Source organism: Chryseobacterium sp. KCF3-3 (assembly GCF_045865955.1).
In the GTDB taxonomy this organism is placed as follows: Bacteria; Bacteroidota; Bacteroidia; order Flavobacteriales; family Weeksellaceae; genus Chryseobacterium.
Genome location: NZ_AP035792.1, coordinates 2,765,035 through 2,822,705, shown reverse-complemented (window position 1 = coordinate 2,822,705; position 57,671 = coordinate 2,765,035). Strand labels below are relative to the sequence as shown.

53 protein-coding genes and 14 tRNA genes (2 of these 67 only partly in view) are annotated in these 57,671 nt (G+C 36.1%); 14 read left to right on the top strand and 53 right to left on the bottom strand.

Translation table 11 applies throughout. From position 1 onward, the window contains the following. The 4 genes from ACKTTZ_RS12760 to ACKTTZ_RS12745 form a co-directional block, all read right to left on the bottom strand. Positions 1–2,545, bottom strand: partial view of an MGH1-like glycoside hydrolase domain-containing protein gene (locus ACKTTZ_RS12760; protein WP_407845752.1) — the 5' portion only. 128 nt of this gene lie to the left of the window's left edge; only the first 2,545 of its 2,673 coding nucleotides appear in the window; its start codon is at positions 2,543–2,545; its stop codon lies off the left edge, out of view. A 151-nt stretch (positions 2,546–2,696) separates the two neighbouring features. Next, positions 2,697–3,506 (bottom strand): glucose 1-dehydrogenase, encoded by an 810-nt coding sequence (locus ACKTTZ_RS12755; RefSeq protein WP_407845751.1) that lies wholly within the window; start codon positions 3,504–3,506, stop codon positions 2,697–2,699. A gap of 73 nt (positions 3,507–3,579) precedes the next feature. Further along, positions 3,580–4,053, bottom strand: a complete 474-nt coding sequence (locus ACKTTZ_RS12750; RefSeq protein WP_034693619.1) for an N-acetyltransferase — start codon at positions 4,051–4,053, stop codon at positions 3,580–3,582. A gap of 4 nt (positions 4,054–4,057) precedes the next feature. Next, positions 4,058–4,675, bottom strand: coding sequence for a DUF1684 domain-containing protein (locus ACKTTZ_RS12745; RefSeq protein ID WP_034693803.1), 618 nt, complete (start codon positions 4,673–4,675; stop codon positions 4,058–4,060). Positions 4,676–4,805: 130 nt separating this feature from the next. Between ACKTTZ_RS12745 and ACKTTZ_RS12740 the strand changes: the two genes are divergently transcribed. After that, positions 4,806–6,386 (top strand): GMC family oxidoreductase N-terminal domain-containing protein, encoded by a 1,581-nt coding sequence (locus ACKTTZ_RS12740; RefSeq protein ID WP_407845750.1) that lies wholly within the window; start codon positions 4,806–4,808, stop codon positions 6,384–6,386. A gap of 2 nt (positions 6,387–6,388) precedes the next feature. Here the strand turns inward: ACKTTZ_RS12740 and ACKTTZ_RS12735 are convergent, their stop codons facing one another. From ACKTTZ_RS12735 to mqo, 3 genes are all read right to left on the bottom strand, one after another. Beyond that, the gene (locus ACKTTZ_RS12735) at positions 6,389–7,255 is read right to left on the bottom strand and encodes an AadS family aminoglycoside 6-adenylyltransferase (RefSeq protein ID WP_407845749.1); all 867 of its coding nucleotides are present in this window, start codon (positions 7,253–7,255) and stop codon (positions 6,389–6,391) included. Between the two features lies 1 nt (position 7,256). Further along, positions 7,257–7,658: a hypothetical protein gene (locus ACKTTZ_RS12730; RefSeq protein ID WP_034693615.1), complete on the bottom strand. Its 402-nt coding sequence runs from the start codon at positions 7,656–7,658 to the stop codon at positions 7,257–7,259. A 67-nt stretch (positions 7,659–7,725) separates the two neighbouring features. Then, on the bottom strand, positions 7,726–9,231 hold the full coding sequence (gene mqo, locus ACKTTZ_RS12725) for a malate dehydrogenase (quinone) (RefSeq protein ID WP_034693614.1): 1,506 nt from the start codon (positions 9,229–9,231) through the stop codon (positions 7,726–7,728). 501 nt (positions 9,232–9,732) lie between these two features. Here mqo and ACKTTZ_RS12720 point away from each other — a divergent pair. The 3 genes from ACKTTZ_RS12720 to ACKTTZ_RS12710 are packed head-to-tail and all read left to right on the top strand — an operon-like array spanning position 9,733 to position 12,455. Next, a complete protein-coding gene (locus tag ACKTTZ_RS12720; RefSeq protein WP_407845748.1) occupies positions 9,733–10,836 on the top strand; it encodes a hypothetical protein in 1,104 nt (367 codons plus the stop codon). 15 nt (positions 10,837–10,851) lie between these two features. Beyond that, positions 10,852–11,673: a hypothetical protein gene (locus ACKTTZ_RS12715; RefSeq protein ID WP_407849117.1), complete on the top strand. Its 822-nt coding sequence runs from the start codon at positions 10,852–10,854 to the stop codon at positions 11,671–11,673. A gap of 38 nt (positions 11,674–11,711) precedes the next feature. Further along, positions 11,712–12,455 carry a hypothetical protein gene (locus ACKTTZ_RS12710; RefSeq protein ID WP_407849115.1) on the top strand — a complete coding sequence of 248 codons (744 nt, stop codon included), beginning with the start codon at positions 11,712–11,714 and terminating at the stop codon, positions 12,453–12,455. A 78-nt stretch (positions 12,456–12,533) separates the two neighbouring features. Here ACKTTZ_RS12710 and ACKTTZ_RS12705 read toward each other — a convergent pair whose 3' ends face one another. Then, positions 12,534–13,574, bottom strand: a complete 1,041-nt coding sequence (locus ACKTTZ_RS12705) for an NAD(P)H-dependent glycerol-3-phosphate dehydrogenase (RefSeq protein ID WP_051934257.1) — start codon at positions 13,572–13,574, stop codon at positions 12,534–12,536. A gap of 224 nt (positions 13,575–13,798) precedes the next feature. Between ACKTTZ_RS12705 and ACKTTZ_RS12700 the strand changes: the two genes are divergently transcribed. Beyond that, a complete protein-coding gene (locus ACKTTZ_RS12700; RefSeq protein WP_034693607.1) occupies positions 13,799–14,830 on the top strand; it encodes a M23 family metallopeptidase in 1,032 nt (343 codons plus the stop codon). Positions 14,831–15,034: 204 nt separating this feature from the next. Here the strand turns inward: ACKTTZ_RS12700 and ACKTTZ_RS12695 are convergent, their stop codons facing one another. From ACKTTZ_RS12695 to ACKTTZ_RS12675, 5 genes are all read right to left on the bottom strand, one after another. Beyond that, entirely contained in the window at positions 15,035–16,207 is a 1,173-nt protein-coding gene (locus tag ACKTTZ_RS12695) for a MoaF-related domain-containing protein (protein ID WP_407849113.1), read from the bottom strand. 17 nt (positions 16,208–16,224) lie between these two features. Next, complete coding sequence (locus ACKTTZ_RS12690; protein WP_407849111.1) at positions 16,225–16,878, bottom strand: NAD(P)-dependent oxidoreductase; 654 nt, start codon at positions 16,876–16,878, stop codon at positions 16,225–16,227. Positions 16,879–16,935: 57 nt separating this feature from the next. Continuing rightward, a complete protein-coding gene (locus ACKTTZ_RS12685; RefSeq protein WP_253316922.1) occupies positions 16,936–17,346 on the bottom strand; it encodes an Rrf2 family transcriptional regulator in 411 nt (136 codons plus the stop codon). Positions 17,347–17,411: 65 nt separating this feature from the next. After that, complete coding sequence (locus tag ACKTTZ_RS12680; protein WP_079240520.1) at positions 17,412–18,362, bottom strand: hypothetical protein; 951 nt, start codon at positions 18,360–18,362, stop codon at positions 17,412–17,414. Positions 18,363–18,505: 143 nt separating this feature from the next. Further along, complete coding sequence (locus tag ACKTTZ_RS12675) at positions 18,506–18,940, bottom strand: FKBP-type peptidyl-prolyl cis-trans isomerase (RefSeq protein WP_051934256.1); 435 nt, start codon at positions 18,938–18,940, stop codon at positions 18,506–18,508. Positions 18,941–19,237: 297 nt separating this feature from the next. Between ACKTTZ_RS12675 and ACKTTZ_RS12670 the strand changes: the two genes are divergently transcribed. Further along, positions 19,238–20,245, top strand: coding sequence for a catalase (locus tag ACKTTZ_RS12670; RefSeq protein WP_407849108.1), 1,008 nt, complete (start codon positions 19,238–19,240; stop codon positions 20,243–20,245). Between the two features lie 92 nt (positions 20,246–20,337). Here ACKTTZ_RS12670 and ACKTTZ_RS12665 read toward each other — a convergent pair whose 3' ends face one another. From ACKTTZ_RS12665 to ACKTTZ_RS12625, 9 genes are all read right to left on the bottom strand, one after another. Further along, the gene (locus tag ACKTTZ_RS12665) at positions 20,338–20,751 is read right to left on the bottom strand and encodes a nuclear transport factor 2 family protein (protein WP_185103651.1); all 414 of its coding nucleotides are present in this window, start codon (positions 20,749–20,751) and stop codon (positions 20,338–20,340) included. 3 nt (positions 20,752–20,754) lie between these two features. Beyond that, complete coding sequence (locus ACKTTZ_RS12660) at positions 20,755–21,282, bottom strand: TetR/AcrR family transcriptional regulator (RefSeq protein ID WP_034693595.1); 528 nt, start codon at positions 21,280–21,282, stop codon at positions 20,755–20,757. 651 nt (positions 21,283–21,933) lie between these two features. Beyond that, positions 21,934–22,977 (bottom strand): TerC/Alx family metal homeostasis membrane protein, encoded by a 1,044-nt coding sequence (locus ACKTTZ_RS12655; protein ID WP_034693591.1) that lies wholly within the window; start codon positions 22,975–22,977, stop codon positions 21,934–21,936. Positions 22,978–23,062: 85 nt separating this feature from the next. Next, positions 23,063–23,671, bottom strand: coding sequence for a TerD family protein (locus ACKTTZ_RS12650; protein ID WP_047428248.1), 609 nt, complete (start codon positions 23,669–23,671; stop codon positions 23,063–23,065). Positions 23,672–23,740: 69 nt separating this feature from the next. Then, positions 23,741–24,688: a hypothetical protein gene (locus tag ACKTTZ_RS12645; protein WP_253316923.1), complete on the bottom strand. Its 948-nt coding sequence runs from the start codon at positions 24,686–24,688 to the stop codon at positions 23,741–23,743. A 16-nt stretch (positions 24,689–24,704) separates the two neighbouring features. Continuing rightward, entirely contained in the window at positions 24,705–25,880 is a 1,176-nt protein-coding gene (locus tag ACKTTZ_RS12640) for a toxic anion resistance protein (protein WP_253316924.1), read from the bottom strand. A gap of 2 nt (positions 25,881–25,882) precedes the next feature. After that, positions 25,883–26,440, bottom strand: a complete 558-nt coding sequence (locus ACKTTZ_RS12635) for a TerD family protein (protein WP_034693584.1) — start codon at positions 26,438–26,440, stop codon at positions 25,883–25,885. Continuing rightward, positions 26,430–27,254: a phosphoribosyltransferase family protein gene (locus tag ACKTTZ_RS12630; protein ID WP_034693581.1), complete on the bottom strand. Its 825-nt coding sequence runs from the start codon at positions 27,252–27,254 to the stop codon at positions 26,430–26,432. Before ACKTTZ_RS12630 ends, ACKTTZ_RS12635 begins: the two co-directional genes overlap by 11 nt. An 8-nt stretch (positions 27,255–27,262) precedes the next feature. Then, positions 27,263–27,931 (bottom strand): HAD family hydrolase, encoded by a 669-nt coding sequence (locus ACKTTZ_RS12625; protein ID WP_407849104.1) that lies wholly within the window; start codon positions 27,929–27,931, stop codon positions 27,263–27,265. A 627-nt stretch (positions 27,932–28,558) separates the two neighbouring features. Between ACKTTZ_RS12625 and fusA the strand changes: the two genes are divergently transcribed. Next, positions 28,559–30,625, top strand: coding sequence for an elongation factor G (fusA, locus tag ACKTTZ_RS12620; protein ID WP_407849102.1), 2,067 nt, complete (start codon positions 28,559–28,561; stop codon positions 30,623–30,625). Between the two features lie 256 nt (positions 30,626–30,881). Here fusA and ACKTTZ_RS12615 read toward each other — a convergent pair whose 3' ends face one another. Next, positions 30,882–32,420: a SulP family inorganic anion transporter gene (locus tag ACKTTZ_RS12615; RefSeq protein ID WP_253316928.1), complete on the bottom strand. Its 1,539-nt coding sequence runs from the start codon at positions 32,418–32,420 to the stop codon at positions 30,882–30,884. 619 nt (positions 32,421–33,039) lie between these two features. On the opposite strand from ACKTTZ_RS12615, the gene ACKTTZ_RS12610 reads away from it, so the two are divergent. Both ACKTTZ_RS12610 and ACKTTZ_RS12605 read left to right on the top strand, forming a co-directional pair. Then, the gene (locus ACKTTZ_RS12610) at positions 33,040–33,468 is read left to right on the top strand and encodes a transposase (RefSeq protein ID WP_034693572.1); all 429 of its coding nucleotides are present in this window, start codon (positions 33,040–33,042) and stop codon (positions 33,466–33,468) included. Between the two features lie 43 nt (positions 33,469–33,511). Then, positions 33,512–33,817, top strand: coding sequence for a helix-turn-helix domain-containing protein (locus ACKTTZ_RS12605; protein ID WP_253316929.1), 306 nt, complete (start codon positions 33,512–33,514; stop codon positions 33,815–33,817). Between the two features lie 434 nt (positions 33,818–34,251). On the opposite strand, the gene ACKTTZ_RS12600 is transcribed toward ACKTTZ_RS12605, so the two are convergent. The 3 genes from ACKTTZ_RS12600 to ACKTTZ_RS12590 all read right to left on the bottom strand — a co-directional run bounded on the left by ACKTTZ_RS12600 (position 34,252) and on the right by ACKTTZ_RS12590 (position 39,508). Then, a complete protein-coding gene (locus tag ACKTTZ_RS12600; RefSeq protein ID WP_034693565.1) occupies positions 34,252–35,091 on the bottom strand; it encodes a hypothetical protein in 840 nt (279 codons plus the stop codon). A 1,056-nt stretch (positions 35,092–36,147) separates the two neighbouring features. Beyond that, positions 36,148–36,369 carry a phosphate ABC transporter substrate-binding protein gene (locus ACKTTZ_RS12595; RefSeq protein ID WP_253318251.1) on the bottom strand — a complete coding sequence of 74 codons (222 nt, stop codon included), beginning with the start codon at positions 36,367–36,369 and terminating at the stop codon, positions 36,148–36,150. 1,618 nt (positions 36,370–37,987) lie between these two features. Next, on the bottom strand, positions 37,988–39,508 hold the full coding sequence (locus tag ACKTTZ_RS12590) for a TROVE domain-containing protein (RefSeq protein WP_034693563.1): 1,521 nt from the start codon (positions 39,506–39,508) through the stop codon (positions 37,988–37,990). A 420-nt stretch (positions 39,509–39,928) separates the two neighbouring features. Here ACKTTZ_RS12590 and ACKTTZ_RS12585 point away from each other — a divergent pair, with 420 nt between their 5' ends. Continuing rightward, the gene (locus tag ACKTTZ_RS12585) at positions 39,929–40,381 is read left to right on the top strand and encodes a VOC family protein (RefSeq protein ID WP_407849098.1); all 453 of its coding nucleotides are present in this window, start codon (positions 39,929–39,931) and stop codon (positions 40,379–40,381) included. A gap of 83 nt (positions 40,382–40,464) precedes the next feature. Here ACKTTZ_RS12585 and ACKTTZ_RS12580 read toward each other — a convergent pair whose 3' ends face one another. The 3 genes from ACKTTZ_RS12580 to ACKTTZ_RS12570 are packed head-to-tail and all read right to left on the bottom strand — an operon-like array spanning position 40,465 to position 44,832. Then, positions 40,465–41,808, bottom strand: a complete 1,344-nt coding sequence (locus ACKTTZ_RS12580) for an SWIM zinc finger family protein (RefSeq protein WP_253316239.1) — start codon at positions 41,806–41,808, stop codon at positions 40,465–40,467. Positions 41,809–41,811: 3 nt separating this feature from the next. Beyond that, positions 41,812–44,508, bottom strand: coding sequence for a DUF6493 family protein (locus ACKTTZ_RS12575; protein ID WP_407849096.1), 2,697 nt, complete (start codon positions 44,506–44,508; stop codon positions 41,812–41,814). A gap of 6 nt (positions 44,509–44,514) precedes the next feature. Beyond that, the gene (locus tag ACKTTZ_RS12570) at positions 44,515–44,832 is read right to left on the bottom strand and encodes a DUF6493 family protein (protein WP_156106396.1); all 318 of its coding nucleotides are present in this window, start codon (positions 44,830–44,832) and stop codon (positions 44,515–44,517) included. Between the two features lie 803 nt (positions 44,833–45,635). Between ACKTTZ_RS12570 and ACKTTZ_RS12565 the strand changes: the two genes are divergently transcribed. The 4 genes from ACKTTZ_RS12565 to ACKTTZ_RS12550 are packed head-to-tail and all read left to right on the top strand — an operon-like array spanning position 45,636 to position 47,731. Continuing rightward, a complete protein-coding gene (locus ACKTTZ_RS12565) occupies positions 45,636–46,061 on the top strand; it encodes a MarR family winged helix-turn-helix transcriptional regulator (RefSeq protein WP_407849094.1) in 426 nt (141 codons plus the stop codon). Positions 46,062–46,068: 7 nt separating this feature from the next. Then, positions 46,069–46,407 carry a GIY-YIG nuclease family protein gene (locus ACKTTZ_RS12560; protein WP_034693547.1) on the top strand — a complete coding sequence of 113 codons (339 nt, stop codon included), beginning with the start codon at positions 46,069–46,071 and terminating at the stop codon, positions 46,405–46,407. 4 nt (positions 46,408–46,411) lie between these two features. Then, positions 46,412–46,849, top strand: coding sequence for a DUF1330 domain-containing protein (locus ACKTTZ_RS12555; RefSeq protein WP_407849092.1), 438 nt, complete (start codon positions 46,412–46,414; stop codon positions 46,847–46,849). Beyond that, a complete protein-coding gene (locus ACKTTZ_RS12550; protein WP_407849090.1) occupies positions 46,850–47,731 on the top strand; it encodes an alpha/beta fold hydrolase in 882 nt (293 codons plus the stop codon). 66 nt (positions 47,732–47,797) lie between these two features. Here the strand turns inward: ACKTTZ_RS12550 and ACKTTZ_RS12545 are convergent, their stop codons facing one another. The 24 genes from ACKTTZ_RS12545 to ACKTTZ_RS12430 all read right to left on the bottom strand — a co-directional run. Continuing rightward, positions 47,798–48,349, bottom strand: a complete 552-nt coding sequence (locus ACKTTZ_RS12545; protein ID WP_407849088.1) for an exonuclease domain-containing protein — start codon at positions 48,347–48,349, stop codon at positions 47,798–47,800. A 109-nt stretch (positions 48,350–48,458) separates the two neighbouring features. Then, positions 48,459–49,001, bottom strand: coding sequence for an exonuclease domain-containing protein (locus ACKTTZ_RS12540; RefSeq protein WP_407849086.1), 543 nt, complete (start codon positions 48,999–49,001; stop codon positions 48,459–48,461). 87 nt (positions 49,002–49,088) lie between these two features. Then, positions 49,089–49,652 (bottom strand): metallophosphoesterase family protein, encoded by a 564-nt coding sequence (locus ACKTTZ_RS12535; protein ID WP_034693532.1) that lies wholly within the window; start codon positions 49,650–49,652, stop codon positions 49,089–49,091. Positions 49,653–49,831: 179 nt separating this feature from the next. Further along, positions 49,832–50,776, bottom strand: a complete 945-nt coding sequence (locus tag ACKTTZ_RS12530) for a peptidase (protein WP_407849084.1) — start codon at positions 50,774–50,776, stop codon at positions 49,832–49,834. Positions 50,777–50,960: 184 nt separating this feature from the next. Beyond that, positions 50,961–51,977 carry an RNA ligase, Rnl2 family gene (locus tag ACKTTZ_RS12525; protein WP_407849082.1) on the bottom strand — a complete coding sequence of 339 codons (1,017 nt, stop codon included), beginning with the start codon at positions 51,975–51,977 and terminating at the stop codon, positions 50,961–50,963. Between the two features lie 6 nt (positions 51,978–51,983). Continuing rightward, positions 51,984–52,547, bottom strand: a complete 564-nt coding sequence (locus tag ACKTTZ_RS12520; RefSeq protein WP_407849080.1) for a DinB family protein — start codon at positions 52,545–52,547, stop codon at positions 51,984–51,986. Continuing rightward, positions 52,547–52,918 (bottom strand): cyclic-phosphate processing receiver domain-containing protein, encoded by a 372-nt coding sequence (locus ACKTTZ_RS12515; RefSeq protein WP_407849078.1) that lies wholly within the window; start codon positions 52,916–52,918, stop codon positions 52,547–52,549. Before ACKTTZ_RS12515 ends, ACKTTZ_RS12520 begins: the two co-directional genes overlap by 1 nt. Before the next feature lie 59 nt (positions 52,919–52,977). Beyond that, positions 52,978–53,463: a ribonuclease H-like YkuK family protein gene (locus ACKTTZ_RS12510; protein WP_034693776.1), complete on the bottom strand. Its 486-nt coding sequence runs from the start codon at positions 53,461–53,463 to the stop codon at positions 52,978–52,980. A gap of 126 nt (positions 53,464–53,589) precedes the next feature. Continuing rightward, positions 53,590–53,660 (bottom strand) — tRNA-Trp (locus tag ACKTTZ_RS12505). Between the two features lie 8 nt (positions 53,661–53,668). After that, positions 53,669–53,740, bottom strand: a tRNA-Gln gene (locus ACKTTZ_RS12500). Between the two features lie 96 nt (positions 53,741–53,836). Beyond that, a tRNA-Phe gene (locus ACKTTZ_RS12495) sits at positions 53,837–53,909 on the bottom strand. Between the two features lie 80 nt (positions 53,910–53,989). Next, a tRNA-Leu gene (locus ACKTTZ_RS12490) sits at positions 53,990–54,065 on the bottom strand. A 362-nt stretch (positions 54,066–54,427) separates the two neighbouring features. Next, a tRNA-Glu gene (locus ACKTTZ_RS12485) sits at positions 54,428–54,499 on the bottom strand. A gap of 77 nt (positions 54,500–54,576) precedes the next feature. Beyond that, positions 54,577–54,663, bottom strand: a tRNA-Tyr gene (locus ACKTTZ_RS12480). Between the two features lie 479 nt (positions 54,664–55,142). Continuing rightward, positions 55,143–55,214, bottom strand: a tRNA-Asn gene (locus ACKTTZ_RS12475). Positions 55,215–55,218: 4 nt separating this feature from the next. Further along, positions 55,219–55,292 (bottom strand) — tRNA-Ile (locus ACKTTZ_RS12470). 5 nt (positions 55,293–55,297) lie between these two features. Continuing rightward, positions 55,298–55,369, bottom strand: a tRNA-Glu gene (locus tag ACKTTZ_RS12465). 6 nt (positions 55,370–55,375) lie between these two features. Continuing rightward, positions 55,376–55,447: transfer RNA gene (locus tag ACKTTZ_RS12460), tRNA-Pro, on the bottom strand. Positions 55,448–55,515: 68 nt separating this feature from the next. After that, positions 55,516–55,589, bottom strand: a tRNA-Arg gene (locus tag ACKTTZ_RS12455). 7 nt (positions 55,590–55,596) lie between these two features. Continuing rightward, positions 55,597–55,670, bottom strand: a tRNA-Lys gene (locus tag ACKTTZ_RS12450). A 61-nt stretch (positions 55,671–55,731) separates the two neighbouring features. Beyond that, a tRNA-Arg gene (locus tag ACKTTZ_RS12445) sits at positions 55,732–55,805 on the bottom strand. 8 nt (positions 55,806–55,813) lie between these two features. Further along, a tRNA-His gene (locus ACKTTZ_RS12440) sits at positions 55,814–55,881 on the bottom strand. Between the two features lie 576 nt (positions 55,882–56,457). Next, entirely contained in the window at positions 56,458–56,586 is a 129-nt protein-coding gene (locus ACKTTZ_RS12435; protein ID WP_034693523.1) for a hypothetical protein, read from the bottom strand. A 279-nt stretch (positions 56,587–56,865) separates the two neighbouring features. After that, positions 56,866–57,671 carry the 3' portion of a hypothetical protein gene (locus ACKTTZ_RS12430; RefSeq protein ID WP_407849075.1) on the bottom strand. The gene runs 223 nt beyond the window's last position, so only the last 806 of its 1,029 coding nucleotides appear in the window; its start codon lies beyond the right edge, outside the window; its stop codon occupies positions 56,866–56,868.

Below are 57,671 nucleotides of genomic sequence, written 5' to 3'. Positions count from 1 at the left end.
CTCCTACTCCACGGCCGTTGTCTCCGTGAAAATATTCATAGAACAAAATATAATCTTTAAAATCAGGATCAGTTTGAAATCTTTCATACTGTCCATGAACCGGTCGTTTCCCATTTTCATCCTTTAAAAATATCTTGGCAAGTCTCTTGTTTAAGGCATCTGCAATCTGATCCAGGCTAGAATAATTACCGCTTCCTGTAGGATATTCCACTAAAAAATCCGGGCTGTAATAGAAGAAAAAACGCTGAAGACTGTCAATAATAAGGAAGTTGATAGGAAACCACACCGGACCGCGCCAGTTGCTGTTTCCACCAAAAAGTCCGCTATCAATTTCAGCAGGTGTATATTTTACGCTGTAATTCGTATCATTCAATGTTAAAGTATAAGGATTGTTTTCATATTCTTTGGATAAAGCTCTTACTCCGTAATCACTTAGAAATTCATCCGGATTCAACATTCGGTTTAACAGTCTTTTCAAACGATGTCCCCGAAGCAGAGATAAAAGGTGTTTGGAATCCTGTCCTTTCACTTCCCATCTTGAAACCAGAGAAGCCAGTTCAGGCTTATTATCCAGTACCCATTTCATTCTTTTCTTGAAATTGGGAAGGTTTTCAATCATTTCATCATCGATAACCTCAACGGCAAACATCGGAATTAATCCGACAATTGTTCTCAACTTCAAATACATATGTGTTCCGTCACTGGAAGCTATGGCGTCATAGAAAAACTCATCCTGCTCATCCCAGAGACTGAAATTCTCATCTCCCATATTATCCAGTGAATGCGCAATAGACAGAAAATGTTCAAAGAACTTCATCGCCATCTCTTCATACACCTTATTGTAAAGAGCCAGTTCCAGGGCAATTCTCATCATATTCAGGGCAAACATGGCCATCCAGCTTGTTCCATCAGACTGTTCCAGCTGTTCTCCGTTAGGCAAAACAGAATTCCTGTCAAAAACCCCAATATTATCGAGTCCCAGGAATCCGCCTTCAAAGATATTATTCCCATTAAGGTCTTTCTTATTAACCCACCATGTAAAATTCATCAATAACTTCTGGAAAGCACTTTCCAGAAATTCCAGATCGGGTTTATCTTTTAAATATTCATCAATTTTAAATACCCTGAAAACCGCCCAGGCATGTACGGGTGGATTTACATCACTTAAGTTCCATTCGTAGGCAGGCAACTGTCCGTTGGGATGCATATACCATTCAAACAGGAAAAGTTTTAGCTGATGCTTTGCAAAATCCGGATCTATCAAAGAGAAACTGATGGTGTGAAATGCCAGATCCCATGTTGCATACCATGGATATTCCCATTTATCCGGCATTGAAATGATATGTTCATTATTAAGATGCTTCCAGTCGTAGTTTCTTATAGTTTCACGGGACTTTGGCGGAGGCATTTCTGCAGGATCACCTTTCAGCCATTTTTCCACATTGTAGTGGTAAAACATTTTATTCCAAAGCATTCCGGCAAAAGCCTGTCTTTGTACCAGTTTTTCATCTTCTGAAGCAATTCCTTTCTGAATTTCTGCATAAAACTCGTTTGCTTCTTTCTGTCTTTGTTCAAAAAGAATCTCAAAATCTTTAAAAGGCCCTCTTATATCTTTATCGGAAAGCCTGAATTCAAATGTTTTTGATTCTCCGCCTTTAAAATCCTCATCAATAAAGAAAGAAGCTTTGGTTCCTGTATTTTGGGGATTCACAGACTGAGAATTTCCCGTCATCACAAAATTATTGATCCCGTCTTTACAGTATTTTGACTCATTGGAAGACTGGTAAAGCCTTTCATTATTGGTTTCGTTGTTACAAAATAATGTCTTTAAAGATTGTTTTGCATAGACATTTTTAACCTCGATATCCTGATGATTGATTTTAATATGATCCGCATCTTCAGCAGACAATTGTGGCCTATAATCATCATATCCCCAATTCCAAGTATTCCTGAACCAGACGGTCGGAAGAATTACGAGAGGCGCTTCTTTTTCAGATTTATTAACTACTGTTAGTCTTACAAGGATATCACTCTGACTTTCTTTTGCATATTCAATAAAAATGTCAAAGTATTCATTGTGATCAAAAATCCCTGTATCAATCAATTCATATTCAGATTCCTCTTTTCCTCTTGCTGCATTTGTTTTTATGAGATCTTCATAAGGAAAAGCATTTTGAGGATACTTATACAGCATCTTCATGTAAGAATGCGTAGGGGTGGAATCCAGATAGTAAAAATATTCTTTCACATCTTCACCGTGATTTCCCTGTCCGTTGGTCAATCCAAAGAACCGTTCTTTCACCATTTTATCTTTTTTATTCCAGAATCCTACAGAAAATACCAGTTTCTGAAGATCATCACAGATTCCGCATATTCCTTCCTCACCCCAACGGTAAGTTTTGGCTTCTGCGGTGTCATGATTGGTGTAATTCCATGCATCTCCGTTTTCACTGTAGTCCTCACGAACAAGTCCCCATTCACGGTTACTGACATAAGGCCCCCATTTTTTCCATGAAACATCTGAAATTCTCTGTTTTTCTGACATAAGCGATAATAATTATGAGTAATGAGCAATGAGTAATATATAATTTCGTTTCAAGCTCTAAGAACAACCTCAAAAACTTTAAACTTTGAACCTTGAACCTTAAACCTTGAACCTTAAACTTTGAACCTTAAACTTTGAACTTTGAATTCCCCTATCCTCCCGTAGAAAAACTCTCAAACGTAGTCATTCCACCATCTACGAAAATGCTGGTTCCTGTGATATAATCTGCAAGGTCACTTGCAAGAAATGCAGCTAAGTTGCCGATATCCTGCGGTTGTCCGATTCGGTTATAGGGAATAAGAGTAAGGAGAGAATTGAGAGCTTCCGGAGTGCTCCATGCATTCTGGTTAATCGGAGTCTGAATAGCTCCCGGACAAATGGAATTGACACGAATTTTGTCTGCACCATATTCCTGGGCCAATGTCTGCATCAGCATTCTGACAGCTCCTTTACTGGAAGCATAATTAGCATGTCCTGCCCACGGAATAATTTCATGCACGGAGCTGATATGAATAATTTTCCCACAGGCAACAGACCTTGAAAGATCTATTCCCCTTCTTAGAAATTCTTTAATAGCTTCTCTGGCACAAAGAAATTGCCCTGTCAGATTGACTCCTATGACAGCATTCCATTGATCCAAAGTCATTTCAGTGAATTTTGCATCCTTTTGAATGCCTGCATTATTGATCAGAATATCTACCGTTTGGAATTCAGAAACAACATCCTGAAACATCCTGACTACCTGATCTTCTTTGGAAACATCACACTGGTAGGTTATTCCTTTACCTCCGGCATCCGTTATTTCTTTTAAAACAGCTTTAGCTTCTTCTGTAGATCTTTCTGAAGAATGATTAACAATGACTATTGCTCCTGCCGCCGCCAATGATTTTGCAATTCCCGAACCGATTCCACTGGAAGCTCCTGTGATTACAGCCACCTGATTCTGAAGTGATATTTCCATGTTTTGTAATTTGATGTTACTCAAAGTTAGGGAAAGATATCAGCAGATAAAAAATTATGATTTTAAAATTTTATTAAAGTTTTTTGTACATCAGGTATTGAGGTCCACTTCTTCCGATTCTGGTTTTACCGTCATAAATATATCCTGCCTGAAGATAAATATGATAAGCAGAATTATTTTTCTGGTTGACAGCAAGTACAATTTCATCACAGCTATTGAAACGGTTTCTGACAAAAGTACCCACTTCAAGCATCGCCACTTTTCCAATTCCTTTGCCCTGCATCTGGGGATTCACAGAAAGGGAACGCAGTAAAACCGAATTCTCATTATCCGTAAGATCTAATTTATCTTTTCCAAAATCAAGGACAAAAAAACCTACAGGCAGATCATTTTCAAAGATTGTCACGGGAAATGCATCATCATCATCCCGTTCGCTGATGCTTTGTAAGGCCTGCTGAGCAGTCGCTGTAAACCTCATCTGATTTTCATCCAAAGCATAACTGACTCCAGAAAGATCTTCTGGTTTAAAGAATTCTAAATGTATCATAGTATTAGTGATGGTAGATATCTTCATACATTACCCCAGCACGGATTTCCACGGGAAGTTTATTTTCCTCAGGAACAATAGGGCAATTGTAATCATAAGCGTTGTAAGCACAGAAAGGATGATAGGATTGATTAAAATCAAGCACAATGGTATTTCCTTCCGGGATTTTAAGATCCATATATTTTCCTCCTCCGTAGGTTTCTTTTTCATTGGTAGCATCACGGAAAGGAAGGAAGAGATAATCTTTGTATTTATCCTGTTTGATCAAATCCAGACTCTGGTATAAAGTAACGGTATAAGGTTTCCCATCCAGTGTAAATGTTGCTTTTCCGTATTCCTGATAAGATTTTGTTTTTCCTGAAGACGTAGGAAGATCAAAGGGTTTTGTATCTTCTGATTTCACAAATTCGGCAGTAACTCTGTATTTAGCATCAAAAGGAAAGAAAGGATGTTTTTTAAAATTTTTAAAGTTATCACCTCTTAACGGAGTTTCTTTTGGATTGAGGTATTCGGCATTAAGTTCTTTCTGAAATTTCTGTACCTCTTTTTCCTCTTTTGATATTTTTTTTTGAGAAAAAGCCCATAAAGGAAGCAGTAAAAAGAGTATGATATATTTTTTCATGAATGTAAAATTATAAGTAAAGCTATGAATTTTCATTCCAACAAAAGTTAAAATTGTAATAAAAAATATAATCTGTTTTAAATAAAATTAACCTCTGATAATCTAGCATACTTTTTGAGAAACAAAGCTCATGGACAGAAAAAGCTTCATTAAGACCGGTGTCTTGGCAATATCAGGATTTTATTTTCTTCAATCTGAGTTATTTCATGCTGCAGAAAGAAGAAACAATAAGATAAATGAATATCACGATGTTCCGATTGTTATTATTGGCAGTGGATATGGAGGCGCTGTATCTGCCCTTCGTCTGTGTGAAGCCGGAAAGAAAGTAGTACTGCTTGAGATGGGTCTTAACTGGGAAAAAGCAGGAATTCCCTATTCCAATCTGCTGAAACCCGGAAAAAGTTCTGCGTGGCTGAAAAACAAAAGCATTGCTCCTTTTATGAATATTTTTTCGTTAACTCCTTTTACCGGAACCTTGGACCGTCTGGATTTTGATCATATTAAAATCTGGGTAGGAAGAGGAGTTGGCGGAGGTTCTCTGGTGAACGGCGGAATGGCTGTTACTCCCAAAGAAAGCTATTTTAAAGAAGTTTTTCCTGATCTTGATGCAGAAAAATTTTACAACCATTACTTTCCATTGGTACGGGAAGAACTTAAAGTAAATGTTATTGATGAACAGTTTCTGAAAGACTGTCCTTATTATAAATTCACTCGGGTAGGTGAAGAAGAAGCCCACAAAGCCGGCTTTAAAACAATAAGAGTTCCCAATGTGTATGATTTTAAATACATGGAAAAAGAATTCAGCAATGAAGTTCCCCGCTCGGCTCTTAATACTGAAGTGATCTATGGAAACAATCACGGAAAAAACAGTTTAGATAAAACTTATCTCAGAAAAGCGATGGAAACGGGAAATTTAGAAATTCTTGATCTTCATCGTGTACAAAATATTCAATTGAATGATGACAAAAGCTATACATTAAATGTCCAGCAGATTGATACGTCCGGAGCTTTGCTTACTGACAAAGTCTTTACCTGTAAAAAACTGATTCTTTCTGCAGGAACAATGGGCACTTTACAGCTTCTGCTACAATCTCATACAGAGAACGGATTTCCCATCCATGAAAAGATTGGTAAAAACTGGGGAAATAACGGAAATTTTATGACGGGAAGAAACTGGGTGAAGCCTTTGTCTGGCGGCACCGGAGCTAAGCAATCCACTATTCCGGTAGGAGGAATTGACAACTGGGATGATCCTGAACATCCGTTTTTCACAGAAATAGCTCCTTTACCTATGGGAATGGATGTAGCAACAGCTTTATACCTTCTGATCAACAGGGTTGATAAGAAAGGAGAAGTTGCTTACAATAAAACCAGCCAATCTCTTACTTTGAATTGGGATGAGAGCAATACCGCCAAAATGAAAGAAAATGCCCAATATTTTATCCGGAAAATGAATAAAGCCAATGGTGGTACCAGAAGCCATCTTCTTTTCGATAATGGTTTTGGGGCAGATATTTGTTATCATCCGCTTGGCGGGTGCGTTTTAGGAGAAGCTACCAACGAATATGGAAAGCTCAAAGATCATGAAAATCTGTATGTACTGGATGGATCTTTAATTCCGGGAACCATTGGTGTGAACCCGTTTGTAACCATTACGGCCATTGCAGAATATTGCATTGAAAATCTTATTAAACAGAATGAATTTGCCTGAAATTAAAGCATTGTCTGTACTTCCTTAAGATAGTTTCTGATATCTTCTTCCAGTTTTTCCGGATAGATAAAATGAAGCTTTTCAGCCAGTGAAGTTCCCAACTCATGTACAACATCAGCATAGGCAAACAATGCATTCCAGTTTTCTTCAATATCGCTTCCCGAGAAAGTTTTTTCCACTTTATTCCATAGATCAGCGGACAGGTATTTTTTAAAAAGCCTTCCGTGTTTATTGGTTGTGATATTGTTCCAGCCATGATTTCCGGCAATATGCCATTCGATCAAAGGGACAAAATAATCTGTACGAAGAATATTTTCAGACATAAATTTGGCGTAAAAAATATCTCCACGCTTCAAGCACTTTGCAACATAGGTTGTATCCCACCAGAAGTCATTCATCAGCTGCTGAAATTCTTTTTCAGAAGGTTTCTGAATCATGATCGACTGATACGTTGGTGGCTTCAGGTTTTCAGTCAGCTTATCTTTATCTATTAAAACTTTGTATCCTACGTCCCAGTCTTCAGGAAGGTTTTCTTCTTTAATTTCTTCAATAAATTCTGCTACCTGATACAGTTTAAAGTCAACCTTCACATGGTCTTTGTACAACACCATTTTCATGGCATGCTTTCCGTCAAAAACACTATCATCTTCTTCAATCATGGAAATAGGCTCACCAAAAAGTCTGATCCATTTATTTTCGGATTCATAAGATGCTCTGTTTTCAAAAACAATTTCTACATCAAGATCACTAAAATCATCTACCGGAGCATAAGGATTTACCAATGAACTGGTCAGAAGAACAGCACGGATATCAGGATTGTTTTCAGCCCAGTGAATAATCTGTTCCAGCTTTTCTTCCCTTACTTTCATATTAATAAGATTCTGATATTTTCACACGATATACGTCCGAAGAATTTCTCTTGATTGATTCTACAAAAAAGCCTCCTTCCTCCGGAATCACTTCTTTCAGATCAAAACTTTTACAATCTTTTGGAAGCCCGGAAAATATCAAGGTAAACCAAAAGTCTTTCATAAAAGGAACCGGCGTCCAATAGGGTGAAATTGAAATATTTTCCGCATGAATCATTTTGCTTCTATGCTCAGACTGATTGTCAAAAAGATAGGTCGAATGCCAGATCCTGATCAGGTTTCCCAGAAACGGTGACGCCGGAAAACAACAGTGTACAATAACCTGCCTCTCCTCTTCTGTTTTCGCCTGAAGAGATTCCAGGATTTCCTTTGCAATGACTGGTTTTACAATTACTTCTTCCACCTTTTTATGAGTAATAAGTAATGAGCAATGAGTAATAGCGATTATTACTTATTGCTCATTATTGATGTTAATATTCTAATTCTAATTTTTCTTTGGTGTAATTTCTTACTTCATGGGTCAGCTCAGGGTTTTCAGCCAGTTTTTGCCCGTAAGAAGGAACCATTTCAAGCAACTTTCCTTTCCATTCTCCGTGTAGTTTTTCAGGGAAACATTTTTCCAGCACGTTCAACATAGCATATACTGCTGTGGATGCACCTGGTGAAGCTCCCAATAAAGAAGCAATCGTTCCAGACTTGTTCACCACTACTTCAGTTCCGAATTCCAGCTTACCTCCTTCTTTTTCATCTTTTTTGATGATCTGAACCCTCTGTCCTGCTACTTTCAGTTCCCAGTCTTCTTCTTTAGCATCTTTGATAAACTCTCTCAAATGCTGCATTCTCTGAGATTTCGTCATGGCAACCTGCTGAATAAGATATTTCGTTAGTGGAATATTGTGCCACCATGCTCCGAAAAGTGATTTTAAGTTTTTCGTATTGACACTTTCAGGAAGATCAAGATAACTTCCTTCTCTTAAAAATTTGGTTGAAAATCCTGCAAAAGGTCCGAAAAGAAGTGCTTTTTTCCCATCAATGATTCTAAGATCAAGGTGCGGAACAGACATTGGCGGAGCATCTACTGTAGCCTGAGTATATACTTTAGCATGATGCTTTTCTACCAACTCCTGATTATGACTTACCAGCCACTGACCGGAAACCGGAAAACCTCCGTATCCTTCACTTTCTTTAATATCTGAACTATCCAGCAGTGGAAGCGCATAGCCTCCTGCCCCAATGAATACAAAATCTGCTACCACTTCCTGTTTGTGACTGTGGATTCTGTCCTTCACCTTCATTTCCCATTTACCGCTTTCTCTCGGGCTGATATCTTTCACTTCATGGTATAAGAAAACCTCAACATTGGAATCTTCCAGAAGATGTCTTCCCATTTTTCTTGTCAGTGTTCCGAAGTTCACATCCGTTCCCATATCCATCTTCGTTGCAGCCATTACTTCAGACTGATTTCTTTTGCTCATCACCAAAGGAATCCATTCTTTCAGCTTTTCATGATCTGTAGAAAATTCCATTCCTGAAAAAAGGACAGATTCAGCCATCTTATCATGACGTTTTCTAAGGTATTCAGCATCCTTTTCTCCAAATACCAGACTCATATGTGCACATGAATTGATAAATTCTCTGGGTTCATGAATATATCCTTTGGTAATCAGATAAGACCAGAATTGTTTTGAAATTTCAAACTGCTCTGCTATGCTTTCTGCCTTGGAAATGTCAATAGATCCGTCTGGCTTTTCAGGGGTATAATTTAGCTCACAAAAAGCGGAATGTCCTGTTCCGGCATTGTTCCATGCTGCTGTACTTTCTTTGGCAAACCTTCCAAGTCTTTCGAAGATAGCGATTTCAAGATTTGGATCAAATTCATGAAGCAGCGTTGCTAAAGTGGCGCTCATGATTCCGCCGCCTATCAGTACAACGTCGTATTTAGGTTTCGGTGTTCTGCTTGTAAGCGATTGTGACATAATTTTAAAATTTTACTTCAAATTTCGGGAAAAGTTTTAAAAACCGGAACGATTTTAACACGTTATTTTTTAATTCAAAACACTTATTGAGTACACAACAAAAAACCATGGAAAATTTCAATAAAGTACCATTGAAATGATTGATAATGTAAAATATCTCTTTGTAAAAATATTATTTTTTTATTTTTTTATTTCACTGAATGGTAACTAATTGATAAACTATTCAAGGATAAAATTTTATAAAACTTTAAGTTTATTTAAGTTCATCATATTAAATACTGCAACCATAACCATTTACACTATTATATTTTATCAACAATAAGTGATAAATGATTATATTAAAAATATCAAATATCACTTTTTATTGACAAATAAATAATTTTATAGATGTAATTCTATACATACCACATTGAATAACTGTTTTTTTTACGTACCTTTCAATTGATTTAATACCTATTCCAACAAGTATTTAATTAAAATTATTTCATAAACATACTAAAGATGAGAATTATTAACTTCGTGAGTACATTGTTCGCGACAATGGGATTTGCCCAGAGCGGAAGTGTAGGAATCAACACGTCCACACCGGACCCCAGTGCTATTCTGCACATTGAGAACTTCAGTGGAACCCCAGCTACAGCTACAGCCACCATTTCGGGAGGTGCTGTTACCGGGATTACCATCAACAACGGAGGAAGCGGTTATACTTCGGTACCAACAATTAATTTTTATGGAGGAGGATCTGTAGTGAACGGAGGTTCAAAAGCCCGTGCTACAGCAGTCATTTCCAACGGTCAGCTTACTGGCATAACGATTAACAACGGAGGTAGTGGCTATACTACAGCCCCTACGGTAACTGTTTCCGGAGGCAATAAAGGAGTATTATTTCCCAACCTGAATATTGCTAACCTAACCAGTACAACGAGTCCTGTTGCCTCCCCTGCCAATGGACTTATTGGGTTCAATGGAGGAACTAACAGCAACAACAAAGCACTCCATTTTTTTAATAGTACTACCAATTCATGGCAAAGTACAATTGATGCACAAAACACTCCCAAGGTTGCCTATCTTGATTTTACCGGATCACTATCAGCTCTTGACAATGCAATAGCAGGTGCCAGCACTCAGCTTATGGTTAATAATCCTGCAGTTTCAGGGGTATCAAATATCAGTGGATTTAAAGTTCTTCCGAACACTTCCGGAGGATATTCCCTGATTCTTCCACAGGGAAAATATCTGGTAGAGGTTAACCTGAATTTAAATTCACCTCAGGAAAGTCCATCCGGACAGGGAGGAACTGCTCCACTTTCCGGGAGTACTTATTATCTGATGGGATATTTTATAGATTTCATCAACGATACCTATAATAATACAACGAATACCTTTACCGGAGGAGGTGCTACAAGGAAAGAAGTTCCTATTGTTTCTAAAGTCAGCACCAACCATCTTGCCACCTGGTCCTATTATTACACCGTTCCTGCTAATGCGAACGCCAATATCATAGGAGGATTAAGATTAAATCTTGGAAGAATGCAGAACAGTACATTCTACGATCTTGTGAATGTAATTCCTACCGGATCTTATATTAAAATATCCCAGCTATAAAAAAACAATCAACATATGAAAAAAAGTTATATCCTGCTATTATTGATTATAGCTCATACCATATATGCACAAGTTGCGATTGGGAAGACTTTAGTGAACAGTTCTTCAGTTCTGGAAGTTTCACAGACCACCAATAAAGGAGTACTTCTTCCAAGAGTGGATATTATAGATGTTTTGAATAATACCTCTCCGGTAAATAATCCGGCAGAAGGACTGGTTGTTTATAATAAAGGGAACTCCATTAGCCCCGGTCTTTATATCTGGAAAAACAATATGTGGACTCAGCTTTCTGATACGTATAACCTGGTAAGTTATATGATGCTTCAACGCACCTCTGATTATTCAATACTTGGAGGTCTTGCCAACGGTACATACAAAAATTTTAACGATGCTGCATTTACTGTTGTATCCAATGATATCGGAGCTTTATACAATACTTCTACAGGAATTATCACACTTCCCGGAAACAGCGGTTATCTGGTAAATGTGTGTCTGAATATCAGAACAGCTCTTGAAAGTACAACTGCCGGAATAGGCGGAACTTCTGTTCATCTGCATCAGTATCTTGTAAAACTTATTGATCCGTCCAGCGGAAATCAATATGGTAAAACAATTAGTATCAATGCACAATCAATTGCGAGTAATAAGACCCATACTCTGAATATGAGTTTCTCTTTTGTGACTACTTCAGCAGCTCCTATTCTTTTAGTTCCTGCCATTGCTCATGATGCCGGAGGAACTTACCAAAATGGATCCGGAGGAACAACTCCTAATAACGGAGAAATCATCATCACGAATGCTAAAGTTGATATTCAAAGATCAGCGCTTAACCAATAATCAATTGCACAATGAAAACATCTATTTATATAATCTGTATGATACTGTTAGGCATTTTCTCAAATGCACAAGTTGGTATTAATACAAACACACCTAATGCGAGCAGTGTTCTGGACATTAGTTCTTCCAATAAAGGGGTTCTTTTTCCGCAATATGATCTGCTTGTTCTGAACAGTAACTCAACTCCCATTGCAAATCCTGCAGACGGGCTTATTATCTATAATAGCGGAGGAGTATCTACTTTTCCGAAAGGATATTATGTTTGGGTAAGAAATCAATGGCAGCGTATTGTCGTTTCCGGTTCTGAACCTCAGATCATGTCTCTGCTTATCAGTTCAGGAGTACTTATTCCTACAGGAAGTACAAATAATACATTGGGAAGTTTTACGGTAACTTCAAATAAAATTACAGGAGCTTCACTAGGGGCGGATAATTCCACGATTACCCTGCCTGCCGGAACATATATTGTACGGTATTCTGTGGATTCCAGCAATGCGAATAATAATAACGGGACAGCTAACACACAATATCTTTCCCAAAATTTCACCTGTACCCGTTCTTATCTGATTAACTCCACTACCAGTGCAACGATTACGGAAACCAACAGAATGTGCCAGCTATCAAGCTCATTCACCTTTTTCCAGGGAAGTTATTTTTTAACACTCGCTTCTCCGACAACGATCCGTCAGAAGTTTGAATTTGATACAGGAAACGGTTTTACCGCCAGTAATTTGAATGTAAGATCATCATTATCACTTGTCATTACCAAGATGAGTCTATAAAAAAACTTAAGCATGAAAAATGCTTAAGTTTCATTATTTATGTTTAACAGGACTTTAATTTTTAAAGTCCTGTTTTTTTTAATTCAATTTTGCAGTCAGTTTTTTAAACTGTTTTTCAGCATTTTTACCTTCATACAAAATAGCATATACGGTATCGATAATCGGAAGTTTAAGATTTTTCTGTTTTGCTGTTTTATAAATGGAATCTGCAGCGTAATATCCTTCTGCTACCATGTTCATAGACTGAATGGCAGACTTCACGGTATACCCTTTCCCAATCAGGTTTCCAAGGTTTCTGTTTCTTGAGAAAAGTGAATATGCTGTTACCAAAAGGTCACCCAGATAGGCACTTTCATTCACATCTCTTGGTGCTTCGTAAATCGCTTCCAGGAATGTTTCCATTTCACGGATCGCATTGGAAACAAATACTGCCGTAAAGTTATCACCATACCCTAATCCACTTGCTATTCCCGCTCCTATTGCAAAAATATTTTTAAGGATTGCACTGTATTCATTTCCTAAAATATCTTTGCTTGTATGAACTTTGATAAAGTCTGAACTGAAGATTCCTTCAAGCTTTTCAGCAGTCTCATCTTCCACTGTCGCAATAGTAAGATAAGAAAGTCTTTCCATAGCCACCTCTTCAGCATGACAAGGCCCTGCAATAACGGCCTGGTTTCTGAAACCAATTTTAAATTCATCACGCAGATAATGTGCTACCACATCATTTACTTTAGGAATAATCCCTTTAATTGCAGAAATAAAGATCTTATCTGAATACTCACACGTCATTTTATCCATGGTATCGGACAGGTAGATAGACGGTGTTGCCAGAACAATAACATCACAGGCAGTAACCAGTTCGTTAATATCTGTTGTCAGTTTTAAACTTTTAAGATTAAAATGGGCAGCCGTAAGATAAGTCGGGTTATGTCCACGAAGCTCAATGGCTCCTTTTACAAATTCACTTCTTACACACCAGTGTACTACTTTGCAGTTTTCAACAAGCATTTTTACGATAGCGGTTGCAAAACTTCCGCTTCCTACAACTCCTACAGAAATATCCTTTTTATTCTTTTTTGGATTCGAAGATTCTGAAATAATTTTCTTTTTAGCCATAATTGGAATGTGAACTGCAAAGATATTAAAACAAAGACGTAACGCAGGCTTTGAAACTATGATAAAAGCCATTTTCTGAAAAAATTAACACTACAACACAATTAAATATCTAATTAGCCGTTAAATACAGAAAAAACTGAATTTTAATTAAAAATAACTCACAAAACTTATTTTTAATTAAATTTGCAGCTTCAAAACCGTTTTAACTTACTAAGAGAAGAAATATGAAAAAATTTCTAAACAGCAAGAAGAACGTAAACATTCTCCTGGGAGGACTTTTACTAGTAGTTTTTGCACAAGGTGTATTCATTGCGAAGCTCTTTTCTGAAAGAGATGACAAAACCTACGAAGTAAACCTTGTAAAAATAAACACTGAAAAGGACAGTGTAGATTATCTAAAAATGAAAAGTGATCTTACTCTTGTAGATCAGACCGTTGCTCAACTCAACTCCTTCCTGAAGTCCAAAGACATCACCAATGAAAAACTAATGATGCTCAACCAGGACAGTATCTCCAATTCTATTTATCTTTCCAAACAGGCTAACCGATACAGCCAATACCTGATGGATCTTCAGAAAAAACTGATGCAGGTTCCATTGGGAATGCCTACTGACGGATATATTTCCTCTAATTTCGGGATAAGAAAAAATCCTATCCCATTCAAAACTGTTTTTGCTTCGGTAAGATCAAGTGCAGCTACAGAGGCGAAACCAACAGTAGCTGCTGCAGCTAAGCCTGAAGTAAAAGCTGAACCTGTTGAGAAAATTATAGAACTTACAGACAGCTACGGAAATAAGAGAGAAGTAAAAGTAATGGTTACGCCAAAAGCTGCTCCTGTAGCTGCAACTTCTGCTCCTGCAACGACAACAAAAGCTGCTTCCGGAACGCCTGCAACTAAAACTGCTGTGGCTGAAAAAAATAATCCACCTGCTGAAGCTGATCAGATGCAGTTCCATAAAGGACTGGATATTGCTGTTGCCTATGGTTCTGATGTAAGAGCTGCTGCTGCCGGAACAATCATTTTTTCCGGACAAAAAGGAGGCTATGGAAACTGTGTAATTGTTTCACACGGAAACGGACTGGCTACTTTATATGGACATTTATCTCAGCTTGTTGCTAAAGTAAATGAGAAAGTAAAGGTTGGTCAGGTAATTGCAAAATCCGGAAATTCCGGACGTTCTACAGGTCCTCATCTTCATTATGAAGTACACAAAAACAATACTCCGATTAACCCGAAATTGTTTATGAATTTATAATAAAAAAGGCTGTCTATTCGACAGCCTTTTTATTTATGAGAAATTTTTTGAACCCATTTTTAAACCATTAAGGATTATTTAGTTTTTAAGAATATTAAGATGAGCTCCGCTTTAAGTGGAATCTCCTTAATGTAGCTTCAATCCTTCAAAAAATCTTAATGGTTCAAAATAAAAACTACCATCATGTAATGGTAGTTTTTTATCTTATTTCAAAATTTTTAAAGTTCCTTTTGGATGGGTAAATGTACCATCAGGACCAGCAATATTTGAATAGACGATATTTTTATTATAATCCTGAATATGGGTTACATTGAAACCAAGGTGCGGCTCATGCCAGTACACCATAAAAACATTTTTTGCTACTTCTACCGCAGTATATTCTACGGTATCTGTACTGTTTTTTGAACTTCCGGCTGTTCCCTTGAACGTCATGGTTTTATTATCTTTAAAATCGAGAACGAATTTTACTTCTCCAAAGTCCACTTCCACTTTCTGTCCGATTGCCGGATAGGGTGATTTAAGATCCCAGTTCATTTCTTTAAGATAAACCTTTACTCCCATTTCAAGTTCTTCTTTTCCTGGCAGATTAGGATATTTTTTAACCATGAAATCTACAATAGCAGATGAAGTTTTGTTTTCAGTAACTGCCTGTTTATAATTTTCCAGATAGCTTTTCACAAAGTCAAGAGATTGTGGTGATGTGGAAAGTTCTGCAAAATGAGAAGGAACTACCTGCTGTGGTTTCAGTGCTTTCATAGCATCAATCTGTCCTATCCATTGATCAATTGCTTTTACATTCTGAGTATCTGCCATCCAGAGATGTGAACCAACAGAAACTGAAATCCCGCCTGCAATGGTTTTGATGGAAGGAATCCATAGAAAGCTATGTGCAGGATCTTCCGGATTTTGTCTGATTTCAATTTTGTTTCCTTCAAGATCAGGAATTGAAGTAACTGCTTCCGGAATTATAATTTCTGATGGTGCATCTGTTTTCAATTGTGGTTTCCACACTCCCATTTTATCATCTTTTGAAGCTGATATAAGGTAAGCAGTCTGTGCCGTTGAAATAATTTTCACATTAGGAAAAGCTTTTTTAATCACATCCAGTCCAAAATAGAAATCCGGATCACTGTGAGAAATAAAAACGGTTTTCAGGTTTTTTCCTGTTGCTTTTATTTCTTTTACCAGCTGTTCTGCATATTGTTTCTGAAACTGAGCATCCACCAATATAGCATCTTTATCTCCATAGATAATAGTTGACGTAATAGGAAAAATAGCCTTGGTTCCCGGATTATAAACTTTCACTTTGAGATTCCCAGCAAATATGCTGATGAATCCCAACAGTGCTAATAACGACCATAATTTTTTTTGTATCATTTCTGTTCTTCTATCGATTAGTAAGCTGCTGTGAAACGTTCACGGATGTGGTTATTCTGTTCCAATTCATCTACCAAAACTACGGCTACATCTTCTACAGAAAGACGGCTTCTTCCGTTTTCATCAAATACCGGAGTCTCTAATGAAGTTCTGTATTTTCCTGTTCTTTCTCCTACATTCGCCTGGTTCATTTCTACCGCAGGGCTGAAGAATGTCCAATCCAACGTATTATTTTCTTTGATTTTGTTTAAATAATCTCTCGCTGCTGTTGCTCCAGGTTTGTAAGCTTCAGGGAAATCCGGGCTATCTACGATTTGAGTATTATCAGGAGTGTAAAGGCTTCCTGCTCCACCTACTACGATTAATCTTTTTACTCCTGACTGTTCTACAGCTTTTTCAATGTTCTCAGAACCGTTTAAAAAATCGTTATAAAGATTAGGATTCGTCCATCCTGCATTGAATGTACTGATTACAGCATCACTTCCTTTTAAGGCTTCAGCCAGTTCATTTACATTGTTTACATCCACACTTTTTGCTGTCACATTTTCCTGTGTTTTTACTTTGGATGCATCTCTTACCAACGCTTCTACCGCATATCCTCTTTCTGCTAATTCTGATACTACGTGTGCTCCTACAAATCCTGTTGCACCGATTACTGCTACTTTTTTCATAATATTTTATTTTAATTAAATTGTAATAAATTTTGTTACATTTAAGGTTAAAAAATTTTATTGGAACTGGTCAGAAAATTCCTGTAATGACTTATCCCCTAAAAATTTTACCACCAATTGATCTGTTTCTTCAAATAATGTATTTAAATGATTGTTAATCTCCTTACCAACACTGCATGCGGGATTGGGATTCTGATTTTTTTTGCCTAATACTTCTGTATTTTTTACTGCCTTATAAATCTCTGAAATAGTAATCATTTCAGCATTCTTTGCAAGCTGACTTCCTCCTTCTTTTCCTTGTCTGCTGATAATCAGACCTGCTTCTCTCAATACGCTGATCTCCTTTCGGATAATCACCGGATTCACATTGATACTACCGGCCATCCAGTCAGAAGTAAGCCACTCCTGAGGACTTTTCGCCAATAATGTCATAATATGTACTGCCGTAGCAAATCTTGTATTGTTCATTGTAATTACGTTGCAAAGATATACATTTTTTAAATGTAACAAAATTTATTACAGTTAAATTTTTCTTAAAGGATTAATTTATCCAGATCAAGCAGCAAATAATTGATGTTTTGATTGATGGTACGGGTGGCCGACTGCATCTGATTCAGCATGGCTGCACGATTATGGAGATCATCTGCCCTGTAAAGCCCTCCATCACTGAAAATCACAGACTTATCCGCTACTTCTTTATTGTCATCAAACTGATAGTGAAGCCATCTCAGTTTCATGTTTCCGATAATGGAATGTTCTTCTCTGTTGGAAAACTTTTTCTCTGTGTACATATACCAGATAAAAGGAGGAAAATTGGGTGACTCCAGTTTTTCTCTCCAGATATCTCTCAAAAGGTTTCTCTGATGAATAAACTCTACCTTTTTCCCTTTTGGATTAAGAGTTGCCAGTCCGAAACCTGCTCCCAGAACCCCTCCACCTATATCAATGGCATTACTCCATCCTTCATCATGCACAATTCCGCCGGCTATGGAAGCTGCTGCTCCTGCAATGATTGAATATAAGATAAGCTTATTATTTCTTGATGAGTTGAGATTGTCTACATAATTTCCAATCTGGGCTACTCTTTCTCCTTCACAGTCAAATTCTGCAGCTACAGCATCCAATTCCGTAAGAGCTATTGTTATTTTACTGTTTATTTTTGTCTTCAGCTGTAAAACTTTAACCTGAGAAGCAAGGGATGAATCTTTTTTAAGATCAATAATCTCATGAACCTCATCTAAATTATCCAGTGCGTTTAAGATGAGGATACTCTGATCAGAAAAGACCTCTTTTAATTCTTTATTGGCTGCTAAGATAGAATCAGAATTATATGATGGAAGTTTATTGCTGTAGTTATATTTGAACGGCGCTTTACAATAGCTGTCTTTCAGCGTGAGAATATTCTGCTGAATAGCCTGATTCTTCCTGGAAACGCAGGAAGTAAGAAGCCCGAAAACAATTAACAGGTAAAAAAGTTTTTTCATACAGTCATATTTTGTGTTGCTCTGACATATTGTAAAATCATCTCTTTTTTCTTCTTCATTCTACAATTTATCAATACGAATATAGTACAAATAAAAAAATTTACCTGAAATCAGGTAAATTTTTAATCTATTTTTAAGAAGGATTATTTAATATCCAGCAATTCAACCTCAAAAACAAGCGTACTGTTTGGTCCGATCTCTTTGCTGATCTCCTGATCTCCATACGCTAAATGCGGAGGAATGATCAGTCTCCATTTGCTACCAACCGGCATCAGCTGAAGAGCTTCTGTCCATCCGGAAATCACTCTGTTCAAAGGAAACGATGCAGGTGTACCTCTTTTTACAGAGCTGTCGAATACTTTTCCGGAAATAGTGGTTCCGTGGTAGTGGCACTTTACAGTAGATTTAGGACCTGGTTTTGCACCGTCACCTTCTGTAATGATTTCATATTGCAAGCCGCTTGGTAACTGCACAACGCTTTCTCTTTTACCATACTCTTCCATATATTCTTTACCATCTTTCAGGTTCTTTTCTGCTAATTCTTTTTTACGTTTAAATAACATATCTGCTACTCCCATATTATAATTTTTTACAAAGATAAGGCTTTTTAGGGTTGGAAAAAGGAAGCACAATGAGGGAAGTTTAAAAACCCAAAGTATTTTTCTCTCAAACAACATGTCTTTAATTCATTCTCATTAAAAATAAATAAACACTCACAATCAATAAGTTAAATAGCTTATTTTTCAATATTCATTAATCATATTATCTTACATTTCCTTATTTTCAAACATCTTTTCCACAAAATTCAAACAATTGTAATACTTGCTTAACACAGATTTCAAAACTTGGCGTTATAATTGAATTTTAAAAACTAAATGCCAAATCCATTAAAATATAATAAGAAGTTTGATGAACTGAATGAGGAGGAAAAAAAGCTTCTGGAACTCAATAAAAAAACAATAGCGGATTTTGTTGAACAATCCTCTTCCATCAGTGATGTCAATTATGCGACCAGGAATGCTCATGCTAAAACGTATGCGGTAGCAAAGGGTATATTCTGGATAGAACCCGATATCCCGGAATCACTGCAACCTTTTTTTGATAAGGAAAAGTTTGACCTTACCATACGTTTCTCTAATGCTCAGCTGAAAATCAAAAATTCAAAAAAAGATATTCCGGCTTATGGCTTTGCTGTGCAGATCAAGGATGAAAACGGAGTATTGCTTGCCAATTATCCGTTGGTTAATTTTCCTTTGTTTCCTATTCAATCTGTTTCTACGTTTTTGAAGTTGTTTACAGCAATTAACCAACTTTATATGAAGCAATGGAGAAGTTTATTCCCTATGTGTATTCAGATGGTTAAAATGATTCCTTCTTTATTCACTGGAGATATGCTCCGCAATATTATAAAACTTATCGGGAAGAGAAATGATTTTATTCTGTCATTTGATTATTATTCTGTAGGTGCCTTCCGATTGGGAGACCAGATGATCAAAATAAAGCTTTGTCCTCAATCTGTGGATAAAAATTTTGGAAGAAAGCAAAAGGTCAAAGATTCTTTAAAAAATTATCTGCAAACGAGTGATTTTGCAGCAGATGTTTTGATACAGATTTGCCATGATTTGAAAGACCAACCCATCAACAGGCTGAATGTTGAATGGAAAAATGCTCCTTTTATTAAAATCGGAGAAGTCAGAATCAATAAAAATTCATTGCTGGATTCACATAATTGTACGACTGAGCTTCTTTCATTCAATCCTTTTGAAAGTAAAATATTTTTTCAGCCTGTAGGAAAAATACAAAAGCTGCGTGATGAAGCGTATAAAGTTTCTGTGCAGACGAGGAGGAAAATTAATAAACTGCTACACGGAAAAAACGGTTAGTGTAATGATGAGTGATGAATTTTTGAATCTGATTTGAAAAAGATTGATCCAACTAAAAAATAAAAGACTGTTCTCATAACAGTCTTTACATTTTATCTAAACTTTCGGTCTTCTTCCCGGATAGCCAAATCATTGATACTTGCGTATCTTTTCGCCATCAGTCCGTTTTCATCAAACTCCCAGTTTTCGTTTCCGTATGCCCTGAACCAGTTCCCCTCTTTGGTCTGATATTCATATTCAAAACGAACGGCAATACGATTGTCTGTATGTGCCCAATACTCTTTCTTAAGCTTATAATGAAGTTCTTTTTCCCATTTCTTCTGAAGAAATAGTACAATCTCTTCTCTACCGTTCACAAAGGTATCTCTGTTTCTCCATTCGCTATCGATGGTATATGCTTTGGAAACCTTTTCAGGGTTCTGACTGTTCCAGGCATCTTCTGCCAGTTGGATTTTTTCCAGTGCCGTTTCAAGAGTGAAAGGCGGAAGCGGATGTTTTTGTTCCATAATTTATTGTATTAAATTAGTGACTATCTTTTTTGATTTTTCAATTAATTCATTGGATTTGAAAAGCTGGCTTTCTATGATACTGCTTTCAAAAAGCATATAGATATGATCGGAAAGTTCTTCATCATTCACCAATTCTGAAAAGAAGTTTCTGAGATCTGCTTTATGAGACTGAATACCACTCAGAATTTTAGTATTATCCATTGGTATCTCAGATAAAATATTCAAAAAACTGCATCCTCTGAAGTTTTCTTTTTCGTTCATATAGACTACGAAATCGAAAGCATTGATAATTTTAGATTTTGAATCTTTTTCTTTTGCTAAAAAGCTATTGAGTTCTTTGAACCAATATTCATGTCTCACCTTCAGAAATTCTACACACAGGTCTTCTTTGGATTTAAAATATTGATAGAAGCTGGCTCTCGCTACTTCTGCTTCAGAAATAATCTGGTTAATTCCGGTAGAATTATACCCTTGTCTGGCAAACAATTGAAATGTGGTTTCTATGATTCTTTCTTTTGGAGACTTCATTGCTTTTCTTTTATGAAACAAAGGTAGGAAAAAAAACAAAGAACAGACTGGTCTGTCTGTTTTATTTTTAAAAATATTCTTTGAGTAATTTGGAAAAACGCAAAGACGCAAAATTTTTAATTGATAAAGTATAGTAAGGACGCAAGGATTTTATCTCCGATAAAATTTAATATTGCTAATAATATGGTTCTGATGTAGTAGATAATCAGTAAGTATCCTTGAGGAAAATATGTAGATAATCTGATTCCCTTTACCACAAACCTTATAGGTTTTTGAAACCTATAAGGTTTACATTCTTAAAATTCAACGTTACTGAAAATCTCACATTGAGCGAAGTCGAAATATTCTCACGCCTTAAAAAAGCACAATACTTACCCTCTTTGCGTTTTCCAACCATTCTATACAGAGATTCCTACCGGAATGACAAACGGTATGGATAAACTAAGCGTGGTATTTGTCATTCTGAAAGAATCCAGCCTTACAATTTTCTAGATATCATGCAATCATAATCCATTTTATCGGAGATAAAATCTTTGCGCCTTAAAAAACATATAATTTGAGAACAACTTGCGTTTTTCCAACAAAAAAACATAAACAAAAAAAAGCCTCCAGAAATAAATTCCAGAGGCTTTCATTTTATTTTAAATGTGATTATTTTTCGTCCAACTCTTCTTTCTTCTCTTCTTCTTTTTCAGGGAAGATGACAGATAAAAGAACAGAGATTACCAATACTCCTCCTACGATTCCTAATGAAACCGGAGACGGAATATGAATCCATGGTGCAATAAGCATTTTAACTCCAATGAAGGATAGGATAATCGCCAATCCGTATGGAAGTTTGCTGAACATATGAATAAAGTTCGCTAACAGGAAGTATAATGATCTTAATCCTAAAATTGCAAAGATATTAGATGTATAAAGGATAAACGGATCATTTGAAATGGCGAAGATTGCCGGAATGGAATCTACTGCAAAAAGAACGTCCGTAAATTCAATAACCCCAACTACTACTAAAAGAGGAGTTGCCATTTTAATCCCGTTCTGGATCGTGAAGAATTTATCTCCATCATAATTGTCTGAAACTTTCCAGAAACTCTTGATTAATCTTGCTCCTGCTGTATTGCTGTAATCTTCATCATCGTCATCGTCACCATCACCCCATGATTTGATCCCCGCATACACAAGGAATAATCCGAACAATGTCATGACAACGTTGATTTTCACTGCTTCTCCGAAGATATTCATTTCAGGAAGGTAAGTCAGGTTTATTAGTCCTACTCCTGCAAAGATGAAGATCGCTCTGAAGATCAGGGCTCCGATAATCCCCCAGAAAAGGACTTTGTGATGAAGGTATTTCGGAACTTTAAAGAATCCGAAAACAAGGATAAATACAAACAAGTTATCCACAGACAAAGCTTTTTCAATCCAATAGGCAGCTTGATACTGGGTAAATTTCTCTATTGCCAAAGCATGGCTTTCAGGACTTCCATCGGTATTGAATACCCAATATACCACCCCTGAAAAAACCATAGAAAGCGAAATCCACACGATAGACCATATGGTAGCTTCTTTGGAAGAGACTTCATGACTTTTTTTATTAAATACCCCTAAGTCCAGGAGCAGCATGATAACAACTGTTACTGCAAATCCCCACACCAGACCAGGGTGTAGTTCTAAAATACTTTGATGTTCCACTTGAGTTATGTTATTATATGATAAAAGCAATAGATGCACAGAGTACAAATATTGCTATTTTATTTATCTTTTGATTGTCAATTAATTATAGGTAATTCATCTGTACCGTCTGGATTGTCTGCTCCAGCTTTTTATCTGCTGTAGGATCTCCGATAGCATTGAATTTCCATTCTCCGTTTCTCTTATAGAAAACCCCCATTACCATGGCAACGTGTCCACTGAAAGAAGCATCATTCGCAATATCATACTTTGCAAAAACTTCTCTCACATTGGTAGGTGATCCTTCATAAATACGGATAGAAGCAAAAGGAATGGTTCCGAAATCCTGACCTCTGTAGCTGTTCAAAACCATTGCTACATGCTCCACATTCGGTTCAAGCTGACTGAAGTCTACTGTGATTACTTCGTTATCCAATCCGTCATCTCCGTTTACGTCACCGGTAAGATCGTCTCCGCTGTGTCTTACAGATCCGTTTCTTGATTTAAGGTTTCCGAAATAGATTACTTCCGTAACATTTTTGTTTGAATCATATAAAATACAGCTTCCGTCTAAGTCTACTGCTTCTTTTTTAGTTCCAAAAAATCCTTTCTTTTCAATTGCTCCCCAGTTGATTCCAACACAAGCTTGGGAAAGTTCAGCTCCATTTTCTTTTTTAAGGTTTATTCTCTGACCTTTTTGTAAGTTGATAGCCATCTTTTTATGTTTAGTTATTATTTACTTTTTTGCAAAAAAGATAATCTTCTTTGCTTTTCAAATTTCGTCTTAGTTATTATTCAAATTTAAATTAAGCATTGCCCGCAGAATATTCGTTTCTTCATCGAAGTCAAATATCTTACTCATAATGTCCATATTTTCCAGGTTTTTGATATAATCTTTCAAAACACCTTCTACTTCTGCCGGTAACGTACGTTTTCTTTCGTTCATACTGTGTTCCAGCTGTTCATTTTTGCTTCTCAGCTGGTCAATAATCGTACTCTGGTTAGACTGATTTTCAGAAGTATCCAGTTTATCTAATTCTTTGTCAAAAAGATACAATTTCTTTTCGTCTACACTGAAAATAAAATGATCATCCGACTGAAAGATTTTAAAAAGCTCATAATCATGAGTTCCAATAAGGTAACCACAGACAAAACGGACTTTAAATCCCTGTATATTAAGTCTTCCCAACAGCTTTCTTTCAATGGAATAGTCTTTATATTGATAAGCCGGGAAAGAATCAGATTTCAGCAGGGTTTCATCTGCATCTGTCCTGTAAAATTCCTGCGCATACTTTTTATGAAAGTACAGTACATTCTCCCAATTGGCTGTAAAACTATCTTCCGTAAGGTCTTTATACAGTGTTTTCAGATGTTGGGAAAATACACCGCTGTACATTTTCCTGTCGGTCTGAAAGTTGTCTACCTGTCTTTCTTCAAAACCTGAAATATATTTACCGTTGATGTTAATTTCATTGATGACCGCCAGCATATCATTTTCCTTCTGCTTTTTAATTTTAGTCAGAAGCTCTATGAGGCTGTCTGTATACTGCAGGTGGAAAAGTTCCAGTTTATTGTAATCCAAAGCTGTATTTTCCTGAAACAGATTATGAATAATATCTGTTTTGATATAAATTGATATGATATCAATATGCTCAAAAAAATTAGCGAGAAGCTTAAGCTTTGTTAATCTTCTTTTGCTTTGCGACAATATGGTTGCTGCATCATCCCCCACCTTAGTATCCTATAAATTAACCTCTGACATTTGCTTTAAGTTCATGCTCTAATGTCTGAAGATCCTGATCCAGTTTTCTTCTGTTATCTGCTCCCTGTTTCTGGATTTGTTTCACTTCATTCAATGTATTGATCAACATTGATGTTGTTTCTCTCAATGTCTCCACAGATACAATAGTCTGCTCGTTTGCTCTGGCAACATTCACAGAATTCTGACCAAGGCGTTCTGCATTCTTTCTTAAAATTTCTTCTGTAGTGGAAGAAACTTTCTGTTGGATTTCAATATTCTGCTGTTGTCTGTACATTGCTACAGCCAGTGAAAGCTGGTTTTTCCATACAGGAAGTGTAGTGGTAAGAATCGTCTGAGCTTTTTCAGCAATAGAAACGTTGTTGTTCTGTACCAATCTGATCTGCGGAAGCGACTGCATCATGATCACACGCACCACTTTCAGATCTGCCATTCTTCTGTCTAACCTTGCAATGAAATCTCTCTTATCTGCAATCTGATAATCCTGAAAATTCTGAGGAGCAGTTTCCATCTGAGCAAGCTCTACTGCAGCTCTTTCCATTCTTATATTTCCTGCAATTACAAGATCTTCTATCTGCTTGATAGAATTCACATTGCTTTCAAAAATAGTCTGAAGTACAGCATTATCTTTTGTAGAAGTGATGATTCCTGCATTTACTTTATATGAGATCTGCTCAATATTATTGATGATCTTGTCATATTTTGCAAATAAGTTTTCTACCTGAGTCATTACCTTCTTCATGAATGGTAATTTGCTCAGAAAGCTTTTCACTTTATTTCCGTTAAGCTCTTCCACGTCAACATAGTTAAGCTCTACCAAAAGATCATTGATAAGCCCTCCTACTTCTCCTGAGTTTGATCTTCTTACATTTCCTAAGAAGCTGTCACTCTGATTAGTTAAAGTTTTCTGAAGCTCTGCACCAAAATTCACGATAGAACCTGGGTTGGCTTCATCAATAGAGTTCGCAAGAACTTCATATTTCTGACGTTCTTCTGACTGCAGCTGAGTCAGATTTACATTTCCCTCTCTGTCCACAAGAACCGCCGGCGCTGCGTTCTGAACAGGCTGAGCCGGAGTTGGTGGAACCATTGGAGTTGGTTCAAAGGTTTTAAGAGGTTCTATTGATCCAAGTGGATCTATGGGTTGATTTTCCTGATTGTCCATGATTACTTCTGATAAATTGATACAAATTTCTCAAGGCCGTCTCTCTGTCCTGCACCTACAGCCTCAAATTTCCATTCTCCGTTTCTGTTGTAGATTCTTCCAAATTCTACAGCGGTTTCGATTGAGAAATCTTCGTCTAATTCATATTTTAAGATTTCTTCATTCGTATCTGTATTGAAAATTCTGATGAAAGAATTTCTTACCTGTCCAAAGTTTTGTTTTCTTGAATCAGCTTCGTGAATGGTTACCACTACTGTAATTTCCTTGATAGCATCGTCAATTTTTGTAAGATCAATTTTGATCTGCTCATCATCCCCAGAGCCTTCTCCTGTAAGGTTATCACCCGTGTGGATGACAGATTGGTCCGGAGACTCAAGGTTGTTATAGAAAATAAAGTGATTATCTGAAACTAATTTTTTGTCGTCCCCAAGCAAAAATAAAGATGCATCAAGGTCGAAAGCCGTTCCTGTAGAAGTATTATTGATATCCCATCCTAAACCTACAGTAAATTTAGGTGCGTTAATGTTTTCTCTTTGTCCTTTTTGTAAGTTAATAGCCATAATATAATTCCGTTTGTGTTAAAGTATTGATGTTATTTTCGTATTCTTTTATTAAATGATAATTGTTACTGATCGCAAGCTCCAAAAGCAGGTCCATCTGTTCCTTTTTTACTTTAGACGTAAGATAATCAAAATTACTTGAATCCAGGCCTAAAATATATTTTACAATCCTTGTATTGAACTGAAAACTTTCTTTATTCATCACTTCTGCAACATGTTTTACATTTTTCACTGCATAGTAGTTGAAAAAGTTTTCAATTTTCGGGTCAAGGTCAAAATTCATCAGTTCTGCGTAATACAGAAACATAAAGTCAGCCTCTACATTATATTCATTCAGGATTCTGTTGACTGTATATTCATGACTTCCCGTGATTTTTATATCGTCTATAAAAATACAAAGTTTTCCTCTCAAAAAATCCTTATCGATATAATAAGTATCATTGGCGATCAGATTTTTGCGGTCTTCAAAATTAAGATTCCCATAATCTGTTATATACGTATGGTTTCTGTTGATTTTAGATAAAATACTTGACTTCTTTCCTTTCTGAAAGAGATAAAAATCCAGGTGTTTTTTAAAGTAAAAACATAAAAAATTGGATGCCGTAGGAATTGCCATATAGGGACTTGGAAGCACTACAATCTCTCTATCTGTATTTAAAAGCTCTTCATTTTCGGAAATAAATCCGTCGAATAATTCTCTTGCAAATTTTTCAGCATACGACTTATCGCCATACTTGAAAAAGCTGTATTCTGCAGGTGAGAAAGTAAACTCATCCGCCGAATGAATGTGGTGTAAGCTGTATCTTTTATTCATGTTTATTTTTAGTGTTTAAGTAAATGAGCACTGAAACCGAAGTTCTTTGCTCCCTGATAATCTGCTACCGGATTGTCTCCAATATGCAGAATCTGGTGCAGTGGCAAATCCTGATCTTTCATCTTATTCTTCACTTCCTGAAAAATAAGCGGATTAGGTTTGGAACAGTTGATTTCATCGGAATAGATATGGAAATCTATATACTGATCCAGGTTTTCATGAATCAGGAATTTCCTCATTGTTTTCCCTTTGATAAATCCAGTGTTGCTTAGAATATTTATGGTCTTTCCCTGATTTTTGATATCCTCAAAAAAATCATGAATATTTTCAAAAATTACAACTGGTTTATATTCCAGAAACAATTCTTCACTTTTGTTGTAAAACTCATTAAGTTTTTCTTTATTCAATTGTTTTACATCCACATCCAAAGCACCCAGAATCATCAGATAAATTTCAAAAGTATCAATATTCCCTCCTGCAACCTCATTGATGGTATTACAAAGATCATCATAATATTTTACGGTTTTCGCAACCTTCTCTATTGGTTTATCTACGTTGAAAAATGAGGAGAACAGCTCAACTCTTTTTGTTTTAAATTCAGGATGAGATTTGATTAAAGTGAGCCACAGGTCAAAAGAAAAATGACAGTGGTTATGAATGTCAATATCTGTTTTCAATAGGTTTTAAGTTAAAAGTTTTTATTTAGCTTCTTGAAAAAGATTTAAAATTTTTTAATCATCAAAAAGTGTTCACAATACTATTCTTCCCAAAGATAAAATATTTATCATAAAAGCATTACGTTCGTTATCTGTTTTAAGATATTTTTATGAAATTCTATGAATTTGACAGACTCACAGAAAGTGATTTACGAAGTGCTTAATATCCGTTCACAAAAAAATATTTTCAAAAATTCTTTGGAAATCAAAAAAAAATTATAATTTCGCAACCGATTAAAAATCAACAATGTCAACAAAAATGATAAATATTATAACTTTAAGCAATCCTGTCAGAGCTGTGTTCTTTGGCAGCACTGAATATTTATCTGAATAGTTCTATAGATCTTTTATACCCAAAAATATATTGAAGACCTGTCTATTCGGATAGGTCTTTTTTGCTGCCCTAATTTCAGACTTTAACAATTCAAAAAAATCTGTTGTTTGTTAAGATCTCTGAAAATTTTCCTTTGATACGAAATACAAAAAATGTTTTGCCGGCTTTATAAGACCGGAGTGTATTTTGTGTCCATTTTTTTCAGAATCTTTTCTAAACACAGATCTAAAAATCAACAATTTAAATCAAACAAAATGAAATACAACACACGAAATATAGGGATTATAGCACACGTAGATGCAGGAAAAACAACGTTAACAGAAAGGCTTTTGTATTACACAGGACTTATTCATAAAATCGGTAATGTAGATGATGGAAATACCACCATGGATAAAGACATCCAGGAAAGAAACAGAGGAATTACCATTTCATCTGCTGCAGTTTCTACCCAATGGAAAAAAGACGATAAAGTTTATAACATCAACATTATTGATACGCCGGGACATATTGATTTTGCAGTGGAAGTGGAACGTTCATTAAGAGTTCTGGATAGTGTAGTTGCAGTTTTCTGTGCTTCTTCAGGAGTTCAGCCACAGACTGAAAATGTTTGGTTCCAGGCTGAAAAACATGGAACATCCAAAATCTGTTTCATCAATAAAATGGACAGAATTGGGGCAGACTTCTTTGCGGTTCTCAATGAGATAAAAACCAAACTGAATGCTGTTCCTCTGGCTCTTCAGATTCCGATGGGAGCTGAAGCACATTTTGAAGGTGTTATTGATCTTGTTAAAATGAAATCATTATACTGGACTGATGAAAACGGTGAAACCATTGTGGAAAAAGAAATTCCCGATCATTATATGGCTGAAGCTGATGAATACAGAATGAAGTTAATGGAAACTCTTGCAGAAAATGATGAAATGTTCTTTGATATTTTTATGGATACTGAACAAACAGTCACTGTTGAAATGCTCTCAGAAGCGATACAAAGAGTCTGCAGATTAGGATCAGCTGTTCCTGTTTTATGTGGTTCTGCTTTTAAAAATAAGGGAATCCAGCCTCTTCTTGATGCTGTGGTCACTTATCTGCCTGCTCCGGATCAGCTTGCTGACCTTCAGGGAAGAGATCCTCAAACAGAAGAAACAGTAACATTGGAAAGAAATGAATCTGCTGCTTTTTCAGGACTTGTTTTCAAAGTTGTAATTGACAAACATATGGGAAGGCTGGCTATGCTGAGAGTGTATTCCGGAAGGATACAATCCGGAGATACAATACTGAATGTAAGAACAGGTGAAAGCTACAGGATTTCCAGAATTTTACAGATGCAGTCGGACAAAACATTAACACTGGATGAAGCTAAAGCAGGAGATATTGTGGCTTTAACAGGAATAAAGGATGCCAAAACCGGAGATTCATTATCTTCTATAGAGCAGCCGATATTACTGGAAGCGATTACGATTCCGATTCCTGTGATCAGAGTTGCTATCGAGCCGAAAACGAATGGTGATGAGAAATCTTTCGGTTTAGTGTTGGCAAAAATCCAGGAAGAAGATCCTTCGTTAGTGGTTGAAAGAGATCCACAAACCGGGGAAACTTTATTGAGTGGATTGGGAGAACTTCATCTCGAGGTTACCCTGGAGAAAATCCGTCTGAATCATGGTATTGAAATCAATCAGGGGAAACCTAAAGTTTCTTATCGTGAGATATTAACGGAAACCAGAGTTCACAGAGAAAAGCTTTCCAAGCAAAACGGAGGAAGTGGTCAGTTCGCTGATATCACTTTTGAAATCGGACCTGGAAATGATAATGAACATGGATTGGAGTTCGTTAATATGATCAAAGGAGGTGTTATTCCTACTGAGTTCATCCCTTCTGTTGAAAAAGGTTTCAGAGAAGCTATGGAACATGGACCATTGAAAGGATATCCTCTGGAAAACATGAAGGTGACTCTTCTGGATGGTTCTTTCCACGCTCAGGATTCTGCAGCATTTGATTTCGAGATTGCTGCAAGAGAAGGATTCAAAGCAGCGGCAAAAGGATGTCATCCTAAACTGATGGAACCTGTTATGAAGGTAGAAATCCAGAGTATTGAGGAATACACGGGTGCCGTCACTGCGGATATCAACAGAAGAAGAGGAATCATTACTTCGATTGATGAAAAATCAGGAAGAAAGATTTTTGCAGCGGAAGTTCCGTTAGCATCCACTTTCGGGTATATTTCTGATCTGAGAACCCTGACAAGCGGAAGAGCTTCCATCAGCATGAAATTATCACACTATGCTTTAGTGCCTGATTTTATCGCCAATACATTAATAACCTAAACAAGCAAGGATTGTAGATTTTTTCTTACAGTCCTTGTCTGGTTATGGGGAATATTATGAATGGTCAATCGTCAATCCGCTGCGCTTGTCAATTTTTTTACTACAAAATTCACTATTCACTTGCAAAGCAAAATTCACTTATTGACTATGAAATAGTGAAAGGTCAATCGTCAATTCGCTACGCTTGTCAATTTTTTCCTGACTACAAAAATTCACTATTCACTTGCGAAGCAAAATTCACTTATTGACTCCTCTCCTATTTTTCCGGCATTACCTTATACGTAGGATCATCCTGAATATTGACTTCCACTACAGCTTCTGCATTTTTAAGTATTTTACGACAGTCCTCACTGAGATGACGCAGATGTAAGGTTTTATGATATTGTTTATAGCGTTTGGATAATTTATCCAGAGCATCTATAGCACTCATATCTACAATCCTACTTTCTTTAAAATCAATAACCACCTGATCCGGATCATTCATGGGATCAAATTTATCCGTAAACGCTGTTACTGAACCAAAAAATAAAGGTCCGTATATTTCGTAGTACTTCACTCCATTTTCATCCACATGTTTTCTTGCTCTGATTCTTTTAGCATTATCCCAGGCAAAAACCAATGCCGAAATGATCACTCCAATCAAAACTGCTAAAGCCAGATTATGTAAAACGACAGTGATCAGAGCTACAGTTACTCCAACAAAAATATCGGATTTCGGCATTTTATTCACAATCCTGATGGATACCCACTGGAAAGTACTGATGGCTACCATCATCATCACTCCTACTAAAGCAGCCATAGGAATTTTCTCTATGACAGGTGCTCCACACAGAATTATTATTAAAATTAACAATGATGCTATTATCCCGGATAATCTGGCTCTGGAACCTGCATTGAGATTCACCAGAGTTTGTGCTACCATTGCACAGCCTCCCATTCCTCCAAAGAAACCATTGGTAATATTAGCCAATCCCTGAGCTACGGATTCTTTATTGGCACTCCCTTTCGTATTCGTAATTTCATCCACCATAGATAATGTCAGAAGAGACTCAATAAGACCTACTCCAGCCATAATTAAGGCATAAGGAAAAATAATCTGTAACGTTTCCAGAGAAAAAGGAATCTGTGGGATATGGAAACTAGGAAGATTTCCACTGATATGGGCAATATCTGCTACCGTTTTTGTTGGAATATTAAATCCAAGAACCACAGCAAAGACAATGATAATGGCAACAAGAGAGGCCGGAACAACTTTTGTGATTTTTGGAAAAAAATAAACAATGGCAATTGTAAGAGCCGTTAAGCCGGCCATGATGTATAAAGGCATTCCCTGCAGCCAATTTACCGTACCACTACTATCGGTTATTTTGAACTGCTCTACCTGGGCCATGAAAATAATAATAGCCAATCCGTTCAGGAATCCATACATAACGGGTTGCGGAATCAGTCTTACAAATTTTCCCAGTTTAAAAATACCTACCATCATCTGAAGGATTCCGGCAAGTGCTACAGTGGCAAAAAGATATTCTATCCCATGAGATTGTATAAGAGCAATCAACACAACGATGGTTGCTCCTGCCCCACCGGAAACCATTCCCGGACGGCCTCCCAAAACGGCTGTTACAAGTCCCATCATAAAAGCTGCATAAAGACCGGTAAGCGGAGAAATACCTGCCAGGATAGCAAATGAAAGAGATTCAGGAATCATTGTCATCGCTACCGTAAAGCCAGCCAGTAGTTCATTTTTATAATTGATTTTTTTCGAAAAGTCGAATAAGCTTATAGTATTTTTCATTGATTGACAAAGGTATGGACTGTCGCGATGGTATACAATTTTTTCTTTTTATGATTTTCTCATGAACAAATCTGTTAATTTAAATAATTTACACATCAGTTCTTATAATATGTTAATTTTAATTAAAATAAACACATAAGGTGTAATTTTTATATTTATGATTGTTTTTACTTCTTATTTTTGTCTACATTTGAAAGCGAATAAGCAATTATTTGGTACTAATTAAAAATTCAACGAGTAAAAAGCTGTTTATCAATCTATCCACAGCTTCAACTCATAGAATTGTATAAAACCTTAATAGGTTATATATTATTTCACACAAATGGCAGGAAAAGAAGTTTGAAAGAGAAGAAGAGGAAACCATTGAAAATAAAGAATATAATCCAAGTACATTAAGGTGATCCCTACCCACCTGTTTTTAAGCTATTTGGCAAAATTCAAATTTATTTTATAAGATAAATCGTCTTATGAAAGCTATTTTAATATTCTTAATCATAATTTTTATTCTTTATCAATTTCAAATTTCTGTGAATTATTTCCTACCGTCAAAGATAATATATATCACCTATTCTCGTTTTTTTATATATAAGTTTAAACAAAAGAACAATATTTAGTAAAAATGTTATATAAAGAAATCCATATTGGGAAATTCATTAAGGAAAGAGTTGATGAAAATGAAATTACAGTAGAGAGAATATGTAAATTTTTAAGTAAAGATGAAGAGGCTGTCGAAATGATGTATGACAGCAGATCAATGGATACGGATCTTCTTTTAAGATGGAGCAAATTGCTGGAATATGATTTTTTCAGACTTTACAGTTCACATTTGATTTTATACGCTCCTCCTTCTGCCATTAATAAAAACCAGCAGAAGTCCGAAAAAACGCCTTATTTCAGGAAAAATATTTATACACAGGAAATCAAAGACTTTATTATGAAAAGAATTCTTTCCGGTGAAATGACTCAAAGTGAAGTTATTAAAGAATATTCTATTCCGAAAAGCACTCTCCACAGATGGCTTCAGAAGAGTGATAACTCAAACGGATAAACAGATAAAAATGCGCCCTAATTACAAAAAAATTTACCAGGATATGCTGAGGATGGAATATCCCGAAAAGCTTAAAGATCCAAAAGTTAAAGACCTTCTTGAAAAGCTTCATACAAGTGAAGATGTTCTTAAGTTCAATGAAAAACTGTTCAAGCAATCCAGAGAAAATCAAAAACTCAAAACCTATGACAGGCAGACTATGCTAAAACTGCTTCAGTATCAAAAAAAGCATGGTCATTCTACGAGTTATATGTCACGAAAATATAAAATAAGCCGAACAACGCTTTCAAAATGGAAAGGAATGTTTGAAGAAGAGCTTGAAAATACAATGAAAAATGCCGGTAAGTAATCTACTGGCATTTTTTTTAAAGGTAATAGTAAGGAAAAAACCGGGCTAAACGTGTGCCGGAGTCGAACCGGATAACCTTGCCGGAGTGACCGGCTTCGCTATTCCTCCCATAATTGTGTTACGATGAATTTTTTCCTAACGACACTTCAAAATGGTAATATAAAGAAGCTGGAAGTGGGCAGAAGAAAGGGATTAAAGCCTGATAATCTATCTGACTTTATAGAAAATTATGATACAAAGATCTTTCAACGTCCCACTTCCGGCTTCTTGTATGATAAAACAAGGCAAAAAACGAATAATGTAGTCGTGCTCTAACCAACTGAGCTACTCTTCCTATATAGACCGTGTTTTTTTGTTGTGGAAGAGACGGGATTCGAACCCGTGACCCCGTCGTGATGAGTGAAGTAACATTTTTCTACGGCACTTGTTTGTTTTTATTTTTCTTCTTCAGCAATATATGTTTTGACAATAGGATGAATTCTGGCATCTTCAGAATAATAGCTTAAACCAAACCCACTCCATCCGGAGGACCAATAGAGAATTATTTCTTTCAGATAAGGAATGTCTTTGGTTTCATCATACTTAAAATTTTCATTGAATATTTGTTGTACCTCATCAATAAGTTCCGGATAAAACCTCTTATCTTCTTCATCATATACATCTGTATAAATATCAAGATGATCTCTTAGTTCATATAGTAAGTAAGTTCTGAAATCCCAACCCAGAATGACAACGTCCGAACCCCTAACGCTTACTACAGGATTCCATTTTAAATTGTTGTTTTCTACAACACAAGCTGAATCCCTGACAGGCAATAATTGAGGAAGTTTTGAAAACCATTCGTCAAAAATTTCTTTTTTTCTCTCCAAAGATTTAGGCTTTATTCCCCAGGATTTCAACCAAACATGATTGACACTTATAATATCATCCCACATCCATTTGTAAAAAGAATTTATCTGACTGATAATTTCTGTTTCATTCTCTAACCAATTATAAAAGAAAGTACATTCTTCTGCAATCAGTTTCCCTTCATCTTCGTATTCAACAATTTCTTTTTTGTCAATTGCATGAAGAATCTTTAAAAATTCTTTATGTTCAGACGTAAAGCTCACCTCATATTTTCTTTCAACCTGATCAATCTGTTCTTCAGAAAGCCCTTGCCATTTAGCTCCGTAAAATCCTTTAGGACAATTTTCATCATCTACAGACCACAATTTTTCTGTGCGTTCTTTGACCCAGTATAAAAATTCAGTCAGATTACTTGGTATATGCATGGTTATTCATTTTAAAATAAAAAAGAGGCAAGATTCGAAAAGACTTGTACAAGATCACTTTCATGACCTTCTGGAGTCGAACCAAATTAAACCGAAGCAGGCCTTCTCTACGGCACTCTTTTACAAATCAAGGTAATATTTTTCAGAATCTTCCGTGCATTTGCTCTACCAGCTGAGCTACCTCTCCTTTTCGAGGGAGAAGGCAGGATTCGAACCTGCGACCCAATGTTTACTCAATCTCGAAGTATGATTCTAAGACGACACTTGATTTTAATTATTCATAGTTATTAGTTTTCTTTTTACGCAGTTATTTTTTATTAAAACCAAGCAATGAATTATAAGAGTAGTTGATGTTCAATTGAAAGTTGACGATGAAACTCTTATTAACGGCATTGGTTAGCTACCGGGCAATCTGGTGAAAGACTCTGTCAGTTTGGAATCGAAGGAGGTCTTTCTAACGGCACCAGTATTATTAACACTGCAAAATTATATTGTGAGTACGCAATCTTTTTACGTAGTTGATTTTTATTTAAATATTTGTTCGTTTTGCCTTGAAGCAAAAGAACCAAAAGTTCAAGACCTGGAAACTCCGGCTAAAAATAATCTACACGCTCTAAAAATTCTAAAACTTGTGCAAATTTACTATTCCTTCTTCGTTTCACTTTCTGTGTCGCGCTTCAGACAGTAGAATTTTCTTAACGTTCGTATAGCTTATTTTCTTAACGCCTCCGTTTCCTATGTCATATTTCCATAGTTGTCATTGATGGAAATTCTGGCCTTTTATTATCTTTTCATTGATGTGATTTAAATAAAAGAGGCAAGATTCGAAAAGACTTGTACAAGATCACTTTCATGACCTTCTGGAGTCGAACCAAATTAAACCGAAGTAGGTCTTCTCTACGGCACTCTTTTATAGCATCAGGGTAAAAGCAGCGGAATCTTTCTATGCCATCTATTCTTTCTTTTGAACTACATTCCGTTTACAACAGGAATGGCAGGAATTGAACCTACATCTGACGGGGGATTCGAAGTACGATTCCAAAACGACACCTGATTTTAATTTTTCCATTGGGTTTTTCTGTATTTCTTCCAGTTTCGTTGGAACTTTGTATACCTTGCATTCACCACTTCAACACCGTGTGGAAAACAATATGAACAACCCATATCATCCCCGTACATCAATCTTGAGATCTGTACGCCTGAAATTTTCTTTGGAAAGTCAATTAATCCATATTCATTGAATCCGAATTTTTGTCTTAATGTTTTAGCTTTTTTCATAAGTATTGAGTATTAACCTCAATACACTGCTCCTTTTAGATCTGATTTATAATTATTCATAGTTATTAGTTTTCTTTCTACAAAATTATATTCCTACTGCGCATTCTATTTACGCAGTTGTTTTTTTATTAAAAACCAAGCAATGAATTATAAGAGTAGTTGATGTTCAATTGAAAGTTGACGATGAAACTCTTATTAACGGCATTGGCTAGCTACCGGGCAATCTGGTGAAAGACTCTGTCAGTTTGGAATCGAAGGAGGTCTTTCTAACGGCACCAGTATTATTAACACTGCAAAATTATATTGTGAGTACGCAATCTTTTTACGTAGTTGATTTTTATTTGAATATTTGTTCGTTTTGCCTTGAAGCAAAAGAACCAAAAGTTCAAGACCTGGAAACTCCGGCTAAAAATAACCTACACTTTCTAAAAATTCTAAAACTTGCGCAAATTTACTATTCCTTCTTCGTTTCACTTTCTGTGTCGCGCTTCAGACAGTAGAATTTTCTTAACGTTCGTATAGCTTATTTTCTTAACGCCTCCGTTTCCTATGTCATATTTCTATCGTTGTCATTGATGGAAATTCTGGCCTTTTATTATCTTTTCATTGATGTGATTTAAATAAAAGAGGCAAGATTCGAAAAGACTTGTACAAGATCACTTTCATGACCTTCTGGAGTCGAACCAAATTAAACCGAAGCAGGTCTTCTCTACGGCACTCTTTTATAGCATCAGGGTAAAAGCAGCGGAATCTTTCTATGCCATCTATTCTTTCTTTTGAACTACATTCCGTTTACAACAGGAATGGCAGGAATTGAACCTACATCTGACGGGGGATTCGAAGTACGATTCCAAAACGACACCTGATTTTAATTATTCATAGTTATTAGTTTTCTTTTTACGCAGTTATTTTTTATTAAAAACCAAGCAATGAATTATAAGAGCAGTTGATGTTCAATTGAAAGTTGACGATGAAACTCTTATCAACGGCATTGGTTAGCTACCGGGCAATCTGGTGAAAGACTCTGTCAGTTTGGAATCGAAGGAGGTCTTTCTAACGACACCAGTATTATTAACACTGCAAAATTATATTGTGAGTACGCAATCTTTTTACGTAGTTGATTTTTATTTGAATATTTGTTCGTTTTGCCTTGAAGCAAAAGAACCAAAAGTTCAAGACCTGGAAACTCCGGCTAAAAATAACCTACACTTTCTAAAAATTCTAAAACTTGCGCGAATTTGCTATTTCTTCTTCGTTTCACTTTCTGTGTCGCGCTTCAGACAGTAGAATTTTCTTAACGTTCGTATAGCTTATTTTCTTAACGCCTCCGTTTCCTATGTCATATTTCCATCGTTGTCATCACAGGAGATTTCGACTTTTTATTATTCTTTTTCACATACATTCTGTTAGGTTTTACAAAGAGCTATTATTCCATTATAAAGAATAATTCATAATTCATAATTCATAACTTATAATTATCATTCCTAGCCCCGATTGCAACGGCATCCTTTTTCTGAATGGCTTGAAGAAAGCTTTGGCGAAAAAGATAAAGTGGAAAGCGGGATTAAGCTCCTGAATATATTGATTGTTTTATTCTATATTTTAAAAGCAGTGCCTGTTACAGCACTACTTTTTGAATCATTTTCACTGCAGATTTTTTGTCTTCCAAAGCATTCAATACATCGAAAATTTTGTCTGACCAACCTGCAATAAGGTGTACATCATCCTTTCTGATATCAAGCGGCTGCGTACCATAACCTGCAAGGTCAAAAATATACAGCTTTGCATGAGGCGCGATGGCTTTGTACTTTTTCCACACGTCTTCAAAAGAGTTTCTGTTTCCTGTGCTATCCCACATCTGAGTATCGGTGAAAAGCATTACTTTATCCACCTGCTCTTTTCTTTTGATGAGATCTTCAATTACCAGATAACCATTGGTGGAATATCCTACTTCACCTTCACGTTTGTAGAATGCATCTACATTCCTTAAAATACCGTTTTTCGGCATTGGAACTCTCAGCCAACGGTCACCGAAGATACCCGTTACCACATTTTTACACTGTGACTGCAAGATCATAGACATCAGCAAACCGATATCATACAGTAAAATTTTACTTTTGCTGGAAACTGCTTTCTGCATAGAACCTGACACGTCGGCAGCGATCACCACTGATGTCTCAAAACCAAAGCCTTTGATGTTTCTGGCACTTACCACAACAGCATTTTCCAATGCTTCCAGTACTGAGGACAGATAAGGAGAATCAAAGCTTTTTAATTCTCTGTAAGCCGCCAGGAATCGGAATGGTAGCTGTTTTGAATTGGTTACGGCTCTTTCATCGGAAAGATATCTGCACACTTTGCTCATCGCATCAGATGATACTTTAGCTTCCAGGATATTCCTCAGGTTTCTCATGGTTGCCATATACCCCAGTTTGTTGCTGAAGATCAATTCTTCCCATTTATTTTTGAAAGCCAGTTTTCTTTCTGCATCATTTGCAAATTTCGTCTGACCCAAAACGGAAAGCTCCACTTCCCATGTATAAGGAGTTTCCAGTGTATTGTTAGCAATTTTGTTGAAAACTGTCTGCTGATTTTCATCTTTAGCTTTCGGGTGAACCAGGAATAATGCATCTTTCAGCGTTACGTCTGCTTTTCTGTTGTATTTTGCAAACTGGTATTCATCAAACTTATTGAAGGATTTTACCAGACCTTTCTGAATCTGTTTGGACAGTTTGTTCAGTTTCTTGGTATCTGTTCTTTTGTTGGCAAGCTGGTAATACGCCAGCAATTCTGTGATTTCATCTGCTCTCTGAACGACTCCATCTACTGTTTTGCTTACAAGGTCTGTACCCGAAGTCTGCTTTGCCAATTCAGTTGTCAAAACCAATGGGAGAGATCTCAGGTACATATCTTTTCTTGCATATACGGCCAGCTTTGCCACAAATTCAGGATCATTTTTTTTGATCAGAGACTGGATTCTCGCCAATCTGTCATTTCCTTTTTCATAGTTGGCATCTGACAGTCCTGTTGTAACAACAGCACTATACAATTCTTCTGCAGGCGTCATGGCATATGCTTTTGCACCTTCGTAGTTCTGTACTACTTTTTTATTTTCTTTTTTTAAAAAATTAAATTTCATGGTTACTGTTTTTATTGTTAAACATGGGAAGGTTGATACTTCCTCTCTGATTTCTGATGCAAAGTAAAAACAGTATTGCGCAATCTTTTTGCGTAGAAAATTTTTCTTTGATTTTTTTTATTTTTAAAATGATTCTTGCAGATTATACAGGATTACGCAGATTTTAAGTTTTGGCTAAGCCAAATGAAAGGTGGTAATTTGAAAGGCGGGCTAAAGCCCACCTCTATTGAATAATGTTATATTGAAATTATTTTAACCACAGATTAGCATAGATGTTGTGACGATACAATCGAATTCATCATTCATCATTTATAATTCATCATTATAAAATCCTTCTATCATTCATTTTCATTAAAGAAATCGCTGATGCAGAGTTTTCAGATGAGAGTTTTCTAGCTTTGTTGTTATTAAAATTAAACTATGATTAAAGGAATATATGAAACCCATGTTCAGGTGAGCAATCTGGAAAATGCAATACAATTTTACACGAAAGTATTAGGATTAAAACTGGCTCACAGAGATGAAACCAGACCTATTGCTTTTTTATGGGTGGGAGAAGGAAAAGAATTTATGCTGGGGTTATGGGAGCAAAAAGAGAATCTTCAGAACAGACATTTTGCTTTTTCCAGCAGTAAAGAAGATATTTTGAATTATTCTGTGGAGTTTCTTGAAAAAAAGGATTTAAAACCATACAATTTTCTGAAAAACGGAAGTATTGAACCTATGGTATTTGCATGGATGCCTGCACTGGCCATTTATTTTAATGATCCTGATGGAAACCAGCTTGAATTTATTTCTATTTTAGAAGGTGAAGGCAGACCCGAATTGGGAGTACTTAGCTATGAAGAATGGCTGAATCAGACTGGCAATTAATAAAAAGTTAATACAACACAGTGGCGCAAGATGTTGCGCCTTTGTGTTGGTCAACAAAATGATAAGATGAGCATCAGCAGTATTTAAACATTGATTAGTTTTTTCACTGCCAGTACATGTTTACAGGGACCTCTTTCCCCCTGATATTTACTGAACCACTCACAGGTACAACGTTCTTTTTCTTCTTGAATGATTACTGTATGATGTACACCGGTTCCTTTTACTCTGGCTTCTGTTCTTTCTTTATTATTATTTAAAATTTCAACTTTTCCGTCTTCTATCAATTTTTCTGCATTTTTTATGCGGGGATTGAGTCCGATAATACGGCTTAATTTAAAAGGAAGTCTACGATAGAAAAATTCTCTGTCATTAAGATCGTACCCCAGTAATCCCATTGCAGCAAGCCTGCCAGTACTATTTTCAACTTTGTCAAAACCGATATTCTCTTCCAAAGCAAGCCTGCCAGGATTAAAAGTCTGATTGGCAAAGGCATATTTATCCAACGCATCAATCCATTCATCAGGAACATCTGAAATCAGGCTATCCAACACTGCACCTTCACCTGAAAAACCTCTCCAGCATTCTCTCGATAAAGAAAAACTGAACCGGATATTTCCCATATTGAGTTGCCATGTTGTAGACTGCATATTAGCATGTGCGAAAACCTGCAAACCATCAATATAAGGAAGAAGAGGTTCTAATAGACGCAATCTGTGAAGTCCACCTATACAAACAGAATCTGCAGATTTTACCGGAGAAAAAATAGGTTTATTTCCTCTCACAATTAAATAATAATCTGACTTCACCACTCCTTTAGGCATTCCTCTGAACAATTGCTGTGTCTGGATTTTATTGAAGGTATGACGCTTTTCTGATTCTGATAAATACACCTGAACAGTTCCCAGTCCTTTGATCCATTTAACAGGCAATGGCACTTTTCTTTCTATGACCTTACTTTCCTCCTTGTATAGCCCAACTTCTTTTTGTCCTACAGAAAGCATAATTTTTTCATTCGGACGGATGCTTCCCAAAGCCGTTATCATAGGCTGATTGAAATCCACATTCGTTGTACCGTTTTCAAGAAACTCTCCATCCAATCCCTCAGGCAGCACATCTACTCTTGCATACACTCCTGCACAATGAGAAAAACCTTCAAACCTTAGTCTTTCATTTCCTGCCGTTACTATGGGATCTTTAAGAAGTGCCATCTGAAAAGGTGACAGGTTAAAACTGGATTTCACGATGTTGGAAAGCGTAATCAGACATCGGGCTAAAATAAAGGGTTGTCCTACATTTCCCCAGAAAAAACAGGGAACATCGGTATTTTTGTCAATCTCACTGTATTTAGCAAGAAATAACTCTTCAAGTGCTCCTCTCCTGACTAAAGAGGAAGCTCCTGAATAGTTGTAAATCAGCGTATCTTCCATGTTCTATTTTTTCAGAAGAAGATTACATATTTTTTTAAGACTCGAGTTTTCTTTCCAGCTGTTTAATTTTTCAACGACTTCCTGATGTACTGAGGAATGGTTCAAAGCCAATACTTCATGATAGATTTCCAGAATTCTTTTCAGATTGGTAACAGGTTCTTCCATTTGAAGCAGAATATTGAAAATCAATTCTTCAAGAGCCACATTATGATTTTTACTTACATTAAGCATGTGATGCTGCATAAGATCAGTCAATCTCTTCACCGGTGCCCATTCTAATTTTTCGTGCAGACCAATCACTCTTCCCAGTCTTGCATTATCCATCATCTGGCAAGAAATATGTTCAAGCCAAATTTCAGCAGCTGTTCCACGAATGGTCTTATCACTGTCCAGGAAAATAGTCCCAAGAAACAGATACCCAATTTCATCGAGAGGTTTTTTGATCTGGTACAACCTATTTGCAGTGTTCAGAACAAGACTTCTTTCAAAAACTTCTGCAATTCCTGAATAGAAAAGGCAGTATTTAATTACCTTCGCCAGCGCGTTTGCAGGTGTATTGGGGAAGCAAAGCATCAGTGCAGGAATTTCGTTAAGCTCTTTCTGCTCAGCAACAAAATATTCCATGAATAAAGGTTCTTTTCTTTTTTCAAGATGATATTTTGGAATCGTAATATTGAGCTCTACCGGATAATATGAGTTTTTCTTATTGTCAATGGTTTTCCATTGATAAGCCCCTGAAAAGAATTCTGCAGGAATATTATCATATCCGAAATTTTTAAATTCCTCAAAAACAGTTTCCGGTGAACGGGTAATTCCAGCTGTCATCCACCACGAAGGGTGTATAAACTTACCTTCCGGCTTTTCATTTTTTCCCAAGAAGAAAAGCAGTAATTCTTTATATTCACCTTTTAATCTTTTCTCTGCTTCGGCAATAGCTTTTGAAGTATCATCTAATGCACAACGTTGCAAGGCCAGCTGAATATCCAGATGATGAGGCTCTATATTGCTGTTCTGATAGCTCTCCAGCCTTTCTACCAAAGTAACAGGAGAAATCCAGCATGGTGCATGGGTTATTGGAAACAACAAGGGAAGTTTGTCACCGCATTTTATTTTTTCAACTGCATAGATAGCAATATCTTTAAAGGCCTGTCTTGCAGGGCAATCTGCCCCAACATCTTCTATCGGGCCTAGTTTTTTCTGATAATTGGAGTAAGACTCTCTAGTAGCTTCTTCTTCTTTGGTTTTCTGATATATTTTTTCCAGATTCTTTAGCTGAACAGGATATTGTTCCATCAAAGCCAAACCATAATTGATGATTGCATTGCACAGTAAAACATTCAGATAAGGAACTTCCCATTTCGCAATGGTTTTACAAGCCTTCAAAAATACAGGTTCCACCAGTTTCACAGATTCTGCATCCACGTCTCCGGCAAATTTGATAAACCCTGTCAAAGCAATATCACAATGATAGCTGTAAGGGTCATCCATTGCCAAAGGAAGATAAAACATCAGGTCTTCAAAATTCTGAAGTACCTGTACTGCATTTTCGTCTGAGGTCAATACTCTTTTTTCCGAAGCTATCGCCTCAAGTTCCGGCTGTTTCTCTTCAATATATTTTACCAAAAGAGGGCGCACATTGGTCAGTATATTATCTGAATAATGGGAAAGTGCCTCTATCATATTTTCTGAAGCCGGAATGTATTTAAGAATGATCTTTGCTGCTTTTGACTGTATGCCGTCATCTTTACTGACAAATGCTGTACTTAAAGCCATTCCGAGCATATCCGGATCCATTTTCTTTCTCTGGAATATTTTTTCAGTAAGTCCCAGACTGGAAACCACTACTGTTTTTACCTCAGAGCTTAGTAGATTCGGAAGATAATGTGAAAATTCTTCATTCTTAAATTCTGAAGTTCCCACAATTTTTTTCAAGTGGGATAATATTGTATTCACGGCTTTTGACTGTGAAGAAACGAGCCCTGCAAGTAGTTCATCCTGTAAATCGGATAATTCTTCTTCCATGGGTTTTAATGAGGTAAATGCATCCATAAACCAACCCGTGACATTTTTATTAAAATTCCTGTTGGCAGCCAAAAGGCACTCTTTCAGAAATCTTTTTCTTTCAATTTTCTTATCCGTAATAAGCTTTTGAACAATAGGAAACCATTCTTTGCGGAAAGGCAAAGATTTGGAAGGAAATTCACACAAATACCAAAAATGAGTATTGAGTGTTTCAGGATGACGGTCAAGATCTGCCGGATAATTGCTCAGATGATGTCCCAACAATTCAGGTTTAGGCTGTACATATCCTTTCTCTGTCCATCCTAAAATATCTTTATAATTAAATGCTGTAAATTCAGCTTCTACTGATTCATTGATAAAGTCTGAAAACCAATCCGGGCATCCCCATTCCAGGATCTGATCAGTTTGTTCTGCATTACGGAAAAGACTCCAGTAATTTTTACCAAAATTCTTTTTGTCCATGCAGACAAATGAAGCAATATCTATAATGGAATGCTGATTCACAGATCCTGCCGTATGGTAGGAGTTTTTAGTCATTACAATTTTACTGATCTCACGGTCCATTTTCTTTATAGACGGTACCAGTGTTTTCCTTTCTTCAATACTAAGCTCTTTTAGAAAGGGAATAATCTCATGTATTTTTTCCTCATTAAGGATCTCATAAAGTCTTTCTTTCATGGTGCTTTAATTTGATGTATAAATTTGTTTCAGGTTATTCATTTTTTTCCATTCTTTAGGTTGTCTGACAAGATTTTTTTTCATCCCAGACTGATTTGGTTTTAACAGTTTATGATAAAGCCCAAAGAACTTTTCAGCATTCAAAACTGTCTTTTCAACTGTTGAAAGAATGGGTATCAGCAGTTTTCCGGAAGCAACATTACAACTGGTAATCAGACTGATAAGTTTGGGAATTTTGTGGATAAATCCTTTTATCTGATTCCATACAAATCTTACCTTTTTACCGATTATTGTTCCCAACTTCATTTCTTTAAAATTATTCAAAAACATCCTGTTTATAAGGCTTCAAAAGCCGTACCACAGAGCGTTTGATAGTATTAAACAGTCCCAAAAACAAGAATAAACAAAGCCTCTTCCGGGAAGGGTATTCTGTTTCATCCAAACATTCGGAAACACAACATCTATTTAAATAAAATACTGATATACAACACTTAATGAGTTTTACTATTTTTTCCCTGTAAAAGCAGAGTCTGAAAAACAGGATACCGTATATAAAATTCTCATCAGATTATTATCATAAACACCTTGATAAAATTGAATGAAGTATTTAAAAAAAGAAGTATTATCAGGAATGTAACGATCAAAGAATTCACTGACAATGTCAACAGGTGTCTTGTCATATCCGGAATTCTGTTATTTGTACTCGTTTCCTGTTTTACAATACGTCAACAGTTTAAATTTTTCACCTGAAAACCTTTATCAATAAGCATAAACTCATTCTTATCGGCTAAAATAAAAAAAAATGACTGACAGACAGTAAATTATCCCATAAAAGTGATTTTTTTAACAAATATTAAGTTAATTAAAACAATAGCTATCAAAGCCTTTGGTAACATAAAAACAATTCCCTGTTTAAAGATATATTAATAAAAAAGTGGTTAAAAGCGTTATACCATGATATTTACACAACATTTGGTGTCTTAATTCCAGAATTTAAGATACCATATAACAAATCAGGTTAGCTTACCAATACGTTAATTTTTTTTAAAATAATAAAAACAGGATTGTAATTCTCTAAATTTTATATATTTGCAAAATAAAATACTTGATAACTCAAACACTTTTCAATGATAAGCACAGAATTATTATTTTTAATAAACATCAATAAACTACAGTCTGTAATTGCCAGAAAATTTGATTCTCTGAGCGTTCATGGTCTGGGATTCAATGACTTTGTTATTCTTTATGTACTTTATTCTTCTACTGAGAGTAGAATGAGAAGAATAGATCTTGCTGAAAAAATAGGTCTTACAGCATCAGGAGTTACCCGATTATTGAATCCATTGGAAAAAATCGGACTGGTATCCAGAGAAACCAATGAAAGAGATGCCCGTGTAAGTTATGTGGTCATCACTCCTAACGGTAAAAAGATATTTGAAGAGGCTAAGCTGAGTGCTGAAAATATTACTAAAGAAATTCTTTCTTCCAAAAAGGGTAAATCTCTACGCATGGTCAATGAATTTTTATTTGATTTAGGAGGAAATATACAATAATGAAAAGATGAAAAATGCATTAAAAAAACAACTAAGAGAAAAGGCAAAAGACCATACAACAACAATGGGAGTACTTGCTGTTACTAACATTTCAAACGGGAAAAAATATGTTCAGGCTTCTTTAAATCTGGAAGCACTGGTGAATAAGATGAAATTTCTTTTAAACGGAGGACTATTTACCCATCCACAATTACAGAAAGAATGGACTGAATCAGGAAATGATTCTTTTACTTTTGAGTTTGTAGTCGTTGTTCCGGATCAGAACAACGAATTTATCAACTATCGTAAAGAGATTCAAAAGGCTGAACAGTCTTATATTTCCGGACTAACTACAGAATTATATTAAAGTGATGTCAAAAAAATATTTATCTCCTACTTTTGAAGCTGGAAAGCATCTGTTTACTAAAAATATAAAAGGGGCCATTATTAATCTTAACCTTATCAGATTAAAGATGGAAGCAGATTATTCTGAATATCCGGATCTGAAACCCAATGAGCAAACAAGTGGTTGGGATGCCTATCTTACCTATATCAGGGAAACCGAACCTTATTTAAAGGAAAGTGGCGGAGAAATTTTATTTATCGGAAAAGGAGATCAGTTTTTGATAGGTCCTGAAAGTGAATATTGGGATCTATGTCTCTTAATCAGACAACAAAGTGTCAATGGTTTTTTCGGTTTTGAAAAGAACGAAGCTTATATGAAAATTATGGGTCATAGAATGGCCGCAGTAGAAGATTCCAGACTTTTACCATTGGAAGAAGTATTGTTGAATGTAAAAAAAGATTAAATGAAAACAGTCAAAATGAATGATGTAGAATTATGCTATGAGGTATTTGGCGAAAAAAATTCTGATGTCATTGTATTAATTCCCGGATTAGGAAGTCAGATGATCCGTTGGGATATTACATTTTGTAATCTTCTGGTTGAAAAAGGCTTTAAGGTGATTCGTTTTGATAACAGAGATTCGGGGAGTTCTGTTTTTAATGCAAAAAGAGAAATTCCTTCTGGTAAAAGAATTGAAGAGATTTTCGAGAATCTCAGTAAAGAAGGGATTTCTTATTCTTTGATGGATATGGCGAATGATGTTATTGGTCTTCTTAATCATCTAAATATTGAAAAGGCTCATATAGCTGGACGTTCCATGGGAGGAATTATTGCACAGCTTTTAGGTTCCTATTATCCTGAAAGAGTTTTATCATTGACGATCATTATGTCGACCTCTATGAATCCGTCTCTTCCTAAGCCTGATCCGGAAGTAATGGCTATGATGACACAGGTATCTGCTGATCCTGTTCTTCAGAAAGAAGAGTATCTAAGAGAAAAGATCCGTTTTGCAAAGAAAATATCGGGTTCGGGATATATTTTTGATTCGAATCAGGAAAAAGCTTTGCTTGAAGAGGAACTTATACGTTTCAGAACCAAAAACGGAATTATCCGGCAGCTTTTAGCCATGGGTTCCTTTCAGTATAACTCTGAAGTGCTGAAGAAAATAACCGTTCCTACTCTGATCATCCATGGAACAGACGATCTGATCTTTCATCCTGATTGCGGAAAAGATATTGCGGATTCTATTCCCAATGCCGAATGGCTTCTTATTGAGGGGATGGGACATTCTATTCCGGTGGAACTTCACAACTTTATTTCTAACAGGATATCTGATATAGCATAATAAAAAGACTGCCTCATCATTTGAGACAGTCTTCATTTTTTAAATATCTGCTTTATTTCAGATGATTTAATAATTCTTCAGGCACCAATGCAGAATCTTTGCAATGTTTTTGGCGTCATCTACTCCTCTGTGGTGAGTACCTTCTAAAGTCATACCCAATTCACCCAAAGCTCTGTTCATTCCGACACTTTTCCTGATCGTAGGATGAATTTCACCAAATAATGTCTTCACATTGATGTGGTCATCACTCATTGGATAATCTGTGTAGAATCTTCTTGCCTGGTTTTGAAGCATATTCAGATCGTAGTTTCCGTAGCTCGCCCAAGTCAGTTCTTCCGAATCATATTCTGCTCTCAGGATATCGAAAGCATCATCCAGCATGATTCCTTCATGATCCAGCATATTTTGGGTAAGAGTAGTCAACTCCGTACAGAACGGACTTACTTTTGAATACTGGGGTTTTACTAAAATTCCTTCATTTTTAGAGATCTTACCGGTTTTTGCATTCATAATGCATACCCCGATTTCGATAATCTCACTTTCCTGACCTCTTGGCGGGCGGTTATCCCAACACGTTGCTTCAAGGTCTACTATTAATATATTTTCTGTTGTTTTCACTTGTTTAAAATTTAATTGTTAAAGCATGGATGATATGGGATGGAGGAAGTTTTAATAACGTCTCATTTACTTCCAGCCTCCATCATCAGTCTTCCAGCCTATTTATTATTTACAGAATCTTACTTAAAATTCTGGCTGTGTTATAAGCATCGTCTGCTCCGCTGTGATGAGTGCCTTCAAAATCCATATTCAAATAATGTAAAGCTCTTTTAAGCCCTATTTGTTTATGCAGTTTAAAATGTCTTTTAAATTCATGCATCACATTCATATAGTTTTCTGAAAAAGGATTGGTTATCCCGAGCCAGTCACATTGTTCTATGATCTGCTCTCCGTCGAAGTTTCCATATCCTGCCCAGGTAAGCGGTGCAGAATGGTATTGATCCCTGATTATTTCACAGGCTTCTTCGAAATAGATTCCTTTTTCTTCTATCAGTTGCGGGGTAATTCCGGTCAATTGTGTACAGAATCTGTTGATTTCTGACCGTTCCGGAATTACATAAATGCTTTGTTTCTGGGAAATTGCTTTTGATGTTAAGTTTAATTTGCAAATTCCTATTTCTATAATATCGACCTGTTGCCCAATGGGAATTCTGTCGTTTTCCCAACATGTGGCTTCCAGATCGATGATTATCATCTCATTGGTTGCTTTCATGATTTTTTAGAAATTAGAAGCCAGAGGTTAGAAATTAATCAGGTTTATACTTCTCATATCCTCAAGCTTCATTTTCATCGTTAATTGTTAATTTCTGGGAGCAAATGGAGGCGTCCATTTTTTCCTCTTCATTATTTCTTTGACTTCCTCGTAGGAAACCGGATAAAAGTTGTGGCAATCTACCCCAACGTCAAAACTGAGTGCCATTTCATCATCCGGCAAGGTTCCGTGTGAATGGCCGTATAATTGCCAGACCCCGCGATGTGAGCCATTCCAGGTACGCATGGCGTAATGGAAAAGAATGATTTTCTGTTTTCCATTACTTTGATCCGATTCATCAATTCTGAGTTCGTGGTAATCTCTGATGGAAGCAAATCGTTTGGGATACGTTAAAGCAGCTCCTTCATGATTGCCCTTGATCAGATGAATATTACCATGTAACCGATCTAAAATTTCTTTTGTAAAATCCGGTTTTCCTAAACTCATGTCTCCTAAATGGTAGACTGTATCACCGGGCTCAACTTTCTCGTTCCATCTTTTAATGAGTTCTTCATTCATATGGTCCAGTGATTCAAAGGGTCTCTCTGAAAACTTTATAATATTCTCGTGACCAAAATGATGGTCTGCTGTAAAAAATATATTGGGTTTCATTTTTTTAATTGTTTTTTTAACTACAAAATTCCCAGTGTCATTCTGAATGAAACGAAGGGGAATGAAGAATCTCTAGTACTTTAAACAGATTCTTCCTTCGTCAGAAATCGTAGATTCGACGTAGTCAATGACACATTCAATGTTTAACTTAGTAGTTTTTGTTTAATAAATATTTTTAATTAATTCTTGCGAAACGCTTTATAAAAAGCAGTTTCTATTTCTTCCTGATCACTTTCCGTGTATCTTCTCGAAAAGTGAATCGGAATAGCTTCTTTCACCTTACATTCATTCATGATTTTTCCTGATGCTGAAGCAAAACTGTGAGAGTTGATCTTTGCAAATTCCTGATCAGAGTCCTTGTAGAATGTTTCTATATACACCAAATCCGCTTCTCCAAAAACCGTTTTTATTTTATCATAATTGTCCTCGGCTACTGCATGATCCATGATAACACCCAATTTGTAACCTTCATTAAGGGTTAATAAGTGGAACAATTCTGTTGCTTTGTAAACATTCCCTTCGATTTCAATCTCTTTCCCTGCATCCTTATTTTCAAATGCAGTCTTCAGCTCACCAATCCACTTTCCTTTTTTGAAATCTGAAGCATTTTCACTGAAGCTTACCGTGTCTTTTTCTTTAAACAAATAAGCAATAGAATCTGTTTTGTGATCCAGAATAGCAAAGTCAACGTTGACATGTTTATCTTCAAACAGGAAATTCTGAGTGTTGATCAATTCCAGATTCCATTGTGGCGGACGAAGGGTGTAAACATTAATTTCTTCTTTTGAAATAATCTCACGGATTTCATATTCGATGGCTTTTTCATCAATCAAATTCCATGTGTAAGATTTTAATCTTGCTTCAACCTGTAGATGGATATTTTTCGGTCCGACAATCACTACTTTCTCACCACTTCCGATCTGATGTCTGAAAATTCCATCGAAATTTGAAAAGTGATCAATATGGGTATGACTGATGAATACTGCCGATACAGACTGTAATTCTTTCACAGTCAGCAAACTTGCTTCACCACAATCACATAAATAATGTTTTCCTGAGTTCGGAACTTTAATTAATATACTGATGTCTTCTTTTAAAAGACTTTTTATTTCTGCCTGTAACATAGTTTTTTTCTTTTTAAACCACCCCGTCAAAAATTCTTTGAATTTTCGCCACCCCTCCAAAGGATGGGAATTTTTCACACTTTCATTAGTACTATTTTTTTTAATAAAATGAAGTGTTTTTCGTTCTTCTGACTTTGATGGATACTTATTATACATAAAAAAGTTTCGGTAAAATTTACCGAAACTATACTTTAAGAGTCATCAACTCTTCTTTTATAAAATCAATTACTAGAGAATTCAACTTTTTGTTGATCCTTTTCTGCTCTTCTTTTTCAATAGTTGCAAAAGCTGCCGGGAAGTCTTTCTGGAAATCCTCTAAAATATCCTGTGAAAAAAGACCAATTAGCTTACCTATCATTTTAGGTTCGAATTCGCCGATTTTGCTCACCACATTATTCAATCTGTTGACTGTAGCATATTTTTGTATTTCTTCCCAGATCTCCTGAGCTTTTTCGCTGAAATGAATCTGTTTCTGAACAGTTTTAGCCTCTTTTTTAACCATTTTGGACTTTTCTACCCATTTTTCATTCTTATTTTTCAGAATAATTCTGGCTCCGTTTCCAAAATATTTGGTTTTCAAAGTTTTTACGATGGTTCCTTCACACCTATTGTCTTCCAATTCAGGTAGCCCAAGCCAAGCCGGAATTTTTGAATTGAAAACATTAGGGAATTTCAAAGCTTCTTCAAGACTTCCCTGAAACAAAATTTTAGCATAGAAAAATCCTGTTTCTTCAAAAATCTGATTGACCACTTCTGTATCCAAATAGGTAATTCCATTCAGTTTAATATCGAAAGCGTAAAATTCGTTGTAAGGTGCATACTCAATACCTTTCTGTACTTTCACAGCATCTTTTACAGGTTCTACTTCTTTATGTTTGTATCCACCACCGAACAATTCACCGTAGATCACTACAGTTTCAACATCCGGATGGATGGTTTTCACTTTTTGAAACACTTCTATTACATTTTTTCTGTAGCGTTCCAACATCTGATGGGCATTGAAAAATTTCTCATCTTTTTCGATGAAAGCAGTTCTCTTCGCGATTTTAATTTCCTTTCCGTCGGTAAAGAAAGAGAAATTAGCTCCGTGAACTTTTTCCTGTACGATGAAAACCTCATCCCCAAAACCCTGCATCCTGATCTGTTCGATCACGCGGGCCTGGTAAGCATTTTCTATAGCGTTATATGTTTTGAAAATCATTTTGTTTTAGTTTTTAATCGTTTCTGATTCGTTTTTTCCCATCTGGGTAATGTGTCTTTGGGCATGGAGTGAAAGAAAATAAATATATTCATATACATTAATTTTCCCCAGTTCATTCACTGTCATTGTCGTTTTATACAAGAGTCCTTCCCCATTTTTCATTACTTCAAGATAGTGTAAGCATTGAAGATATTGCTGGTTAATTAAGTTTCGGATTTCATTCAAACTCAATTCTCCTTTCGGCTCCATATGTTCTGGTCTTATCCATTCAAAAGCACCATATTCACCTACTTTGTCAAAGTTTTCTTTATTGAAACTGTAGTTTTTTATTTCAGATTCCAGATCAAGATCCAAAGAATTCTTCATTGCTTTCTTTGAGCCTTTTTCGATAAGGATAAGCAGATAAAAATTCGTAAGATAAATGTGCTCTAAAATTTGCTGAACCGTCCAGCCTCCATTTGAAGGCTGATGATTCAACGTTTTTTTATCTTTTTCAAACCATCTGTCCACTTCACTAAATGTGAGTTTCAGATGTGTTTTTATATCTTCAATAAATCTAAAAATGTTCATTACAATTTTTTAAAGTTTTGCAGCAGGTTTAAGATATTTTCCTTTTCTACCGGATTCATAGAGTGGCAATGGAATTCCGGAAGGTCCAGATCATTGTCCATGCAATATTCTATCAGCCATTTGGCACAGTCGTATCCTGTTTTTTCAACAAATTCCTGAGAATCCTGTTTCAAATAATGCTCATCTGCCAAATCATGGTCAAAAGAGATCATTTCCGGAAGTCCTTTTTCCAAAATCCTGTTAACAAACTGCTCGTAATTCCGAACAATATGCCAGTCACTTCTGAGGAAAATATCCTGTTTCGTATAATGATAGACCTCAATCGGGTATCTTATATCATCCAGAAATAGTGATCTTTTTGTTTTTTCCATGATTTAAATTTTATTAATTCATCAAGCTTCCATCTCCCTACTTCCCGCTTCCTGCTTTATTACACCATCATATCAGCACAGTTGGAACTGGCGAAAGCAAAAGGTTTTGCTTTAAATACATACCCCATTCCGAGAATATATCCCATGGCATCTTTTAATGCTACGTTGGATTTAAAATCCGGATCGGTATTAATATCTGCGTGTACCTCCATTTCCACACCATAAGCATCCAACACAGAGCAGATCGCGTATGCAATTTCAACGGATTTGTTGACTTCATTCAGCATTCGCTCCTTGATACTGATACTCTGTATTTCTCTTTCTTTTCTGATAAAGGTAAACGCTCCTTTTCCCTCACGAATAAATACTACTGCTGTAGCATAGTTGATGGCATCTCCGTATACATGGGAGTCTGATCCCACACATACTTTCAGACGATGTCCGTTGGCCTGTTCGCGGAGGATGGCTTCTTCTACCAGCTGTGTGATAGAGTGTTGGAAAATTTTTCCATTCATATTCTGCCATGTTTGTTGTTGCGTTTCCATTTTTTCTACATGTTTTAAATTTTGTTTTAAATTAATTTGTGAATTGTGAATCGTCAATTCGTTTTACTGTCAATTTGTAAAGATTCATTTGCAAAGCAAAATTCACTATTGACTATTCATTTTTTGCACTCCGAACCGGACTCGAACCGATACCATCAGTTTTGGAGACTGAGATGCTGCCATTACACTATCAGAGTAAATACTGTTAATTCATCAGGACTCGAACCTAAACTCCAAGAATCAAAATCTTGTGTGCTGCCAATTACACTATGAATCAATTTCATGAGTAATAAGTAATTGGTAATGAGTAATATCAGAAATCAGTCAGGTATCAATGATTACTCATTGCTTATTACTTATCATTCATGTTTTACGGAACAGACAGGAATTGAACCTGTACCTTTAGTTTTTCAGACTAATGTGCAGACCTTCTACACCACTCTTCCGGATTTTATAAGTAATGAGTAATATGAAAATCTATGACTGGCATTATTACTCATTACTCATTATTTATTGCTTATATTTTTGGTACGGGAAGAGGGATTCGAACCCCCAAAAGCTTGATCCTAAATCAAGAGTGTCTACCATTCCACCATTCCCGCAGGTTTTTATAAGTAATGAGTAATTGGTAATTAGTAATATTTTCTATTTTCATTATTACTCATTGCTTATTACTTATGTCATGCTAGGTTTGAGAAAGCTCTGTCTGTTGATAAACTATGCCTGTTAGTGTTTGTAAAGATCTTCTACGCTTGACAAACCTTTCTCTTTTCCTAATTCTATTTTGTTTTAAAAAAGTAAAAGGCTGTCTGTTTTTATTGACTAAAGATCTTCTGCTCTCGACAGTCCTTTTTTCTCTTTTCTTCATTTTTTGTGTGAATGGTAACTGGCCAATTTTTTCAATAAAATCTGAACTTTCATGGTATTAATATCAATTCAATATTGACCAGCTATTCACATCCAGTACTCTATAAGGGAATCGAACCCTTGTTTTCTGCTCGAAAGGCAGGCGTCCTCACCGTTAGACGAATAGAGCATTAAGCCACTGACCAGGAATCGAACCTAAACAACAAGAGTACATTTCCTGCATGCTGCCATTACATTATCAATGGTTGGTGGAAATAGTAGGATTCGAACCTACTCAGCAATGAAGCAACAGATTTACAGTCTGCCCCGACTCTCCAACTTCGGCGTACTTCCGGATTTTTATGAGTAATAAGTAATTCCTCATTTTTCCTTTTAAAAAGAAAAGGTCTGTCTTTATATTGAATGTTTGAGTAAAGATCTTCTGCGCTCGACAGCCTTTTTCTTTTATTAATAAAGGATATTCTTTGCTATAGATGATAAAAGATTCTTATATCTCCTATAGTTTTTACATTGAGATGGTTATGGGATTCAAACCCACTCAGTTTACACAACGGTGTTGCAGACCGCCCCGACTCTTCCACTTCGGCGAACCATCAGATTAAAAAATAAAGTCTGTCTTCATTTGTTTGATATAAGAACTTCTGCGCTTGACAAACTTTATTTTACCTAAAAATTTATAAATGATATTCCTACTTTTAATGAATCTGGAGAGAAGAAAAGCCTGTCTCTATTTTTCGTGTTTGGCGTAAAGATCTTCTGCTCTCGACAAACTTTCACTTTTTCTCCTGAAACAATTAACAATTAGTTACCTGCGATTCTGGAAAGACTTGAACTTTCAACTTCCGGTTTAACAGACCGGTGCTCTGCCATTGAGCTACAAAATCATTGTAATTCCGGAAGGACTCGAACCTTCAACCTTCGGTGTATCAGACCGACACTCTAACCACTTGAGCTACGAAATCATTTGTATTCCATAAGGGAATCGAACCCTTGTCGTTCGGTAGAAAGCCGAATGCACTTACCTCTATGCTAATGGAACCAATTGTCTGGAAAGCAAGATTCGAACTTGCGGCCTCCCGCGTCCAAGACGGGTAAACAACCACCGTTATCTTTCCAGCTTTAGGGTTCATTTCTGTTTCTTTTCCGGGAGACAGCCGGATGGGAAAGTTTCCATGAACCTTTTTGTGATTCCGAGAGGATTCGAACCTCTAACCCTGGGTTTAGAAAACCCATGCTCTATCCAGTTGAGCTACGGAACCGTTTTTGTAACCCCAGAAAGATTTGAACTTTCAACCCCCGGTTTAAAAGACCGGTGCTCTAACCATTTGAGCTATGAGATTGTTTTGGTTTTGTGAATAATCAATTTGCTTGGCTTGCTAATTTCAAAATTCACATTCTTTGTAATCTCAGAAGGACTCGAACCTTCAACCTTCGGTGTCGTAAACCGACGCTCTATCCAATTGAGCCATGAGATTTTCTCCATTGGGTATCTCCGGGGATCGAACCCTGTTCTCCGGTTCCACAGACCGGCGCTTTACCAAATAAGCTAAAGAAACCATAAAAAAAAGCGCCTCTTTTCGGGAGGCGCTTCATATATTTAAACGTAAGAGATCATTAGCTGACCCACGTATATAAGCACCTTTTATCCACAATTCCACTTTCAAGAATACACGCAAAACCTGTCGGCTCCTGTCCGAATAGTCTTGAATATCGATTGAATATGTTGTGTAACTGTTTCATTTTATTTTTGTTTGTTTCTAAATTATTTTTAATTGAATCCTGAAAACCTGTTGCTTTCAATTTTCGGTTGCAAAGTAAATATGATTTTTTTTAACCTGCAAATAAATTTTCAAATTAAAATATTGATAATCAATCAATTACATGTTATTTTTAGAATAGAGAATTTCTGTCCGCAATATTTTGCAGATATCTTAATTACCTAAATGACTGTCTCTCACCGGGTTGCTTATCACTCTATTTTATCGTATTAAAGTTTCATTGTTTATTAAAAATTTTTCATGTTTATGGTTATTTTTTTTCATTCTAAATAATTTCTGACCTAAAAAACAAAAAACGCCTCGGTTTTCCGAGGCGTTTCTGTTGTATTTTGATTAATTTTTTACAAGTTTATAGTAAATAATTTCCAAAGTCAGCACATTTCGCCTCATTCCATATCACCTCATCACGTCCGAATAATCCTTTGTTAGAAGGACTTTCGCATAGTTCTGCATAGATATGTGCTCTTTGTATTGTCATAATTTTCTGGTGCAAAGATAAATCTTTTTTAGTATTATTTTATAATATTCACAATTTGGGGAAGGTTTTCGGCACGCAAAGGCTCAAGAAAATTGCAGTAACGTTAATTTTTAACGCCTTTGCTATTTTCCAACAAAACAGAATTGCCATGCTATCTTCAACGCAATGTTTTAATTTCAGGAGTTTCTTATTTTTAGGGAGCTATGAAGAATCAATTAAAAATTGATTTGATGAAGCAGAAGTTTTATTTATTTTTTAATTGATTCAATCTTTAAATATTTAGTTCCTGAACATTTTGTTTCTTCCTGTTTTGAATCTTGAAATATCTTTCAGAATCACTTCATCATTGGGGTTGAAAAATTTCAGTTCATTAACAATTTCAGAACGGGTGTTTACTTTTTCAGCAATAATTTCATAGGCTATATTTCTTGTTACAGCATGCAGCTCTTGAGATTTTTTAAATTCATATTTCATAGCATCCAGATAAGTAATCTTTTTATTGGCTGGAGTTTTTTCATATAAATTCAGAATTTCTGATTCCAGTTTTTTAATGTCAAAGATATTGGCGAAGTAGTTATTCAAACAATTGAAAGCGTCTTTATCTTCTTCCCATCCTTTTAACAGTACTTCCTGAGCATCTTCTGTTTTTTCCATCTTTTTGCGGTACACTAAAGAAGCTTTTACCATCTGGCTGTTTTTCACATAATCATCCGCTACTATCTGATAATAATAATGGGCATTTCTGAGATCGTTGATTTCTTTATAAAGATCTCCTACTTTTTCTTTCTGCTCCATTTCTTTGTAAAGATCAATGGCTTTCTTATGTTGTTTGGCTTTTTCATAGCAGGCTGCAGCATCGGATTTATTGTTGAGTTTTTTAAGGTATACAACAGCTGCTTCATTGTAGAATCCCCCATTTTCCAATGTTTTTGCTCCCCTGTAGTTATCCTGCAAAAGATTCATATAAACTCTTGCTGCTTTTTTATAGTCTTTTTCGGCGATGTATTTTTCGGCAAGTTCTTCATATTTGCTTCTGATTCTGTCAAAGAGTGAATTTTCCAGATAGAAACTGCTACTTCCGCTGC

Excerpts from the sequence above, each read along its gene's own strand:
- ACKTTZ_RS12610 (WP_034693572.1), top strand. The coding sequence starts at position 33,040 with ATGTTATATAAAGAAATCCATATTGGGAAATTCATTAAGGAAAGAGTT.
- ACKTTZ_RS12685 (WP_253316922.1), bottom strand. The coding sequence starts at position 17,346 with ATGAACAATACAAGATTTGCTACGGCAGTACATATTATGACATTATTG.
- ACKTTZ_RS12630 (WP_034693581.1), bottom strand. The coding sequence starts at position 27,254 with ATGAATAAAAGATACAGCTTACACCACATTCATTCGGCGGATGAGTTT.
- ACKTTZ_RS12735 (WP_407845749.1), bottom strand. The coding sequence starts at position 7,255 with ATGAAAGTAAGGGAAGAAAAGCTGGAACAGATTATTCACTGGGCTGAA.
- ACKTTZ_RS12680 (WP_079240520.1), bottom strand. The coding sequence starts at position 18,362 with ATGAAAAAACTTTTTTACCTGTTAATTGTTTTCGGGCTTCTTACTTCC.
- ACKTTZ_RS12740 (WP_407845750.1), top strand. The coding sequence starts at position 4,806 with ATGGACAGAAAAAGCTTCATTAAGACCGGTGTCTTGGCAATATCAGGA.
- ACKTTZ_RS12565 (WP_407849094.1), top strand. The coding sequence starts at position 45,636 with ATGATAAGCACAGAATTATTATTTTTAATAAACATCAATAAACTACAG.
- ACKTTZ_RS12695 (WP_407849113.1), bottom strand. The coding sequence starts at position 16,207 with ATGATACAAAAAAAATTATGGTCGTTATTAGCACTGTTGGGATTCATC.
- ACKTTZ_RS12515 (WP_407849078.1), bottom strand. The coding sequence starts at position 52,918 with ATGGAAAAAACAAAAAGATCACTATTTCTGGATGATATAAGATACCCG.
- mqo (WP_034693614.1), bottom strand. The coding sequence starts at position 9,231 with ATGTCACAATCGCTTACAAGCAGAACACCGAAACCTAAATACGACGTT.
- ACKTTZ_RS12605 (WP_253316929.1), top strand. The coding sequence starts at position 33,512 with ATGCTGAGGATGGAATATCCCGAAAAGCTTAAAGATCCAAAAGTTAAA.
- ACKTTZ_RS12720 (WP_407845748.1), top strand. The coding sequence starts at position 9,733 with ATGAGAATTATTAACTTCGTGAGTACATTGTTCGCGACAATGGGATTT.
- ACKTTZ_RS12690 (WP_407849111.1), bottom strand. The coding sequence starts at position 16,878 with ATGAAAAAAGTAGCAGTAATCGGTGCAACAGGATTTGTAGGAGCACAC.
- ACKTTZ_RS12435 (WP_034693523.1), bottom strand. The coding sequence starts at position 56,586 with ATGACAATACAAAGAGCACATATCTATGCAGAACTATGCGAAAGTCCT.
- ACKTTZ_RS12585 (WP_407849098.1), top strand. The coding sequence starts at position 39,929 with ATGATTAAAGGAATATATGAAACCCATGTTCAGGTGAGCAATCTGGAA.
- fusA (WP_407849102.1), top strand. The coding sequence starts at position 28,559 with ATGAAATACAACACACGAAATATAGGGATTATAGCACACGTAGATGCA.
- ACKTTZ_RS12640 (WP_253316924.1), bottom strand. The coding sequence starts at position 25,880 with ATGGACAATCAGGAAAATCAACCCATAGATCCACTTGGATCAATAGAA.
- ACKTTZ_RS12520 (WP_407849080.1), bottom strand. The coding sequence starts at position 52,547 with ATGAACATTTTTAGATTTATTGAAGATATAAAAACACATCTGAAACTC.
- ACKTTZ_RS12710 (WP_407849115.1), top strand. The coding sequence starts at position 11,712 with ATGATACTGTTAGGCATTTTCTCAAATGCACAAGTTGGTATTAATACA.
- ACKTTZ_RS12580 (WP_253316239.1), bottom strand. The coding sequence starts at position 41,808 with ATGGAAGATACGCTGATTTACAACTATTCAGGAGCTTCCTCTTTAGTC.
- ACKTTZ_RS12550 (WP_407849090.1), top strand. The coding sequence starts at position 46,850 with ATGAAAACAGTCAAAATGAATGATGTAGAATTATGCTATGAGGTATTT.
- ACKTTZ_RS12555 (WP_407849092.1), top strand. The coding sequence starts at position 46,412 with ATGTCAAAAAAATATTTATCTCCTACTTTTGAAGCTGGAAAGCATCTG.
- ACKTTZ_RS12575 (WP_407849096.1), bottom strand. The coding sequence starts at position 44,508 with ATGAAAGAAAGACTTTATGAGATCCTTAATGAGGAAAAAATACATGAG.
- ACKTTZ_RS12600 (WP_034693565.1), bottom strand. The coding sequence starts at position 35,091 with ATGCATATACCAAGTAATCTGACTGAATTTTTATACTGGGTCAAAGAA.
- ACKTTZ_RS12650 (WP_047428248.1), bottom strand. The coding sequence starts at position 23,671 with ATGGCTATCAACTTACAAAAAGGTCAGAGAATAAACCTTAAAAAAGAA.
- ACKTTZ_RS12700 (WP_034693607.1), top strand. The coding sequence starts at position 13,799 with ATGAAAAAATTTCTAAACAGCAAGAAGAACGTAAACATTCTCCTGGGA.
- ACKTTZ_RS12745 (WP_034693803.1), bottom strand. The coding sequence starts at position 4,675 with ATGAAAAAATATATCATACTCTTTTTACTGCTTCCTTTATGGGCTTTT.
- ACKTTZ_RS12525 (WP_407849082.1), bottom strand. The coding sequence starts at position 51,977 with ATGATTTTCAAAACATATAACGCTATAGAAAATGCTTACCAGGCCCGC.
- ACKTTZ_RS12595 (WP_253318251.1), bottom strand. The coding sequence starts at position 36,369 with ATGAAAAAAGCTAAAACATTAAGACAAAAATTCGGATTCAATGAATAT.
- ACKTTZ_RS12750 (WP_034693619.1), bottom strand. The coding sequence starts at position 4,053 with ATGATACATTTAGAATTCTTTAAACCAGAAGATCTTTCTGGAGTCAGT.
- ACKTTZ_RS12535 (WP_034693532.1), bottom strand. The coding sequence starts at position 49,652 with ATGAAACCCAATATATTTTTTACAGCAGACCATCATTTTGGTCACGAG.
- ACKTTZ_RS12540 (WP_407849086.1), bottom strand. The coding sequence starts at position 49,001 with ATGAAAGCAACCAATGAGATGATAATCATCGATCTGGAAGCCACATGT.
- ACKTTZ_RS12635 (WP_034693584.1), bottom strand. The coding sequence starts at position 26,440 with ATGGCTATTAACTTACAAAAAGGACAAAGAGAAAACATTAACGCACCT.
- ACKTTZ_RS12660 (WP_034693595.1), bottom strand. The coding sequence starts at position 21,282 with ATGAAGTCTCCAAAAGAAAGAATCATAGAAACCACATTTCAATTGTTT.
- ACKTTZ_RS12675 (WP_051934256.1), bottom strand. The coding sequence starts at position 18,940 with ATGGGAGTAGCAGATATGTTATTTAAACGTAAAAAAGAATTAGCAGAA.
- ACKTTZ_RS12705 (WP_051934257.1), bottom strand. The coding sequence starts at position 13,574 with ATGGCTAAAAAGAAAATTATTTCAGAATCTTCGAATCCAAAAAAGAAT.
- ACKTTZ_RS12670 (WP_407849108.1), top strand. The coding sequence starts at position 19,238 with ATGCCAAATCCATTAAAATATAATAAGAAGTTTGATGAACTGAATGAG.
- ACKTTZ_RS12665 (WP_185103651.1), bottom strand. The coding sequence starts at position 20,751 with ATGGAACAAAAACATCCGCTTCCGCCTTTCACTCTTGAAACGGCACTG.
- ACKTTZ_RS12530 (WP_407849084.1), bottom strand. The coding sequence starts at position 50,776 with ATGTTACAGGCAGAAATAAAAAGTCTTTTAAAAGAAGACATCAGTATA.
- ACKTTZ_RS12510 (WP_034693776.1), bottom strand. The coding sequence starts at position 53,463 with ATGGAAACGCAACAACAAACATGGCAGAATATGAATGGAAAAATTTTC.
- ACKTTZ_RS12590 (WP_034693563.1), bottom strand. The coding sequence starts at position 39,508 with ATGAAATTTAATTTTTTAAAAAAAGAAAATAAAAAAGTAGTACAGAAC.
- ACKTTZ_RS12715 (WP_407849117.1), top strand. The coding sequence starts at position 10,852 with ATGAAAAAAAGTTATATCCTGCTATTATTGATTATAGCTCATACCATA.
- ACKTTZ_RS12755 (WP_407845751.1), bottom strand. The coding sequence starts at position 3,506 with ATGGAAATATCACTTCAGAATCAGGTGGCTGTAATCACAGGAGCTTCC.
- ACKTTZ_RS12560 (WP_034693547.1), top strand. The coding sequence starts at position 46,069 with ATGAAAAATGCATTAAAAAAACAACTAAGAGAAAAGGCAAAAGACCAT.
- ACKTTZ_RS12615 (WP_253316928.1), bottom strand. The coding sequence starts at position 32,420 with ATGAAAAATACTATAAGCTTATTCGACTTTTCGAAAAAAATCAATTAT.